We start from the raw sequence: 56321 nt of genomic DNA, 5'->3' as shown, positions 1-56321 counted from the left end.
ACATCGAGCTCCACCTGGGCCAGCCCGTCACCAGCCTCGACCGGGAGGCCCGCTCCGTACAGCTCGGCGACGGCACCGTCGTCCACTACGACAAGCTGCTGCTCGCCACCGGGGCCGAGCCGCGCCGCCTCCCCATTCCGGGTACGGACCTGGCCGGAGTCCACCATTTGCGCCGTCTCGCCCACTCGGACCGGCTGCGCAACGTACTGGCCGCCCTCGGCCGCGACAACGGCCATCTGGTGATCGCCGGGGCCGGCTGGATCGGCCTGGAGGTCGCGGCGGCGGCGCGCGGTTACGGCGCCGAGGTCACCGTCGTCGAACCGGAGCCGACGCCACTGCATCAGGTCGTCGGGCCCGAACTGGGCCAGATCTTCACCGATCTGCACAGCGACCACGGTGTCCGCTTCCACTTCGGCGTCCGCCTCACCGAGATCATCGGCCAGGACGGCCTGGTCCTCGCGGTCCGCACCGACGACGGCGAGGAGCACCCCGCCCACGACGTGCTCGCCGCGATCGGTGCCGCCCCCCGCACCGCCCTCGCCGAAGCCGCGGGGCTCGACATGGCCGCGCGCCAGGACGGCGGCGGCATCGCCGTCGACGCCTCGCTGCGTACCTGTGACCCGCACATCTTCGCGGCCGGTGACGTCGCCAACGTGGCCCATCCGCTGCTCGGCGCCCGGCTGCGCGTGGAGCACTGGGCGAACGCGCTGAACAGCGGCCCGGCCGCGGCCCGCGCCATGCTCGGCAAGGACGTCAGCTACGACCGGGTGCCGTACTTCTTCTCCGACCAGTACGACCTCGGCCTCGAATACTCGGGCTGGGCGCCGCCGGGCAGCTACGACCAGGTGGTCATCCGCGGCGATGCGGGGAAGCGCGAGTTCATCGCCTTCTGGCTGAAGGACCGCCGGGTACTGGCCGGGATGAACGTCAACGTGTGGGACGTCACCGAGACCGTGCAGGAGCTGATCCGGTCCGGCCGGCAGGTCGACCCGGACGCGCTGGCGGACCCGTCGGTACCGCTGGTCTCCCTGAACTGAACTGAACTGAACTGAACTGAGCCGAGCCGAGCCGAGCCGGCCGTTCCGCCCGGTGGCCCCGGACGGGGCGGCTCAGCCGTACGGCACCCGCCGGGCGTCCTCGCCGCCGGGTTCCACGGATCACATCGCCGCGCGGCACAGCTGTCGTACCCCACCCGTAGACTTCACCCGTGGCAGGCAGGATCAATGACGACGATGTGAAGGCGGTACGGGACGCGGTCCCGATCGACGCCGTCGTTTCCGAGTATCTCCAGCTGCGCAACGCCGGCGGTGGCAACCTCAAGGGTCTCTGCCCGTTCCACGACGAGAAGTCCCCCTCCTTCCAGGTCAGCCCGGGCAAAGGTCTCTTCCACTGCTTCGGCTGCCAGGAGGGCGGCGACACGATCGCCTTCGTGATGAAGATCGACCACCTCTCGTTCTCCGAGACGGTCGAGCGGCTCGCCGCCAAGGCGGGCATCACCCTGCGGTACGAGGAGGGCGGGTACAACCCCTCCCATCAGCGCGGTGAGCGCATCCGGCTGGTCGAGGCGCACAAGGTGGCCGCCCAGTTCTATGTCGAGCAGCTGGACAGCCCCGAGGCCGAGATCGGCCGGAAGTTCCTCGCCGAGCGCGGCTTCGACCAGACGGCGGCCGCCCATTTCGGCGTCGGCTACAGCCCGGCCGGCTGGGACCACCTCACCCGCTATCTGCGCGGCAAGGGCTTCAGCGACAAGGAGCTGATCACCTCCGGCCTCTCCCAGGACGGCAGGCGCGGCCCCATCGACCGATTCCGCGGCCGGCTTATGTGGCCGATCAGCGACACCTCCGGCGATGTCGTCGGCTTCGGCGCCCGCAAGCTGCGCGACGACGACAACGGACCGAAGTACCTCAACACCCCCGAGACCGCGATCTACAAGAAGTCCCAGGTGCTGTACGGCATCGACCTGGCGAAGAAGGAGATCGCGAAGGCCAGCCGGGCCGTGGTCGTCGAGGGCTACACCGACGTCATGGCCTGCCATCTCGCCGGGATCACCACCGCCATCGCCACCTGCGGTACGGCCTTCGGCGGCGACCACATCAAGATCCTGCGCCGCCTCCTGATGGACAACGGCAGCGCCCGGGTGATCTTCACCTTCGACGGTGACGCGGCCGGGCAGAAGGCCGCCCTGCGCGCCTTCGAGGACGACCAGAAGTTCGCCGCCGAGACGTACATCGCGATCGCCCCGGACAACATGGACCCGTGCGATCTGCGCCTGGCCAAGGGCGACGAGGCCGTCCGCGACCTGGTCGAACCCCGCACCCCGCTCTTCGAGTTCGCGCTCCGCCAGATCGTCGGCCGGTACGACCTGGAGACCCCGGCGGGCCGAGGCGCCGCGCTCGACGAGGCGGCACCCGTCGTCGCCCGGATCAAGAACAGCTCCTCGCAGCACGAGGTCGCCGTCCAGCTGGCCGGCATGCTCGGAATCCTGGACACCCAGTTCGTGGTCAAGCGCGTCGGCCAGCTCGCCCGCTGGGCCCGCGAGCGGGGCGAGCAGCGGGGCCCCGCGCAGGCCCCGTCCCGCGGCGGCCCCCAGTCCCAGCAGGTCCGGGCGCCCGCCGCCCCCTCGGGCCCCGCCCTCAACCTCCGCAGCCCCGCCCACCGCACCGAGCGCGAGCTGCTCAAGCTCGCCCTGCAGAAACCCGCCCTCGTCTCACCGGCCTTCGACGCCTACGGGGCCGATGAGTTCACCGCCCCGCCCTACGCCGCGGTCCGGCAGTGCATCGCGGAGGCGGGCGGCGCCGAGATGGGTGTCCCGGAGACCCGCGAATACCTGGTCCAGGTGCTGGACGCGGCCCCCAACGACACGGTGCGCAATCTGGTCACCGAGCTGGCGGTGGAGGTCTTCCACGGCAAGACCATCGACGAGACCTACGCGGGCATGCAGCTCGTCCAGGTCCGGCTGCGCGCCGTCGACCGCCGGATCAACGACGTGCAGGGCAGTCTCGCCCGTCTCGGCAGCAATGTCGCCCCGGACCATCTCGCGGCCGCGCAGAACGAGGTCTGGGTCCTCCAGCAGTACGCCCAGGCCCTGCGCAACAACGGCGCCGACGCGCTCTGACGCGAGGTTCCGGCGCCGCGAACCGGGAAGGCGCACCGGGTCCGTCCGGTCGCCGCCGCGTCCTCGATCGCCGGACGGGCTCGAAAAGCCGTCCGTCCCCGTAACCGCTCGGTCACGGACCGGACTCAGAAAGTCCCCGCACGCCCCTCGTGGCAGCGATATGTCTTCCCCCACACTGGGGGGCGGTGCCTGAGTCATCGGAGCGCGGCCGGCCCACCGAACGGTGGTCCTCCATCCCCGCGATCCGGCAGCGATCACCTGGAGGTCGCCCCCGTGCAGACCCGGACCCTGACCGAAACCGAGCATGTCTCGGCAATACCCGCGCAGAACCGGGCCGTGCATCATCCGGAGGCCGCGGTGGAGCCGCAGACATCGTCCGATCCACCCGACCCACCCGAGGCACTCATGGAGGAGCTGCCCCGGGCGCCCGAAACGCCGGAGCCGCGGGGCCGCCCGGAGGCCGCCGGCCCGTCCTCCGATCTCTTCCGCCAGTATCTGCGGGAGATCGGCCGGATTCCGCTGCTCACCGCCGCCGACGAGGTGGAGCTCGCCCGCCGTGTCGAGGCCGGTCTCTTCGCCGAGGAACGGCTCGCGAGCACCCCGGACCCGGACACCCGACTGGCCGTCGATCTCGACCGGTTGGTGGTCATGGGGCGGATGGCGAAGCGCCGTCTCATCGAGGCCAACCTCCGTCTCGTCGTCTCCGTCGCCAAACGCTATGTCGGCCGCGGGCTGACCATGCTCGATCTGGTCCAGGAGGGAAACCTCGGACTGATCAGGGCGGTCGAGAAGTTCGACTACGCCCGGGGCTACAAGTTCTCGACGTACGCGACCTGGTGGATCCGTCAGGCCATGTCCCGCGCCCTCGCCGACCAGGCGCGGACCATACGGGTGCCGGTCCATGTCGTCGAACTGATCAACCGCGTCGTACGGGTGCAGCGCCGGATGCTCCAGGAGCGCGGCTACGAGCCGACGCCCGAGGAGGTCGCCGACCAGCTCGACCTCACCCCGGAACGGGTCGGCGAAGTCCTGCGGCTCGCCCAGGAACCCGTCTCGCTGCACGCCCCGGTCGGCGAGGAGGAGGACGTCGCCCTCGGTGACCTGATCGAGGACGGTGACGCCGCGTCCCCGGTCGAGTCAGCCGCGTTCCTGCTGCTGCGCGAGCACCTGGAAGCGGTGCTCTCCACTCTGAACGAGCGTGAGCGGAAGGTGGTCCAGCTGCGCTACGGGCTGGCCGACGGGCGGCCCCGCACACTTGAGGAGATAGGCAGGATCTTCGGCGTGACACGCGAACGCATCCGCCAGATCGAGTCCAAGACCCTCAACAAGCTGCGGGACCACGCCTTCGCCGACCAGCTTCGCGGCTACCTCGACTGACCCCGCGGGGACGCCGGGCCGTGCGGGCACCGCCGGTGGACCGGCCGGGTCGGCACCTCGCCCATGAGAGCGGCCCGGTCCGGCCCGAAGAAGGAGGGCCCGCACCGCCGGCCGGCGGTACGGGCCCTCCTCATGCGCTGACTGCTTCTTCTAGTCGACCTCGGCGACCGCCTGCGCGAACTGCGCCGAATACAGCCGGGCGTACGCGCCCTCGGCATCCAGCAGCTCGTCGTGCGTTCCCTGTTCGACGATCGAGCCGTTCTCCATCACCAGGATGACGTCGGCATCCCGGATGGTGGAGAGCCGGTGCGCGATCACAAAGCTCGTGCGACCGTGCGCCAGGCGCGCCATCGCCTTCTGGATCAGTACCTCGGTACGGGTGTCGACGGAGCTCGTCGCCTCGTCGAGCACCAGGATCACCGGGTCGGACAGGAACGCCCGCGCGATGGTGATCAGCTGCTTCTCGCCCGCGCTGACGCCGGAGCCCTCGTCGTCGATCACCGTGTCGTAGCCGTCCGGCAGGGTGCGGATGAATCGGTCGGCGTGGGCCGCCTTCGCCGCCTCCTCGATCTCCTCCCGGGTGACCTCGCGCGAAGCACCGTACGCGATGTTCTCCGCGATCGACCCGCCGAAGAGCCAGGTGTCCTGGAGGACCATGCCTATCCCCGACCGGAGGTCGTCGCGCGACATGTTCGCCACGTCGACCCCGTCGAGGGTGATCCGGCCGCCCGTCACTTCGTAGAACCGCATCAGCAGATTGACGAGCGTGGTCTTGCCGGCGCCGGTCGGGCCGACGATCGCGACCGTGTGACCCGGTTCGACGTTCAGCGACAGATCCTCGATGAGCGGCTTCTCCGGGTCGTAGCGGAACGACACCTTCTCCAGCGAGACGCTGCCCCGCAGCTCCTCGGGGTGCTCGCCGGTACCCGGCGCGGGGTCGGCACCCTGCTCCTCGGCGTCCAGCAGTTCGAAGATCCGCTCGGCCGACGCGACGCCCGACTGCAACAGGTTCGCCATCGAGGCGACCTGGGTCAGCGGCATCGAGAACTGCCGCGAGTACTGGATGAAGGCCTGCACATCACCGATCGACAGCGAACCCGAAGCGACCCGCAGACCACCGACGACGGCGATCAGTACATAGTTCAGGTTGGAGACGAACATCATCAGCGGCTGCATGATCCCGCTGTTGAACTGCGCCTTGAAACCGGCTTCGTACAGCGCCTCGTTCTGCTCGGCGAAGTCCTTCGCGGACTCCTCCTGCCGGCCGAAGACCTTCACCAGGGTGTGCCCGGTGTACATCTCCTCGATATGGGCGTTGAGCTTGCCCGTCACCTTCCACTGCTGCACGAACTGCGGCTGGGACCGCTTGCCGACCTTCGCTGCCACGACCACCGAGAGCGGCACCGTCACCAGCGCAACCAGCGCCAGCAGCGGCGAGACCCAGAACATCATGACCAGTACGCCGACGATGGTGAGCAGGGAGTTGATGAGCTGGCCCATCGTCTGCTGCATCGTCTGCGAGATGTTGTCGATGTCGTTCGTCGCCCGGCTGAGCACCTCGCCGCGCTTGGCCCGGTCGAAGTAGGACAGCGGCAGCCGCGACAGCTTCGTCTGGATGTCCTCGCGCAGCTGGAACACGATCCGGTTGATGATCCGGATCGACAGCCGCGTCGCCACCAGCATCAGCAGCCCGGCACCGACGTAGACCGCCAGTGCCACCAGCAGTACGTCACCCACCGCACCGAAGTCGATGCCGTGACCCGGTGTGAAATCCACCCCGGAGAGCATGTCGGCGAGGCCGCTGTTGGTCCTGCGCAGGCCCTCGACGGCCTGCTCCTTGGTCGTTCCGTCCGGCATGTTCCGGCCGATGACCCCGGCGAACACCAGGTCGGTCGCCCTGCCGAGGATCTTCGGTCCGACCACCGACAGGCCGACGCTCAGCACACAGGCCGCCAGCATCACGTACAGCGGGGTCTTCTCCGCGGCGAAGCGCTTCAGCAGCCGCTTCGATGACCCCTTGAAGTCCATGGACCGGTCGGTCGGCGCCCCGCCCGCCATCATGCGTCCGCCAGGCCCGGCCATTACGCGGCCTCCGCTTCCGTCAGCTGGGAGAGCACGATCTCCCGGTACGTGTCATTGCCGTCCATCAGCTCGTGATGGGTGCCGGAGCCGACGACCCGGCCCTCGTCCAGCACCAGGATCCGGTCGGCGTCACGGATGGTGGACACCCGCTGCGCCACGATCACCACGGTGGCCTCGGCCATCTCCTGCGAGAGCGCCCCGCGCAGTGCGGCGTCGGTCGCGTAGTCGAGCGCGGAGAACGAGTCGTCGAAGAGGTAGATCTCCGGCCGCTGCACCAGCGTCCTGGCGATCGCCAGACGCTGCCGCTGTCCGCCGGAGACATTGGTGCCGCCCTGCGCGATCGGCGCGTGCAGGCCGTGTTCCAGCGCCTCGACGAACTCCTTGGCCTGCGCGACCTCCAGCGCGTGCCACAGCTCCTCGTCGGTGGCGTCCGGGTTTCCGTACCGCAGATTCGTCGCGACCGTCCCGGAGAACAGATACGGCTTCTGCGGAACGAGGCTCACGGTCTTCGCCAGCAGCGCCGGCTCCAGCGTCCGTACGTCCGTGCCGTCGACCAGTACCTGGCCGTCCGTCACATCGAACAGCCTCGGTACGAGTCCGAGCAGTGTCGACTTGCCGCTGCCCGTCGACCCGATGATCGCGGTGGTCTCGCCGGGACGGGCCACCAGATCCACCGACCGCAGCACCGGCTCCTCGGCGCCCGGGTAACGGAAGTCCGCGCCACGGACCTCCAGATGACCGTGGGCGCGCAGCTCGCTGACCGGCTTGACCGGCGGAACCACGCTCGACTCGGTCTCCAGGACCTCCTGGATGCGCTCGGCGCAGACCTCGGCGCGCGGCACCATCATGAACATGAAGGTGGCCATCATCACCGACATGACGATCTGCATCAGATAGGCGAGGAACGCGGTCAGCGCACCGATCTCCATGCCGCCGCTGTCGATGCGGTGGGCACCGAACCAGACCACGGCGATCGAGGACACATTCACGACCGTCATCACGGTCGGGAACATCAGCGCCATCAGCCGGCCCGTGGACAGCGCCACATCGGTCAGCTCGTGGTTCGCGCCGCGGAAACGCTCCTCTTCATAACGGTCACGGACGAAGGCGCGGATCACGCGGTTGCCGGTGATCTGCTCGCGCAGCACCCGGTTCACGGTGTCGACCCGCTCCTGCATGGTGCGGAACAGCGGCCGCATCCGCTTGACGATCAGGCTCACCGCGATGCCGAGCACCGGTACCACCGCGAGCAGCACCGCCGACAGCGGGACGTCCTGGCCGAGCGCCATGATGATGCCGCCGACGCACATGATCGGTGCCGACACCATCAGGGTGAACGTCATCAGCACGAGCATCTGGACCTGCTGGACGTCATTGGTCGTACGCGTGATCAGCGAGGGTGCGCCGAACCGCCCGACCTCACGCGCCGAGAACGACTGCACCCGGTCGAAGATCGACGCCCGGACATCACGGCCGAGGGCGGACGCGGTGCGGGCGCCGTAGTAGACGGCCCCCATGTTGCAGACCACCTGGGCGATGCTGACGGCGATCATGATGCCGCCGAACTCCAGGATGTAGCCCGTGTCCCCCTTGACGACACCGTTGTCGATGATGTCGGCGTTCAGGGTGGGCAGATAGAGGCTGGCGCAGGTCTGCAGGAGTTGGAGGAGGACCAGGAGCAGGATGGGTTTCTTGTACGGACCGAGATAGGCCCGCAGGAGTTTTATGAGCACGCGTGTCTCTCGGAGTCGGCAGAGGTCGGGAGTCGACCCATTTTCGGGTACCCCGGAAGGGGGCCGCGAACGATTTTCTTCAAGACCAGGTCAAAAAACGGACCGAGTACACATGTGGAAGATCGATCTCCGACGGGTGTACCCGGTCATGTCACGCAGGGTGTGCGGCTCAGGGCGCGGAGTCGAACGCCCCCGGATGAATCTGGTCGCGCGTGGCCACGTACTGCTGGCGCACCGCCCGGCCGACCGCCAGCTCCTCGCCCGGCTCCAGCACCTGCGCGGCGGCACCCTGCCAGGCCGGGGGAGTGAGCGGATCGGCCGTCCCCTGCGAGACCCCCAGTGCCCAGGCCGCCTGCCGGGCCGCGCCCAGCGCCGCGTACTCGGCGGGCTGCGGCACGATCACCTGCGTACCGAACAGTGCGGGCGCGAGCCCCTGCACTGCGGGCAGTTCGGCCGCAGCCCCCAGCAGGAACACCCGCCGCACCTCGACACCGCGGCCGCGCAGTACATCGAGCGCGTCGGCCAGCGAGCACAGCATTCCCTCGAACGCCGCCCGCGCCAGATGCTCGGGCTTCATCGACTCGCGCCGCAGCCCGCACAGCGTTCCCGCCGTGTGCGGCAGATGCGGGGTGCGCTCGCCCTCCAGATACGGCAGGAGTACGAGCCCGGAGGCGCCCGGTGTCGACTTCAGCGCCAGCGCGGACAGCTCCTCCAGCCCCTCCACGCCCAGCATCTCGACGGACCCGCGCAACGCACGTACCGCATTCGACGTGTACACCACCGGCAGATGCATCCCGGTCGCGTCCGCGAACGAAGTGATCATCCCGCTCGGATCGGACAGCGCCTCGTGGTGCACCGCCATGACCGAACCCGATGCGCCCAGCGACACCACCGCATCGCCGGCCCCGACTCCGAGCCCGAACGCCGCCGCCATCGTCTCGCCGGTCCCCGCGGAGATCAGCAGCCCCTCGGGCGTCGTCCCGGCCGTATCGGAGGGGCCGAGCACCTCGGGCAGCGCCGCCTGCTGCCCGAGCGCGAGCTCCACCAGGTCGGGCCGGTAGGAGCCACTGCCCGCCGACCAGTAACCGGTGCCGGACGCGGCACCCCGGTCGGTGGTCCGCCGGGCCGGCCGCCCCAGCAGCTGCCACACCAGCCAGTCGTGCGGCTGCAGCACCGAGGCCACCCGCTGCGCCGACTCCGGCTCGGTCCGCGCCAGCCAGCGCAGTTTCGACACCGGCTGCGCGGCCTGCGGCACCGACCCGACCGCCTCGGCCCAGGCCTGCCGCCCGCCGAGCCCGTCGATCAGATCGGCCGCGGCGACCTGCGCCCGCCTGTCATTGCCGAGCAGCGCAGGGCGTACGAGATTGCCCTGGTGGTCCAGCGGCACCAGACCGTGCTGCTGCGCGGAGACACCGATGGCCTGCACGCCTTCGAGCAGCCCTCCGGTGGCGGCCTCACCGAGCGAGAGCAGCCACGCCTGCGGGTCGACCTCGGTGGCCTTCGCCTCGACGGGGTGTGCGGCGTACCCCCGGCGCAGCACGGCGCCCGTGTCCGTATCGCAGACGACGATGTGTGTGAAGGCGGAAGAACTGTCCAAGCCGGCGACTATGCCCATGCCCAAGATTCTGCCGCACCGCCGGAGCGTTTCCGTACCGGTGGCGCGGTAGTGGGCGGGCGGCCCCCGACTAGGTGTTGGTGGTGCCCCAGTCGTCCTCGCCGTTCTGGCCGCGGTCCCGCAGCGAGCGCACCCGGTCGGCCACCGAGGCGGGCATCTTGTCGCCGACCTTGTCGCTGACCGCGTGGTAGGCCTTGCCGGCCAGATCACGGCCGCTCTGTGCTGCGGACTCGGCGGTATTGCGCACGGCCGGATTCTGGGCGAACTGACGTGCGGACTTCTTCAGCTGCTCGTAACGTTCGCGCCCGGCCCGCGTGCCGATCACGTATCCGAGGGCCAGTCCGGCGATGAACGTGAGCCGGTACCGCATGGCTGCCACCCTTCCTTGCTCAGTGCGACGTGTGCTGCCCGCCTACCCGCGGGCACCCGAGATCACCCCGGGCGATACCGATTGGCAAAGCACCCCCCTGCTTGCGCTAATGTATGTGTCGCAGCGAACGCGCGCCGCCCGGCAGGAGCCAGGCAGGTAGGGTTCGGTGCAAACGCAGCAATCCCCTGTAGCTCAATTGGCAGAGCAGCCGGCTGTTAACCGGCAGGTTACTGGTTCGAGTCCAGTCGGGGGAGCGCGATCCCCTGTAGCTCAATTGGCAGAGCATTCGGCTGTTAACCGGAGGGTTACTGGTTCGAGTCCAGTCGGGGGAGCGGAACGGAAGAGGACCCTGCGGGGTCCTTTTTCGCGTGCCTGTCGTCGGCCCTTCGCTGTGGTGCGTGTGGGGCGCATGTGACGCTTTCGCGTCTACTTCGCTCCGTTCGGAACCGGGCAGGGCGCAGCGCGGTCTTCATGGTCATGCGAAGCCGACCATTCGGAGCGAGAGATCGTATGACCGGCTATGCTGCGGCAGACGGCGCGCACACTTGTACGCGCCACGCCGAAAAGGGGCGGTAGCTCAGCCGGTTAGAGCAGCGGACTCATAATCCGTCGGCCGTGGGTTCGAGTCCCACCCGCCCCACTGCCGCTGTTCCCGGCAGAAACGTTATGGCCTGTGCATATGCAGGCGGCAGGGCCCTCATGGATTCCATGAGGGCCCTCACCTTAGCCCCGGACCAAGATCAAGTGGCCGCGCCGCGGCCCGGCGCGTCGCCCGCCGGATCTCTCGTGCCGTCAGGGGGTGTGCGGGCAGACTTGATTGCGCGCGACGGAGCGCGGCCGCACAGCGTCCGTCAGGCCCGTGCCGCCCGTGAGACCGGCTTGTTCAGGCTCTGTTGGTGAGCTTTGCCATGGGCAAAGGTGGCCAGTCGCTGAAGGGCAGTCGGCGCCCTGGCTCCGGGGTGTCCAGAGAGTCACCTATGGCAACGCTCTGAAGGTTTACGGTATTTCGTGACTTTTGTCCGAATCGCGGCTTGTACGACTTGTTGGTCGTCGGGGGTAGTCGTAGTGTCGGAAGTGCCGCAGCAAGAGCAAGGAGCGGCGCAGATACCCTCCAAAGGAGACGAAGATGAACGTACGCAGCATCTTCGACCACAGGGACAGGGACCACGACGGTGGCGGTGGCTACGGCTACGGACGCGGCTTCGGACGCGGACGCGGCGGCGGTTACGGCGGCGGCGGCGGCGGTTACGGACGCGGCGGCGGCGGTTACGGCCGTGGACGCGGCGGCGGCGGCGGCGGTTACGGCCGTGGCGGCGGCGGTGGGTGGGGTTACTGACCCGACACCCCCGACACCATCCCCGAAACGAGGCAGGCTCGCGCTCCGGCGCGGGTCGGCCTCGCGGTTTTGGGGTCCGCGCCTATGGAGATGGTCCATAGTCCGAGCACCTCTGTGACGTGACGCCCATGCGCCTCCGCAGCTCGTCCCGGCGCCCAGCGCCCCCCGAAGAGACTTCTCAGGACTCGGTGACGGATGTCCCGATCCGCACGGATCCCATCAGCATCGTCGTGGCGTTCCGGCGCTTCTGGCCACTGACCGAGGGTGACCGGCGCTGGCTCGTCCTCATTTTCCTGTGCGCCGTCCTGGCCGCCGTCGCCGAGACCATCACGGTCCTGCTCTTCGCCAAACTCACCGACACCGCCCTGCAGACCGGCTCCGTCAGCGCCTTCTGGAAGCCTGCCGGCCAGTGGGTCGCCGTGGCCGTCATCGGTGCGGTGGTGGGATATCTGGGCAACTCGCTCGCCGCCTGGGTCGCCGAACGCTTCGTGATGCGGCTGCGGGCACGGGTATTCAGCCATCTCCAGACGCTTCCGCCGCACTTCTACCAGCGCAATCGCCGCGGTGACCTGGTGGAGCGGCTGACGGGCGACGTGGAAGCCATCGAAGCGCTCGTGGTCTCCGGCATCGTCGGTGCTGCCTCCGCCCTGTTCAGCACGGTCTTCTACGCCGCCGCCGCCCTCTGGCTGCGCTGGGATCTTGCCCTCGCCACCTTTGTCATGGTGCCGCTCTTCTGGTTCACGACCACCCGTTTCGCCGGGCCCCTGCGCGCGGTGTCCCGGCGCGGCCGCGCGGCGGACGGTGCCATCACGGCAGTGGTCGAGGAAACGTTGGTCAACGTCGTCATGACCCAGGCGTACAACAGGCAGCAGGACGAGGAGACGCGGCTCCTCGACAAGGCACGGATCCGGCTGAAGACAGCGGTGAAGGCGGTCCGCCTCACCGAGTTCTACGAGCAACTCGTCGAGGTCCTCGAAACGTTGTGCGTCCTGGCGATCATCGGCCTGGGGGCGTGGGAGATCTCCCAGCAGCGGATGACGCTCGGACAGCTGCTGGCCTTCGCCGCCTTCATCGGCTACCTCTACCCGCCGATCCGCTCCCTGGGCCAGCTCGGTCTGACGGCCACAGCCGCGACCGCGGGAGCCGAACGGCTGCTGGAGATCCTCGACGCCGAGCCCGCCGTCACCGACCCGGCCGCCTCCGTGCCCGCCCCGCCCCGCAACCGCGCGCTCGGAGAGGTGGAGGCGTGTCAGGTCACCTTCCGCTACCCCGGCAGCAGCGAGCCGGTGCTCCGGGATCTCTCGTTCACCGCGAGTCCAGGGGAACTGCTGGTCATCACCGGCCCCAGTGGCGCGGGCAAGTCGACCCTGGCGGCCCTGCTGCTGAGGTTCTACGACCCGGATGCCGGCAGTATCCGGCTGGACGGCGTGTCCGTGGACCAGTTGCCGCTGACCTACCTCCGCCAGAACATCACGCTGCTGCCCCAGGACACGCTCGTCCTGCACGACACCATCGAGGAGAACATCGACTGCGGGCGCACGGATGTGAGCCACCGTGACGTCGTGGAAGCCGCGAAGGCGGCCGACGCCCACGGGTTCATCCGCATCTTGCCGGAGGGATATGACACCGTCATTTCCACCGGCACTTCGCGACTCTCCGGAGGCCAGCTGCAGCGCATCGCCATCGCCCGCGCCATGCTGCGCGACGCACCTGTCCTCCTTCTCGACGAGCCCACCACCGGACTGGACAGAATGGCCGCACAGCGCATCCTCGCGCCGCTGCGGCGTCTCGCCGAGGGACGCACCACCATCGTGATCACGCACGACCTGGCCCTTGCCGCGGACGCCGACCGCATCCTTGTTCTGGACGAGGGACGTCTGGTGGAGTCGGGCACGCACACCCAACTCCTGGGCCGGAGAGGTCTGTACGCCACTCTGTTCGAGCGCCGTGCCCAACAACCACACAACGGCACTGTGTACTCGCCTGCCCGCCCGTCAGGAATCCACTGGAGGTAGGCGGGCGGGAGCGGGCGGCGAACTGCGCGGCCGGCCGCGCCTCCTGACGTGGAGGCGTGGCTGGGAACAGGCTGTGCCCGATGGGGACCGGACCACCGGACACACGCCGGTCGTTACCATCCGCTGTGACCGAAACAGCCGAAGAACCTGCACGCCGCACACGAATATTCGCCGATCTGACGCCGCTGCGGACCTCCCCCGACTACCGGCGGCTCTGGTTCGGGAACACGGTCTCCTGGATCGGGCAGGGAATGACGGCGCTCGCCGTCTCGCTCCAGGTCTACGACATCACCGGGTCCGCCTTCTCGGTCGGGCTCATCGGGTTCTGTTCGTTCCTGCCGCTGGTCGTCTTCGGGCTGTACGGCGGGGCCGTCGCGGACACCGTCGACCGGCGCAAGCTGGGGCTCGCCAGCTCCGCGGGGTCGTTCGTCCTCTCCGTCGCGCTGGTCGCCGTCACCGTCGCCGGGGTGGACCAGGTGGGGCTGCTCTACGCGATCGTCGCTCTGCAGGCGGCCTGCTTCGCGGTCAACGCTCCGGCCCGCAGCTCGATGATCGCCCGGTTACTGCCGGCCGAGCAGCTGCCCGCCGCCAACGCGCTCACCTCCATGACCAGCACCACCGGCACGCTGGTCGGGCCGATGCTCGGCGGGCTGATCGTCGGCTGGTGGGGGTACCGGGCCGCGTACACCGTAGACGCCGTCACCTTCACCGCCTCGCTGTACGCGATGTGGCGGCTGCCCTCGATGCTGCCGGAACGGGGGGAGGGCGCGGGCGACAAGCGGGCATCCGTCGCGGACGGGCTGCGCTTCCTGGGGACCAGGCCCAATCTGCGGATGACCTTCTTCACCGACCTGTGCGCCATGGTGCTGGCCCACCCCCGGGCGCTGTTCCCCGTCGTCGCCGTGGTCTGGTACGGCGGTGACGCGAAGACCACCGGGCTGCTGGTCGCCGCTCCCGCGCTGGGGGCGCTGCTCGGCGGGGTGTTCTCCGGATGGCTGGGACGCGTCCGCCGTCAGGGCCTTGCCGTGCTTCTCGCCGTCGCCTGCTGGGGCACCGCCATCGCGATCTTCGGGCTGACCCGCCAGCTCTGGCTCGGGCTGATCTTCCTGGCGCTCGCCGGGTGCGCGGACAACACGTCGATGGTCTTCCGGAACACCATGCTCCAGGCGGCCGTGCCGGACGAGATGCGAGGTCGGCTGCAGGGCGTGTTCATCGTTGTGGTGGCGGGCGGACCCAGACTCGGCGAGTTCCTGGCGGGATCGGCCGCCGATCTGACCTCGCCCGGCCTGGCAGTGACCGGCGGTGGGATCGCCTGTGTCGTCGCCGTATCGCTGCTGGGGCTGCGGTGGCGCGGGTTCGCGCGGTACGACGCGAAGGACCCGCAGCCCTGACGGCTCGGTCCTCGGACGGATCCGGCCGCACCGGTGCGGGCGGCGGCGCGGGCCCGGGAGTCCGCGTACCCGGCCCAGGACAGGGGCCCGTCCCCATCCGTGTCGTGGTCGGCCACGCCGGATTCGACGAACTCATCGAACTCGGTGGTGACGCGATCGCCGCCCTCGCCGTCAGCCGGTCAGGCATGGAGCGACCGCTTCATGATCTTGCCCAGGTCGTTGCGGGGAAGGGCGTCCAGGTAGCGGACCGTGCGCGGGCGCTTGTGCGGGGACAGCTGGGCGGCCACATGGTCCGCGAGCTCGTCCTTCGTCGGGGGCGAGGCGGGGTCGTCCGGCACCACCCAGGCGACGATCCGCTCGCCCAGATCCGGGTCCGGCTCACCGGTGACGGCGGCCTCGCGGACGCCGGGGTGGTCGAGGAGCGCGTTCTCGATCTCACCGGCGCCGATCTTGTATCCGCCGCTCTTGATCAGATCGGTGGCCTTGCGGCCGACGATCCGTACATAGCCGTCGGTGTCACGGGTGGCCATGTCTCCCGTACGGAACCAGCCGTCCTCGGTGAGCGCGGCGGCCGTGGCGTCGGGGCGGTTCAGATAGCCGGTGAAGAGGTTCGTACCGCGCACCTGGATCTCGCCGATGGCGTCGGGGTCGGTGAGGACGGTGCCGTCCTCCTCGACCAGGCGGAGCTCGACGCCGCGCAGGGGTGCGCCGACCGTGCCGGGGCGGGGTTCGCCGTCGGCCCGGACGCCCGTGTTCATCAGGGTCTCCGTCATGCCGTACCGCTCGATGACCCGGCGGCCGGTCGCCGCCGCGATCCGCTCGTGGTCATGGACCGGCAGTGCGGCAGACCCGGACACCAGCAGCCGGGCCCCGGCCAGCGCCTTCGCCAGCTCGGTCGCACCGGGGGCGGAGCCGTCGAGGGCCTCGGCCAGCCGGTGGTACATCGTCGGTACGCCGAAGAGCATCGTGCCGCCGGACGACAGCTCCCGGGCCACACCGTCGGTGGAGAACCTGCCCAGGTGCCGTACCGATCCGCCACGGCGCAGCGGACCGAGCACGCCCAGGATCAGACCGTGCACATGGAACAGCGGCAGGGCGTGGACGAGCACGTCGTCGCCGGTCCACTGCCAGGCGTCCTCCAGCGCGTCCAGCGACGCGGCGATCGCCCGCCGCGGCAGGATCGCGCCCTTGGGCGGGCCCGTGGTGCCGGAGGTGTAGACGATCAGCGCGGGGGACTCGGTGGAGGGCTCCGGGAGTGCGGCGCCGCCGCCTTCACCGTCCGGGGCCGTGTCGACATCGATACGGCCCAGCGTGTCCAGCACCGGAGGGAGCACGTCGCCCGCCCCGGCCAGCACCACGGTCGGTTCGCTGTCGGCCACGATGTGCGCGAGTTCGCGCGTGCCCGTCTTCGGGTTGAGAGGCACCGCAGGCACCCCGGCCCGCAGCGCGGCCACGACGGCGACCACGGTCTCGGGCGTGGGCGTGGCCCATACGGCGACTCGTCCGGCACCACTGAGACGCGCGGCGAGCGCGGTGGAGGCGGTGGCCAACCGGTCGTACGTCATGGTGTGTTCGCCGAATCGGGTGGCTTCCCGGGCGGAACCGTCATCCGGCACAAACAGAAGAGGAGTCACCTGCCGCACCCTAGCCCGGCACCCTTGGGCCCGTCCGCCGACCGGTTCGCCCTCAACCGCCGGACGGTCTCAAAAGATGTCCTCAATCGCCGGACGGGCCCGAAGACGCCCCGGCCGGCTCCGAAGCAGCCACCGACCCGGCGAGAGCGATCAGATTCCAGGACCAGAAGGTCAGCCCGAAACCGATCGTGGCCATCACGAGCTTGCGACAGGCGGCCGTGGACGGTGCGCCGACCGGGACAGGAGGCTGCTTGACGGCTGTATCCACCCGATCGGTCAAGGGCGGGCACAAGTCATGGGCCCGTCGGGATGCGCCATGCGGGGCGAACCCGGCCGGGAACCGCGCGCGGGGAGGGGAGAGCTCCGGATGCGCCTTGCGAATTCACAATCCGGACAAAGCTGCGACAATCGCAGTATGGACCGTCTGGACAGGGAAATCCTCGGCATCCTGCAGGAGGATGCCCGGATCTCGTACCGCGATCTGGGCGTGCGGGTAGGGCTCAGCGCCAACGCCGCGGCCGACCGGGTGCGCCGGCTGCGGCGCGACGGGGTCATCCGCGGCTTCACCGTGATCATCGACCCGGCCGCGGACACCCGTACGGGCCTTGTCGTCTTCATCGATGTGTCGCTGCGGATGGACACGACGAACGAGGTGTTCGAGCGGGCGGTGCTCGCCCTGCCCGGCATCACCGAAGTGGTGCATGTGACCGGCGGCCACGACTACCTCGTACGGGCCGCCGTCGCCGACACCGCAGCGCTGGACGGACTGCTGCGCAGGCTCAAGCGGGAGGCCGGCGTCGCCCACTCCAACACCCGCGTCGCGCTCAGAGCGGCGCCTGCCAGGTGAAGGTCGGTGAGCGTGAGCCGTCCTCGTCCCGGCCGTCGTCGGCGACCGCCAGCCGGACCGCGGCCCGCCCGTCCGGCAGCACGGCCGTCGCATCCACCTCCACCTCGATCGCCGATACCCCGGCCCGCCGGTGCGCGGTCGCGAGGGCGCTACGCAGCGCGGCGAGCAGCCGCCGGTCCACAGGATCGCGGACCAATGTGTCGACCGCCCCGTCGAAGTGCACCGACGGCTGGAAGCCGAGGACGGCCGCGGCGCCCCTGGTCTCCCGCAGCACCCGGCCGCGGAACGTGGCGGGGACCTCGGCGGGCGGCTGCTGGAGGGTGAAGATCGCCGTCCGTACCTCCTGAATGGTGGAGTCCAGCTCGTCGACGGCCCTGCCGAGCAGCTCGTCCGCCTCCAGGGCGGCGGCCCTGTGACGGGTCGACTCCAGCATCGTCTCGGTCGCGAACAGCCGCTGGACGACGAGGTCGTGCAGATCGCGGGCGATCCTGTCCCGGTCCTCGTACACCGCGAGCTGTTCCCGGTCGTGCTGCGCGTCCGCCAGGACCAGGGCGAGTGCGGCCTGCGAGGCGAACTGGGAGGCCAGCAGCCGGTCCGCGGCCGTGTATGGGCGGTCGCCGCGCCGCCGGGGCAGGGCCAGGGTGCCGATCAGCCGCCCGCCGCTCTGCAGCGGCAGCATCATGCTGGGGCCGAACCGCGTCCGCACATGCGTCGTCATCCGCGGATCGGTCGCCGAGTCCTCGATGAACACCGGTTCGCCGCCCAGCAGTTGGACCAGCACGGCGGAGCCGGGTTCGATGGTCGTACCGACGATCCCGGCCGGGTCGTCGAGTGTGGACGCGGTGACGATCTCCATCCCGCCCTTCTTGTTCGGCTGGAGGATCACCCCGGCACAGGCGTCGGCGAGGGCTCTGGCCCCCTCGGCGACGGTCATCAGCGCGTCGGCCGTGTTCCCGCCGGTCAGCAGGGTGGTGGTGACGGCGGCCGCCCCCTCGATCCAGCGCTCCCGCTGCCGGGCCGCCTCGTACAGCCGGGCATTGCCGATCGCGATTCCGGCCTGCGAGGCCAGCACCCGCAGCAGCGCCATGTCCGAATCGGTGAAGCGGCCGGTGCGTTTCTCGGTGAGGTAGAGATTGCCGAACACCTGGTTCTGCACCCGGATCGGCGACCCGAGGAAGGAGTGCATCGGCGGGTGGCCGGGCGGCACCCCGCAGGAGCGCGGGTCGGTGGTCAGATCGTCCGAGCGCAGCGGCTCTGGTTCGTCGATGAGGACGCCGAGCATCCCCGAGTGCCCGTCCGGGAAGCGGCCGATGCGCTGCCGCTCGGTGTCGTCGAGGCCCGAGGTGAACAGCTCGCTGATGGTGCCGCGCTCGGCGTCGAGCACGCCGAGCGCGCCGTACCGGGCCTCGGTCAGTGCGGCGGCGGCGTCCACGATCTGCTGGAGGGTGGTCCGCAGCTCCAGATCGGTGCCGACGCTCAGCACCGCTTCCAGGAGCATCGGCAGCCGGGGTGCCTGCGGAGTGCCGGACGCGGCGGCCGTCTCCTCGTCCGGGGGCCCGGCGGCCGCGTCCGCCGCCGTCTTCGTTGTCTTCGCTGTCTTCGCTGTCTCTTCGGTCATACGCCGCACCCCCCGCGGTGGTCAGCAGGCGAGCGGGTCGAGAACCAACGGCTCGATCTTCCCGTCCAGCATCGCACCGAGCCCCAGTACGGAACACACGTCGGGCCGCTCGGCGATGTGCACGGGCACACCCGTGGCATTCCGCAGCATCTGTTCGAGACCGGGCAGCTGCGCGCTGCCGCCGACCATCATGATCCCGCAGTCGGCGATGTCGGCCACCAGGTCGGGCGGACAGTCGCGCAGGATCTTGCCGAGGGCGTCGAGCACCGCGGTCAGCGGCGCGTGGATCGCCTGACGCATCGCGGCGGTGTCGACCTGCACCGAGCGGGCCAGGCCGGTCGCCACGTCCCGGCCGTGGATCTCGGTCGTGGCGGGAGCGTGCGCGCTCAGACCGCCGCCGCTGAGCGCCAGCTGGAGCGGGCGTACGGACTGGCTCGGCAGCATCAGCTCGTGGTGCTGGCGCAGATGCTGGATCACCGCGTGATCGATGGCGTCGCCGCCGACCGGGATGCGTGCGGCGGTCACGATCGAACCGAGCGAGAGCACCGCGAGCTGGGTGGTCGCCGCCCCGCACACCATGATCATGGAGGCGGTCGGCTGCTCGACGGGCAGACCGCAGCCGACGGCCGCCGCGATCAGGGTGTCGACCAGTTCGACCCGCCGGGCGCCCAGACCCACCAGGGTCTCGACGGTGGCCCGCTGGGCGAGCGGATCGCTGTCGTGCGGGGTGCAGGCGGCGGCCCGCAGCCGTGGCTTGCGGCGCAACTGGCGGCGGAGCTTGTCGCCGAGCAGCTGGCGGAGCATGCGTTGGGCCATCTCGATGTCGATGACGGTTCCGCCGGTGACCGGGTGGACCACCCGGATGTAGTCGGGGGTGCGGCCCGTCATCTGTTCGGCGAGCGTGCCGACGGCGATGAGCGAGCCGGTACGGGTGTTCATGGCGGCGGCACTCGGTTCGTCGACGACGAGCCCGAGCCCCTTGACGTACACACGGGTCCGGGCGGCCCCGAGGTCGACGGCGACATGGCAACGGCGCAACTGCTCAAGGCTGACGGTCACGGCAGGTTCTCCCGAGAGCGCTGATTGGGGTACCGGCGGCAGCCGGCTCTCTTCGCATCGTGCGCCGTTCGGAGTCATTGCGCGCGTCGGGATGGGCCATAGGGGTACAAAGCTGACGAACCGACAGAAAAGTGCGGTACGGGGAAGTCAGCCGGGCAGCAGCCGCTGGAACAACCCCCAGGTGAATTCGGCGACATACGGCTCACCCGTCCCGGGCGCGGTGATCGCGAGCGCCCACCGGGTCGGTGCGCTGCCTTCCATGGGGCGGGCCGGTGCGAAAGCCCGTGCGACCTCGTCCACCGTGCCCGACCAGGGACGCAGATCCTCGACCGTACGCAGCTCGGGGCCCGGCGCTCCCGGCGCCCGGACCAGCCATTCGTTCCATACCGCCCCGCCCGGCGCGACCATTACCTCGAACCGCAGATCCGGCCAGAGCGGCACCGGCCACAGCAGCGCGTCGCACTCCAGGTCACCGATGGTGCGATGTACGGACGACTCGGGCTCGCCGAGCACCGAACGGTAGCGGCGCAGGGCGCCCCGCCCGCGCGGCGCCCGCACCATGGCCTGCCAACGGCGGTTGGCCTCCCGCATCTCGGCGAGCGAGGCGCTCAGTTCCTGCCGGGCGTCGTCGACGAGGGCGGGTTGATGGTCGGCCATCCGGCGCAACAGGACGAGCTGGAACTCTCGAGGGCCGAAATGCGTGGGCGCGGTCATGGATTCAACGTTTCCACACAGGATCCTCACCTGATCGGCTATCTACGCCGTCCTGCAGGCATCTAATCTGCGGGCGCCATGGATTACTGCCACCCGTGTCAGCGGCATCTCAACGGTGCCCTGGCCTGTGCCGGATGCGGAACCCCCGCCGAGGCGCTGAGCCACTGTGCGACGCCTGCGTTCTCCGGTCACGAACCGGATGCGGAGCGCGAGACGCCCGCACCGTCCCAGCCCGGGGGCCGACGCAGCCGGGGGCGCGATACTGCCCAGCCCCCGCGCGGCACACATGGTTCCCACAGGCCGGAACGGAGGGCCGGGGCGCAGGGGCGTGGCCGGCGTGCGCACCGCCGTCGCGGCCGGACGGCCCTGCTCGTCGTGCTCGGCGTGGTGCTCGCGGCCGGGGCGCTGAGCCTGGCCGAGCTGGCCATCGAGCCGAAGGGCGACGGCGGCGCCTCGGACTACGTACGCGAATCGACCTCGGTCACGACCGAGCCGGTCCCCGACCCCTCGGCGAGCGACGCGGTCGAGCCGTCCGGTCCGGTGGGCGGTCCATCCGTGCTCCCGGCCACCGATTCCCATCCGGCCGATGCCACGGGAGCGGGCGGGGCGACCGGCAGCGCCCGCCCCGAGGGTTCCGCCGCTTCGGCACCGGCCTCCACCACGCCCTCCGCCTCCACGGCCCCGTCGGCCGGCCCGAGTGCCACGGCGGGAACGCCCGGCCAACCCTCGGCCTCCGTCCGTCCCAGCGGCGGCCCGAAGCAGTCGGCAAGCCCGGCGCCGCCCAAGCCCAGCCCGACGCCCTCGCCGGCCAAGTCCGGCACGTGCTGGTTCCTGTGGTTCTGTTAGCGAGCGGTTCGCCCGGTCGCGTGGTCCCCGGCCGCGCCGCGTCCTCAGTCGCGGCGCGGGCCTGATTCGCCCAGCATCCGCCGCAGCAGGTCCCGCAGCATCGCCCGGTCCCCGTCCGACAGCTCGGCCAGCGGCTCCCGGGCGAAAGTGAGCGAATCGCGCAGCTGCTGCGCCGTCCGCGAACCCTTCTCCGTCGGGGCGGCCAGCTTCACCCGCCGGTCGGCCGGATCCGGCCTGCGCTCCACCAGACCGCGCGTCTCCAGCCGGTCGACGATGCCGGTGATGTTCGACGGCTCGCACTTCAGCTTCTGGGCGATCTTGCGCATGGGCATCGGCTCCAGGGAGAGCAGCCCGAGGACGCGCGCCTGGGCGCCGGTGAGGGAGTGGGCCGCCGCGGCCTCGTCGTACTCCTCGTAGTAGCGCGCCACGACGGTACCGATGAGCTCGACGACTTCGAGGGTCAGAGGGTCTGTACGAGTGGTGGCCATGACGCCCAGGATAGCCGGTTACTTGACAAGGTGAAATATTCAGGAGCATGGTTGTTTCACGTAATGAAGCATTTCGGCTTCCCCCGTCGACCCCCACCGGCCGGGGCGAAGCTTCCCCCACCCCGTAAGGCATCGAGGAGACCCCGAGCCCATGTCTGCAGCACTTCCCACCTCCAGCCGTGAATGGCACCTCGTCGCCCGCCCCCACGGCTGGCCGAAGGCCGAGGATTTCGCGCTGCGTGAGGCCCCGGTCACCGCTCCCGGCGAGGGCCGCGTCCTCGTCCGCAATCTGTACTTCTCGGTCGACCCGTACATGAGGGGAAGGATGAACGATGTGAAGTCGTACGCCCCGCCCTTCAAGCTCGACCACCCCATGGAAGGCGGAGCGGTCGGCGAGGTCATCGCCTCGAACGCGGAGGGCATCGCGGTCGGCGACCATGTCCTGCACGGCCTGGGCTGGCGCGAGTACGCCGACGTCCCGGCCAAGCACGCCGTGAAGGTCGACGCGTCGCTCGCCCCGCTCTCCGCCTATCTCGGCGTGCTCGGCATGACCGGCCTCACCGCCTACGCCGGCCTCTTCGAGGTCGCTTCCTTCAAGGGGGGCGACGCCGTCTTCGTATCCGGCGCCGCCGGTGCGGTCGGCAGCCAGGTCGGCCAGATGGCGAAGCTCAAGGGCGCCTCGCGGGTCATCGGCTCGGCCGGTTCCGACGAGAAGGTCAAGCTCCTCGTCGAGGAGTACGGCTTCGACGCGGCCTTCAACTACAAGAACGGCCCGGTCGCCGAGCAGCTGCGCGCGGCCGCCCCCGACGGCATCGACGTCTACTTCGACAATGTCGGCGGCGAGCACCTCGAAGCGGCGATCTCCTCGCTCAACGTGCACGGCCGCGTCACCGTCTGCGGAATGATCGCCCAGTACAACGCCACCGAGCCGACCCCCGGCCCGCGCAACCTCGCCCTGGTCATCGGCAAGCGGCTGCGCATCCAGGGCATGCTCGTCGGCGATCACGCCGCGCTCCAGCCGCAGTTCGTCCAGGAGGTCGCCGGCTGGCTGGCCTCGGGCGAGCTGAAGTACCGGGAGACCTTCGTCGAAGGCATCGAGAACGGCTTCGACGCCTTCACGGGTCTGCTGCGTGGCGAGAACACCGGAAAGATGATCGTTTCCCTCGCCTGACAGAGGCTCCGGGGCACCCGTTAGGCTCGTCCACAGGCCGTCGCGATCGTGGGCGCGAGTCGCGGCGCACAGCAGAAGGAATTTCCGGCATGGCCATTCAGGACATCACTGTTGCCTACACCGCCGTCGCCACCGCCGAGAACGGCCGTGACGGCCGCGTATCGTCCGACGACGGCAACCTCGACGTCATCGTCAACCCGCCCAAGGCCATGGGCGGAAGCGGCGCGGGCACCAACCCGGAGCAGCTCTTCGCGGCCGGCTACAGCGCCTGCTTCCAGGGAGCACTCGGCGTCGTGGCCCGTCAGGAGAAGGCCGACATCTCCGGCTCCACGGTGACCGCCGCGGTCGGTATCGGCAAGACCGCCGAGGGCGGCTTCGGTCTGGAGGTCGCGATCACCGCCACCATCCCGAACGTCGACACCGCAACCGCGCAGTCGCTCATCGAGAAGGCCCACCAGGTGTGCCCGTACTCGAACGCCACGCGCGGCAACATCAAGGTCGAGCTGTCGGTCGCCTGACCGCTCGAAACCGACCGAGGGCCGTACCCCCGCAGGGTGCGGTCCTCGGCCGTGCACCGGACACACCGCGGCGGGAAGGGCCCCAGCCCCCACCAGTACGCTGACGCCATGCGTGATCTAGGGGTGGGCTTCGGCTACTTGATAAAAGGACAGCGATGGGTCGGCAGGCACGGACACTGGTTCGGCTTCGGGCTGCTGCCCGGACTCATCACCCTCGTCCTGTATGCGGCGGCGCTCGTCGGCCTCGGCTACGGCGCGGACAACCTGGTGGCCTGGGCGACCCCCTTCGCCGACGACTGGTCATCGCCCTGGCTCGGCCTGCTCCGTAACACCCTGACCGTGCTGGTCTTCGCCCTCGGTCTCTTCCTCGCCGTGATCACGTTCACCGCCGTGACGCTGCTGGTCGGCCAGCCCTTCTACGAGTCGCTCTCCGAGCAGGTCGACCGTACGGAAGGCGGCGAGGTCCCCGAGTCCGGGCTGCCGCTCTGGCGAGAGCTGTGGATCTCCGCCCGCGACAGCGTCCGCATCCTGGTGCGCGTGGGGCTGTACTCGGTGCTGCTCTTCGCCCTCGGATTCATTCCGGTCGTCGGCCAGACCGTCGTCCCCGTGATCGGCTTCTGCGTCACCGGCTACTTCCTCGCCGAGGAGCTCACCGCCGTCGCGCTCCAGCGTCGCAGCATGGTCCTGAAGGACCGGCTCGTCCTGCTGCGCGGGCGCCGCATGCTGACCCTCGGCTTCGGCGTACCGCTGGGACTCGCCTTCCTCGTCCCGTTCGTCGCCGTGTTCCTGATGCCGGGAGCCGTCGCCGGAGCCACCCTGCTGGCACGGGACCTGGTGGCGTCCGACGAGGACGAGGACGCGACCCCCGCCCCGTACAAGATCGTGTGATGGTCCGCTCGCGGGCTTGCGGTGCCCCGGTCCGATCCGGTCAACGTGATCGTGCGATCCGGGGCGCCGCCTGGTCGCGCTGTTCTTCTCCAACTCGCGTCTGCGCACCGCGATGCCGAGGTGGCAGAAGGTCATCGACATGGGCATCGGATCGGTGCTCGTCGGGCTGGGCGTCCCCCTGGGCCTGGGAGGGCACTGAAGGTCCTGGCCCGCTGAGCGACGCCCGCCGACCCGGGTCAGCTGGTGTGCACCTCCAGCGCGGACCTGACCGCCGACTCCAGGGCCCCCTCGATCCAGGCCGGCTTGATCGAGGTGTGGCAGCCGGCGAAGTGCAGCGGCCCCTCGACCGAGCGCACATCGGCGAACAACTCGGTGTGCTGGCCCGGCAGCAGCACCGACGCCTCGCCGTACGCGTACGGATCGCGCATCCACGACTGGGTGGCGCCGACGCCCGTGTAGAAGACCTCGATGCGCTGCCCGTACACGTCCTGCACCCCGCCCAGGGCGTGCGGATAGCGCTCGTCGTCGTCCAGCGAGTCCCACTTCAGCGCGTCGTCGGCCCAGCTGTACGAGGCGAGGACGACGCCGCCCGCGCTCCCCTTGACCGGGTGGGACGGCTGGAACATGAAGCGGTTGGGGTTGTCGGTGACCGATCCGCCGCCGATGACATGCGCCGCCTCGGGCTGGTTGCGGGCGGTGGCCCGGTACGCCGCGTAGTGCACGCGCTGGTTGGGCGGGAGATGACCGGGCGGTACGGAGGGGTGGGCGCCCAGCAGTGAACCGTCGGCCGGCGCCCTGCCCAGCCGGTAGGCCTCGTACAGACCGGGCCGGACCTTGTCCAGCTCGGTCTTCCAGTCCTTCTCCTCGAACTCCCACCAGCGGAGGCTGAATTCGAGCAGCACCTTGGTCGCCGCGTCGTAGTGGATCTCGGTGATCGCGCGCCGCTTCCCGTACGAGAGCGCGGGAGCGACGGGGATGTGGCGCAGCCCGGAGAACGGCACGGTGATGATCGCCCGGTCTCCGGTGAACGTCTCGCGCACGAGCGGCTTGCCGTCCCGGCCCTCGGAGACCGTCTCGACCCGGACGCGGTCCGCGCCGTAGCTGATCCTGGTGGCCCGGCGGTCCAGCCGCACGACGTCCTTGACCCGCTCGTACATCGCGTCGGCAAGAGTGGCCGTGCCGTCCGGCAGCTCGAAGAACGCGGTGTCCGGGCTGATCAGGGAGGCCCCGATGAAGCTGTGCACAAAGGCGAGATGGAGCCGGGAGGTGAGGTTCTCGACCGTGCCGATGAGGTCGATGGTGCGCTCGTCGAGCTTGGCCGCCTCGGTCAGGAAGCGGAACATCGACCAGTGTCCGTACCGCTGGATGACCCGCGCCCAGCCCTCGACGAGCTCGCTGCCCTCCTTGCCCTCGAACTCCTTGCGCACGGGTGCGAAGGCCTCCCGCACGATCGTCGCGGCGGTCTTGTTCTCGAACTCCGCGGGGACCCCGAACGAGCGGTTGATCGCCTGCGGCTTCTGTGCGTAGTCGGCCTTGCGCATCCGGATGCCGTTGACGTGGATCCAGGTGTGGTTGACCGGCCGGCCCTCGGTGTCGACATCGACCAGGTAGAAGCGGCGGCGCTTCAGGTCGAAGCTGTCCATGAGCCCGGTGACGAGCGGGTGGCTGTCGGGGATCCGCATGGCGCCGGCCTCGGCGTACTGCTTCGGGTCGGCGAACGGCGCCTTCGCGTTCTCGTGGCCGCCCTTGCGGAAGGTCTTGATCCGGCCGCCGACACGGTTGCCGTTGGCCTCGATCACGGTGACGGTGTGCCCGGCGCTGCGGAGCAGATGGGCGGCGGTGAGCCCGGCCGGGCCCGCGCCGACGACCAGCACCTTCTTGGGGGCCTTACGGCTGCGCGGCAGGCCCTTGGACAGCAGGATGTCGCGGTAGCGGGGGACCAGCGGCTGATCCTGTTCGTCGCGTACGAGGATGGCGCGGGCGATGGTCAGGCAGGCGTCCCAGTCCGAGCCGGGGGCGGCCGCGGGCGCGAGCGTGGTTCCGGATGCGGCGGGTGCACCAAGGGTGCCCGGCGCGGCGGCAGTCGCGGAGCCCACGGCGGTCGTGGCAAGGGCGGCGGCACCGGCGGCGGCACCTGTGATCACGGTGCGCCGGGAGGGCAGGCCGGAGGAAGGTCCGGCAGGCTTGGAAGTCATGCGCCCCACCCTGGGGCGCCCGGGACGGTGACCCTTGCCCGGACGCGCGTAGATCGTTCGGAAATCACCCTCAGGTGGGGATTGTCGATCTTGTCGTACAGGTGCCGTTGCAGGTCATGTCATGATCGAGGGTTCTCGGGGGCGCTCGATTCCGTCGACCGCAGGAGCGTCAGGAAATCCTGGAAAGCCGCCGGCATGTCCACCGAATCCGGGTCCAGCAGCCACTGGTACTGAAGCCCGTCCATCATCGCCACCAGCAGCGGCGCCGCGCGCTCCGGACTCAGGCCGCCCGGCAGCCGCTCGCCGTACTCGACGCGCAGCATCGCCGCCATGCTCGCCCGGACCTGGGTGTAGCGGCGGGTGAAGAACTCCCGCGCGGGATGACCCTCCGTCACGCTCTCGCCGAGCAGCGCCGAGAACGTCTGGACGATGCCGGGCCGCATCGCGTTGTACTCGACGAGCGAGGCCAGCAGATCGATCCGCCACGTGCCGTCGCTCCGGGTGCCGCCGCCCGTGTCCCATTGGTCGCGCTCCTCCAGCACGGCGACGAGCAGCGCCTCCTTGGTCGGGAAGTAGTGCAGGAGCCCCTGCTGGCTGAGGCCGACCCGCTCGGCGACGGCGCTCAGTGTGGCGCCGCGATAGCCGCGCTCGGCGATCACTTCGAAAGTGGCGCGGAGAATCTCCGCCCGCCGCTCCGCGCTTCTGGTCCGCACCATCTCCCGGCCCCTTCCGGTGCTCCATCGGTTCCGCCCCGAGGACCGTACGCCATTCCCGCAAATTACAGACTGATAACGAAGCCTACTGCTCTACCGGTAGCGGAGTCAGTATGGAGACATTCAGTGCAGGAATCCGACGAGGAGGTACGGCCGTGGCAGGCGCGTCCACATCCACCAATCCCGATGCGGCCCGCGAGACCGCGGTCGATGCGGCGCTGGCCGCACTGGGGCTCGACGACAAGACGCGGCTCCTGGCCGGTCAGGACATGTGGTCGCTGCCCGGACTCCCCGCCGTCGGGCTGCGCTCCCTGGTGATGTCCGACGGGCCGATCGGCGTCCGCGGGGTCTCCTGGACCGCCGACGACCCGTCCGTCGCACTGCCCTCGCCCACCGCGCTCGCCGCGACCTGGGACCCGGCCCTGGCCCGCCGGGCCGGCCGGCTGCTGGCCCAGGAGGCCCGCCGCAAGGGGGTGCACGTCCTCCTCGCCCCGACCGTGAACCTCCACCGGTCCCCGCTCGGCGGGCGCCACTTCGAGACGTACAGCGAGGACCCGTATCTCACCGGCGAGATCGGCACCGGCTATGTGCGGGGCGTGCAGGACGGCGGCGTCGGTACGACCGTCAAGCACTTCGTCGCCAACGACGCCGAGACCGACCGCTTCACCGTGGACAACATCGTCGCTCCGCGAACCCTGCGCGAGATCTATCTCGCCCCGTTCGAAAGGATCGTCAGATGCGCCCGCCCGTGGGGCATCATGGCCGCGTACAACCAGGTCAACGGCTCCACCATGACCGAGCACCGCTATCTGCAGAACGCGGTGCTGCGCGGCGAATGGGGCTTCGACGGCTACATCGTCTCCGACTGGCTGGCCGCCCGCTCCACCGTCGCCGCCGTCAACGGCGGCCTCGACGTCGCCATGCCGGGCCCGCGGACCGTGTACGGGAAGGCGCTTGCCGACGCCGTACGGGCCGGTGAGGTCGAGGAGTCCGTCGTCGACGGGGCCGTACGCAATGTGCTGCGGCTGGCCGCCCGCGTCGGCATCCTGGACGGCGCCCCGCCCGTCGTCGACGAGGCCGGACGCCCCGAGACCGTGGACGGCGACGCACTGGCCCGCGAGATCGCCCGCCGCTCCTTCGTCCTCGTACGCAATGAACGCGCCGCGCTCCCCATCGACCCGGCCGCCGTCCGCAAGGTCGCGCTCAGCGGGGCGCTCGCCCGGGACGCCCGGGTCCTCGGCGGCGGTTCCGCCCAGGTCTTCCCGCACCACATCGTCTCGCCGCTGGACGGCCTCATCGCCGCCCTCCCCGAGGACGTCCTGGACTACCGCGTCGGCGCCGACCCGAACAACGAACTCGTCCCCGCCGAGAAGGGCTTCGAGCTCAGGGCCGTCTGTTACGACGCCTCCGGCACCGTCATCGGCTCCGCCCCGCTGCACAACGGCACCGTCCAGTGGATCGGCAACGACTTCCCCGAGGGTGTGACCCGCGAGACGCTGCACAGCGTCGAGATCACCGGCACCTTCGTCCCGCGCGACGGCGGCGAGCACATCTTCGGCACCCGCGGCACCGGAGCGCTCGGCCTCACCGTCGCCGGTGAGACCCTGTACGACGAGGTCCACCGGGTCACCGGTTCCGCCGACCCCGGCGAGGCGTTCTTCGGCAACCCGCTGGAGCGCGGCCGGATCGCCCTCACCGCGGGCGAACCCGTCGAGGTCTCCCTGCGGCAGATCCCCGACACCCTGGGCGACGACGCACCGATCCCCGGCGTCTCGTTCTCCTTCTGCCACCTCGGCCCGCGCCGCGACCCCCAGGAGCTGATCGCCGAGGCCGTCGAGTCGGCCCGCGCCGCGGACACCGCGATCGTCGTCGTCGGCACCACCGAACGCGTCGAGTCCGAAGGCTTCGACCGCACCGACCTGAAGCTCCCCGGCCACCAGGACGACCTCGTCAGGGCTGTCGCCGCCGCCAACCCGAACACCGTCGTGATCGTCAACTCCGGCTCCCCGGTGGAGCTTCCGTGGCGCGACGAGGTCGCCGCGGTCCTGCTCAGCTGGTTCCCCGGCCAGGAGGCCGGTCACGCCCTTGCCGATGTCCTGCTCGGCGCCGAGGAACCGGGCGGCCGCCTCCCCACCACCTGGCCGGTCGCGCTCGCCGACGTCCCGGTCTCCTCCACCACCCCCACCGGCGGTGAACTCCACTACGAAGAGGGCGTCTTCGTCGGCTACCGGGCCTGGGAGAAGGCCGGCACCGCGCCCGCCTACCCCTTCGGCCACGGACTCGGCTACACCACCTGGGAGTACGAGAGCCTGGTGGCCGGCCCCGACACCGCCACCGTCCGCCTCCGCAACACCGGCACCCGGCCCGGAGCCGAGACCGTCCAGCTCTACCTGGCGCCCCAGGAGGACACCGCCGAACGCCCGGTCCGCTGGCTGGCCGGCTTCGCACGGGTCGAGGCGGCCCCCGGCGAGAGTGCCGAGGCAGTGATTCCGCTGGAGCGGCGCGCGTACGAGATCTGGGACGAGACGGCGTACGACTGGAGCCTCGTCCCCGGCACGTACGAGGTGCAGGCGGCCCGCTCGCTCGGTGACGTACGCCTGACGACGGCCGTGGACATCAAGGAGTAGCGGCCCCCGGCACAGGAGAGCCCCGGCGCGGTACCTGACCCCGCTCCGGGGTTCTCCTCATGCCGATTCATGGCGTCAGCGCACCTCAGCGCACCGCGAATCCGTACACCGTCGTCGAGACGTACTCCTCGCCCGGCCGCAGCACCGTGCTCGGGAACTCGGGCCGGTTCGGGGAGTCCGGGAAGTGCTGGGTCTCCAGCGCGATCCCGGCACAGGGCCCGAACGGCCGCCCGTCGAAGTGGTCCGCCGTGTACAGCTGCATCCCGGGCTCCGTCGTGGTGACGGTCAGGACGCGCCCCGACACCGCGTCGTACAGCTCGGCCGCCGGGCCCGAGCCGGCGTCGTCCAGCACGAAGTTGTGGTCGTAGCCCGCGCCGACCGGCTTCGGCTCACGGAAGTCGAACCGGGTCCCGTCCACCGGCAGGAACTCGCCCGTCGGGAGCGACTCGGCGTCCGCCGGAGTGATCTGCCCTGCCGCGATCCGCAGCACCTGTCCGAGCGCGCTGCCACTGTCGCCGCCCGCGAGATTCCAGTACGTGTGATTCGTCAGGTTCAGCACCGTCGGGGCGTCCGTCGTCGCCCGGTACGCGATCCGCAGCGCCCCGCCCTCGTCCAGGGTGTACGTCACCGACACCGTCAGGCACCCCGGGAAGCCCTCCTCGCCGTCCTCGGAGACCAGGGAGAGCCGGACACCTTCCGCCACCTCCCGCGCCTGCCACACGCGCTTGTCGAAGCCCCGGGCCCCGCCGTGCACATGGTTGCGCCCCTCATTGCGCGTCACCCGGTGTGTCTGCCCGTCCAGTTCGAAACAGGCACCACCGATCCGGTTCGCGTACCGCCCGACCAGCGCGCCGAAATACGGACCCGAATACGCCTCGTACCCGGCGGGATCCGGCAGCCCGAGCGCCACGCCCGCCCGCACCCCGTCCCGGCCGGGCACCTCGACCGACTGCACGATGCCGCCGTACGTCAGGACACGCACCCGCGTACCGTCCCGCTCCAGCGTCCAGCGGTGCACTACGGTGCCGTCCGCGAGGGTGCCGAACTCTTCCGTACGCAGCGCCGTGCTCGAACCTGTGTCCATGATCACAAACCCTACGCCGGGGGCTGGGCCGAGGTGACATTGCGGTACGCGATCTCCGCCAGCCGCGCCTGCCCGTTCCGCCCCGGATGGAACCAGTCCCACTGGCTGAGCTGCTGGCCGGTGAACCGGTAGTCGAAAACCGCCCCGCCGTCGTAACGGCAGCGCCGGTCCTTCGCGCAGACCTTGCGCAGCACGTCGTTGTACGCCACGACCCGTTCCTGCACCGAGGTGCGCCGGGCCACGGCGCGCGCGCCCATGTCGTCCGCGTCACCCAGCATCGACTGACAGATCCCCAGCTTCCAGATCTGCTTGCCCACCGGATTGCCGCGCCCCGTCGACCAGAGCCGCTTGAGATCCGGCACGCTCGACACATACACGTGCGCCTTGGGCGCCCCGGCGCGCAACTGACGCATCGAAGCCTCGAACGACGCCCGGAAATCCGCCACCGGAGTCATGATCCGCGCCGAGTCCCGGCAGGCGTCATTGGCGCCGATCATCACCGTCACCAGATCCGGCTTCTCCTTCGCGGCCAGCGTCATCTGCTCCGGCAACTGCGCGATCCTGGCCCCCGTCTCGGCATGGTTCCAGCTGCGCTCGGCGGCCCCCGACTCACCGAGCAGCCGCACGGCGAGGCTGCGCACCCCGCTGTCCGTGCCGGTCGCCCAGGACACCTCCGGGCAGTCCGCCAGCACCGAACAGGCGTCGAAACCGCGAGTGATGGAGTCACCGACGGCGGCCACCGACCCCGGTCTGCGGTCCCAGAGCGGGCCCGGCTTGGCGGGCGGCCGCCGCTTTTCGGCCGTCGCCCCCTTCGTCGTCCCGTCCTGGCCGGCGTCGCAGCCGGTCAGAGCGGCCGTGCCGAGCAACGAGACGGCCGTCAGGACGGCGGCCACGGTACGCGAACGGTGGCGGGCGGAACGATCCTGCATCCCTTGACTCCCCTCGGTTATGCCCCCGGCAACCCCTCGTGGCACCGGTCGGAAGGCCCGGGCGCTCTGCAGGGTGAAAGCTGAGCGAATGATGGGCCCAGGACCGACGGTACGTCACACCTCGGACGTCGCCGCGCGGTAGCTTTTCCTCGTCGAACCAGCGGCGCTTCCCCTCACCCGGCTCTATTCGAGTGGCTTTCCGAAAATCACATCACGTCACATACTGTCCCTTTTCAGGAGATTCACCCCGATGCTGTTTACTGATGACAACCTCGGGAACCGGCCGAGAAGAGACGGTACGGGCGCGAGGCTGCTGGGGAAGGCGAACTTCGTCCCACACTGGAGGTCCCGGTGACGACACGTGGAGTTCTGTACGTTCACTCCGCACCGCGCGCGCTCTGCCCCCATGTCGAATGGGCGGTGGCGGGTGTCCTCGGTGTGCGGGTCCAGCTGGACTGGATCAGACAGCCGGCCGCGCCCGGTACCTGGCGGTCCGAGTTCTCCTGGCAGGCCAGGCCCGGCACGGCGTCGAAGCTGGCCTCCGCGCTGCGCGGCTGGGATCTGCTGCGCTTCGAGGTGACGGCTGAGCCGAGTCCCACGTCGGAGGGCGAGCGCTACAGCTCCACGCCTGAACTGGGCATCTTCCACGCCGTCACCGGCATGCACGGCGACATTCTGGTGCCCGAGGACCGGTTGCGGGCGGCGCTGGCGCGGTCGGTGCGGGGCGAGACCGACCTGGAGGCCGAGATCGCCAAGCTGCTCGGCAAGCCGTGGGACGACGAGTTGGAGTCCTTCCGCCACGCGGGAGAGGGCGCGCCGGTGCGGTGGTTGCACCAGGTGGTGTGAGCCCGTGACCGGGACGCTGCCCCGGACCGGGGACTCCGCCCCGGACCTCCGCGCCTCAAACGCCGGCGAGGCTGAAAATTCACCCTGCATCCGGCAAATCCAAACTGAACCCGGCAAAATCAAGCCCCTCCGGCGCTTGAGGAGCGGGGGCCCGGGGGCAGCGCCCCCGAAACGCCCCGCGCCTCAAACGCCGGATTTCACGGCCGAAGCCCGCCTCCCCACTCGGGGGGAGGCGGGCTTCGGCGTGGATACCGGGCCGCGGACCGCAGGTCAGACGCTGCGGAACGCCAGGACCACGTTGTGACCGCCGAAGCCGAACGAGTTGTTGATGGCGGCGATCGACCCCTCGGGCAGCGGCCGGGGCTCGTCGCGCACGATGTCCGCCTCCACCGCCTCGTCGAGGTGCTCCACGTTGATCGTCGGCGGAGCCATCCGGTGGTGCAGCGCCAGGACCGTCGCGACGGTCTCGATGCCGCCCGCGCCACCGAGGAGGTGGCCGGTCATCGACTTCGTCGCGGAGATCGCGACGTGGTCGAGGTCGTCGCCCAGAACCTTGCGCAGAGCCTTCAGCTCCGCGACATCGCCCTGCGGCGTCGACGTGGCGTGCGCGTTGAGGTGCACGACCTCGGACGGCTTGAGGTCCGTCTGGTCCAGCAGGTTCTGCATCGCGGCGGCGATGCCACGACCGGTCGGCTCGGGCTGCGCGATGTGGTGGGCGTCAGCGGACAGACCCTGGCCCAGCACCTCGCAGTAGACCTTGGCGCCACGCGCGGCGGCGTGTTCCGCGGACTCCAGGACGACGATCCCGGCACCTTCGCCGAGGACGAAGCCGTCACGGCCCGTGTCGTACGGACGGGAGGCCTTCTCGGGCTCCTCGTTGTGCTTGGACATCGCCATCATGTTGGCGAACGCGGCGATCGGCAGCGGGTGGATCGCCGCCTCGGTGCCACCGGCGAGGACCACATCGGCACGGCCGGTGCGGATCATCTCGACGGCGTACCCGATCGCCTCCGCGCCCGAGGCGCAGGCGGAGACCGGAGTGTGCACACCGGCCTGGGCGTTGACCTCCAGGCCGACGTTGGCGGCCGGGCCGTTGGGCATGAGCATGGGCACGGTGTGCGGGGAGACGCGGCGTACGCCCTTCTCCTTGAGCACGTCGTACTGGTCGAGCAGGGTGATCACGCCGCCGATACCGGAGGCGATGACCGAGCCCAGCCGCTCGGGCTGGACCTTGTCGTCCTCACCGGCCTTGCCGGTGAAGCCGGCGTCCGCCCACGCCTCGCGGGCCGCGATCAGCGCGAACTGCGCCGAGCGGTCCAGCTTGCGGGCGAGCGGGCGGGGCAGTACGTCGCCCGGGTCGACGGCCGCGAGGGCGGCGATCCGGACGGGCAGTTCGGCGAAACGTTCGCCCTCGAGAGGCTTGACGCCGGAACGACCGGCCATCAGACCTTCCCAGGTCGACGCCGAGTCGCCACCCAGCGGAGTGGTTGCGCCGATACCGGTGACGACCACGGTGCGATTGGTCGAGTTCACTGGAAAATCTTCTCCACGTGTAGAGGGTCGTGAATCAGCGGCGCCACCGCCGGGTGGCGACACACGAGCCGGCTGGATCAGGCCTGGTGCTTCAAGATGTAGTCGGCAGCGTCGCCGACCGTCTTGAGGTTCTTGACGTCCTCGTCCGGGATCTTGACGTCGAAGCGCTCTTCGGCGGCGACGACGACCTCGACCATGGACAGCGAGTCGACGTCCAGGTCGTCGGTGAAGGACTTGTCCAGCTGGACGTCCTCGACCGGGATACCGGCGATCTCGTTGACGATCTCGGCGAGACCGGTGACGATCTCTTCCTGAGTGGCGGCCATGTTGGCGCTCCTTCGGTGTTTATCTGCAGGGTTCGGGCATCCGGGCCGAAAGGCCTGGTGTGCCTAGGGGAGGGTAACGACCGTCGCGGCGTAGACGAGACCCGCCCCGAAGCCGATGACGAGCGCGGTGTCGCCGCTCTTCGCCTGACCGGTCGCCAGAAGCCGCTCCATAGCGAGCGGAATCGAGGCGGCGGAGGTGTTGCCGGTGGTCTCCACGTCACGGGCGACCGTGACGCTCTCCGGCAGCTTCAGGGTCTTCACCATCGAGTCGATGATCCGCATGTTGGCCTGGTGCGGAATGAAGACATCCAGGTCTTCCGGGGCGATCCCGGCCGCGTCCAGCGCCTGCTGGGCGACCTTCGCCATCTCGAAGACGGCCCAGCGGAAGACCGCCTGGCCCTCCTGAGTGATGGCCGGGAACTTCTCCGGGCGCTCGGCGTGGAACTCGTCCCACGCCACGGTCTGCTTGATCGTCTCGGACTTGTCGCCCTCGGAGCCCCAGACGGTCGGGCCTATGGCCGGCACCTTGGAGGGGCCCACGACGACCGCGCCGGCGCCGTCGCCGAAGAGGAAGGCCGTCGCGCGGTCCTCCTTGTCGGTGAGGTCGCTGAGCCGCTCCACGCCGATGACGAGAACGTACTCCGCCGAACCCTCGACGATCATGCCCTTGGCGAGGGTCAGCCCGTAGCCGAAGCCCGCGCAGCCGGCCGAGATGTCGAAGGCGGCGGGCTTGCCGGCGCCGACCTTGTGGGCGATCTCGGTCGCGATGGCCGGGGTCTGCTTGAAGTGCGAGACGGTGGAGACGATCACGGCGCCGATCTGCTCCGGCGTGATTCCGGCATCGGCGATGGCCTTCCCGGCCGCCTCCACGGACATCGCGGCCACGGTCTCCTCCTCGGAGGCCCAGTGGCGGGTGGCGATGCCGGAGCGCGAGCGGATCCACTCGTCGGACGAGTCGATCGTCTCGAGGATCACCTCGTTGGGCACGACACGGGTCGGACGGTAGCCGCCGACCCCCATGATGCGTGCGTACGGGGCGCCCTGACTGGGCTTGATCTTCGACATGCTCTCGGGCTCCTTAGGCGCCCGCGTGCTCGGAGATGAGCGCGCGGGCCGCGTCGAGGTCGTCGGGGGTCTTGAGCGCGAGGGTCTGCACACCGGGCATCGCGCGCTTGGCGAGACCCGTGAGGGTGCCGCCGGGGCACACCTCGATGAGAGCCGTGACGCCCATCTCCTTGAAGGTCTCCATGCACAGGTCCCAGCGGACCGGGTTGGCCACCTGGCCGACCAGCCGAGAGATGACCTCGTCGCCGATGGCGACGGGCTTCCCGTCGGCGTTCGAGACATATGTCACGATCGGGTCGGCGATCTTCAGCGCCAGGGCGGCCTCGCGCAGCCGGTCGACGGCGGGTGCCATGTGGTGCGTGTGGAAGGCACCGGCGACCTTGAGGGGCACCACGCGGCGCACGCCCTCGGGCTTGTCCTCGGCCAGCGCGGCGATCTGCGCGGCGGTGCCGGCGGCGACGATCTGGCCGGCCCCGTTGACGTTGGCCGGGGTCAGCCCGAGCTTCTCCAGGTGCGGGACCGTCACCTTGGGATCGCCGCCGAGCAGCGCCGCCATGCCGGTCTCGGTGACCGCCGCGGCGTCGGCCATGGCGAGCCCACGGGTACGTACGAGACGGAGAGCCGTCTCGTCGCCGATGACTCCGGCGAGGGCGGCTGCGGTGATCTCACCCACGCTGTGACCTGCGACGATGTCGGGCGACGCGTCGAGCGCGGCGGCGGACAGCAGACCGGCGGCGACCAGTAGCGGCTGCGCCACCGCGGTGTCACGGATCTCCTCCGCGTCGGCCTCGGTGCCGTAGCGGGCGAGGTCGAGCCCGACGGCGTCGGACCAGGCCGCGATGCGGTCGGCGGCACCGGGGAGTTCGAGCCAGGGAGTCAGGAAGCCGGGCGTCTGGGCGCCTTGGCCGGGAGCGACGAGTACGAGCACCCTCACACTCTCTCTTGTGAACGGTCCGGAACACCCGTGGGGACAGGGACGAAGAACCGTATGGGGAATTGTTGATGTCCGACAAAAGTCTAGGACTGCGGATCTCTGGCGGCCAAGCGCCCCAGGATCAGGGCGATTCGCAGAGTGAACGCCGAGCGGACATCGGAAGGCGACCATCCGGTGACGTCAGTCACACGTCGGAGCCGGTAGCGCACGGTGTTGGGGTGGACGAAGAGCATCCTGGCCGCGCCCTCCAGGCTGCTCGCCTGCTCCAGATACACACTCAGCGTCTCCAGGAGCGCAGATCCCGCTTCTTCCAGCGGTCTGTAGATCTCCTCCACCAATTGGTCCCGTGCGGCGGGGTCGCCCGCCATCGCGCGCTCCGGCAGCAGATCGTCGGCCAGCACCGGCCGCGGGGCGTCCTGCCAGGCGCTGCACGCCTTGAGTCCGGCGGCCGCCGCCTGCGCGGACCGGGTGGCCGCCAGCAGGTCGGGCACCACGGGCCCGGCGACGACCGGACCTGCCGCGTACGGGCCGATCAGTGCCTTCGCGACCTGCAGCGGGTTGTCGCTGCCACCCGCGATGACGACCAGCCGGTTGCCGAGCACCCCGGTCAGGACCTGGAGCTTCGCGTGCCGGGCGGCCCGCCGGATCGCCTCGACGGTCAGCTCGCTGTCGCCGTCCGGGGCCGTACCGAGCAGCACGCACACATGCTCGGGGGAGTTCCAGCCGAGCGCCGCGGCGCGTGACACGGCGCCCTCGTCGGCCTCGCCGGACAGCACCGCGTTCACCACGAGCGATTCCAGCCGGGCGTCCCAGGCGCCGCGGGCCTCGGCGGCCTGCGCGTACACCTGGGCGGTCGCGAAGGCGATCTCCCGCGCGTAGACGAGCAGCGCCTCCCGCAGCACCGACTCGTCGCCGGGCGCGGCGACCTCCTCGATCGCGGCCTCCATGACCTCGATCGTCGTACGCACCATCTCGACGGTCTGCCGCAGGGTGATCGCCCGGGTCAGCTCGCGCGGAGCCGTACCGAACACATCGGTGGAGATGGCCTGCGGGGTCTCCGGATGCCGGAACCACTCGGTGAACGCCGCGATCCCGGCCTGGGCCACCAGGCCGATCCAGGACCGGTTCTCCGGTGGCATCGCCCGATACCACGGCAGTGACTCGTCCATGCGGGCGATCGCATTGGCGGCCAGCCGGCCGGAGGACTGCTCCAGCCGTTTCAGGGTCGCGGCATGCAGGTGGGCGGCGTTCGCAGCGGGCTGCTCAGGATCGGGTCGGGGCACGAACACAAGACTGCCTTATCCGGCCACGTGCTCGGTGGGCCGGGGCGGTGGCGGGTCGTACTGCCGGGTAGCGGCCGGGGGTCCGAGCGTGCCCCGGCAGGGCTACCGTGGGCGGGTGATTTCCGTACACCGCGCCGAAGACCGCTTCCTGGGCGGGGACCGGGCCGCCGGCATCCTGTCCCGGCACGCCTTCTCCTTCGGCAGCTTCTACGACCCGGACAATCTGCGCTTCGGTGCGATCCTGGCGTGCAACGAGGAGCGGCTGGCGCCCGGCGCGGGCTTCGACGAACACCCCCACAGCCACACGGAGATCGTCACCTGGGTCGTCGAGGGCGAGCTGACCCACCGCGATTCGACCGGCCACGCCACGGTCGTACGGGCCGGGGACCTCCAGCACCTCAGCGCGGCGGCCGGGGTGCGTCACGTCGAGCGCAACGACGGGGACGGCCCGCTGACGTTCGTTCAGATGTGGCTGGCACCGCTCGAACCGGGCGGCGAACCCTCGTACGCGATCGTTCCCGGCATCGCCGACTCCACCCCGTACGCCCTCCCGGCGGCCGGTGCGATGCTGCACGTACGCAGACTGGCTCTGGGGGAGCGCACGGCGGTGCCGGACGCGGCGCGGGTGTACGTCCATGTGGTGGCAGGAGGCGTGCGGCTCGGCGACGAGGAGTTGGAGGCGGGCGACTCGGTGCGGATCACCGACGAGGAAGGGCTGGAGCTGGTGGCGGCCGAGGCGGCCGAGGTGCTGGTCTGGGAATTGTCGGCCTGAGCCGGGAGGGCCATGGGCGGCCCGGATTCCGGTCGGTCGCGGAGGCGGCGATGAGTTTTGCTGGCCGGGGAAGTCTCATCACCGCTGTCGACGACGCAGGAGGAATGCATGGCTCAGCTGTTGAGGGTCCAGAACTTCAATGTTTCCAGTGACGGAATCGGGGCCGGTGAAGACCAGAGCTTCGAGAGTCCGTTCGGCCACGTCGATCCCGAGAGGCTGTTCGCCTGGGCCGGTGCCACGGCGAGCTGGCCCATGCGCACGGACCCCGGGGGGAGCCGGGGGCTCGACGACTATTTCACGCGGGACTACGCGCGCAACATCGGCGCCGAGATCATGGGCCGCAACAAGTTCGGGCCCCAGCGCGGGCCCTGGCACGACCACGAGTGGCGCGGCTGGTGGGGTGACGAGCCCCCGTTCCGGACCCCGGTGTTCGTCATGACCCACCACGGCCGTCCTTCGTTCACGCTGTCCGACACCACGTTCCACTTCGTCGACGGGGATCCGGCCACGGTCCTCCGGCAGGCACGGGAGGCGGCGCAGGGCAAGGACGTCCGACTCGGCGGCGGAGCCACCACCATCAGGCAGTTCCTCGACGCCGGCCTCGTCGACACCCTGCATGTGGCGGTCTCGCCGGTGAAGCTCGGATCCGGAGTGCGGCTCTGGGAGTCCCCCGACGAGCTGCTTGACCGGTACCACCTGGAGGTCGTGCCCAGCCCGAGCGGCGTGACGCACCACCTGTTCTGGCGGAGGTGACACGAGGGCGCGCCCGGGGACGCCGGGCGCGCCCGACGCCGGCGTTCCGGTGAAATGACCGCGTGGTTGCGGGCGGGACGTCGGCACGGGCCGCGGTACTCGTCCGCGACCACCGCACCGCCGCGGGCGGCGGGCCCGCTCGACGGCGAAGCGCTACCGGTCCGCGTCCCGGCGCCACATCGACCACATGGGCGGCCCGGCCCGGAACGACATCTCCTGCTGCACCGCGAAGCCGTGCCGCCGGTAGAACGACAGATTGCGGCGGTTGCTCGACTCCAGGAACACCGGCCGCCCGTCCGCGTCCGCCCGCTCCAGCAGCCCGCCCAGCACCTGCGACCCGCGCCCGGTACCGCGCGCGTCCGCGTGGGTGCCGATGTACTCGACGTACCAGTGCGCGGGGTCGGCCGGGTGGCGGTGCTCCAGTGCGAGCAACCGCATTCCGGTTTTGGGCAGCTGGGCCCGCCCCGCCCGCAGCAGCGTGCCCGCGTTGCGCAGCAGATAGCTCACCGGCAGCTTCCACTTCCCGGGCTCCGCCCACACCGCCGCCACCGTGCGCTCCGGATCGGTCCACACCCGGCCCGCCGGGACCTGCTGCGCCAGATGCGCGGTGAACAGCAGCCGCAGCCTCCGGTCCCGGTCGTGCGGCATCAGCCAGGACCAGACGGGGTCCTCGGCGTAGGCACTGGCGAGTACGGAAGCGAGCGCCGGGACGTCGGAGGCGGCGGCGCGGACTATGTCGGCCATGGCCGGGGAGCGTAGCTCACGCGCTAACGAAGCGTGTCCACGAACGCCCGCCAGGCGTCGGCCCCGACGACCAGGACGGGGCCGTCCGGATTCTTGCTGTCCCGCACGGGTACGGCGCAGGGGAGGCCGTCGGCCACCTCGACGCATTCGCCGCCGGTGTTTCCGCTGTAACTGGACTTACGCCATGCCGCGCCGCCGGTGACGGTGCACTCGACGCATTCGCCGCCGCTGGTGCCGCTGTACGACGACTTCCGCCACCGCGCTTCGGTCAGGTCATGCCTGGTCTCCATAGCGTTCCTCCATCACGCGAGCGATCAGTGTCGCCGAGTCCTCGGGGGAGAGGGCTGTGGCTTGCAAGCGAGCGTAGCCGACCGAACGTTCCTTGATCACTTGCGGATTGGCGGTCATGTGACCCTGGTCGTAGCTCTCCACGTAGAAGAGGTCGGGGTTGTCCTCGAATCTGAGCAGGGTGAACGACCCCATCATTCCCGTGTGTTGGCCGACCGAGAACGGAAGCACCTGGATCTGCACCCAGGGGTCGTCGCGGAAGTCCAACAGGCGTGCCAGTTGCGCGCGCATGACGTCGCGTCCGCCGACCTCCTGAAGCAATGCGGCTTCGCTCAGGATGATCCACAAGGCGGGCGGATTCTCGCGCTTCAGAATCCGCTGGCGGTCCAGGCGGGCCGCCACCATCTCGTCAACCTTGTTCGGGTGATCCACACCGAGTAGTGCCCGCGCGTACTCCTCCGTCTGCAACAGCCCATACACCAACTGCGCCTGGTACGTGGAGATGTACGTCGCACGGGCCTCCATGTCCGCGTACGGCTGGAACCAGGTCGGCAGCTGGCTGCGCAGGACCAGGCCCACGAGGCGCGAGAACACGCCGCCCGTGCCGAGTGCCGCGTCCACCCGCTCGGAGAAGTCGCGGGTGGGGATCTTCTTCGTGGTCTCGATCTGGCCGATCAGCGAGCCGGTGCAGAAGATGATGTCGCCGAGCTGACCCTGCTTGAGGTTGTTGGCCTCTCTCTGGCGGCGCAGTTCCCAGCCGTAGTAGTCCAATGGGGAAGCGCTGGGGTCGAGCGACTGGATGTTGGCCACGGCGGGACACCTCCGGCATTCAACGCCTCGCGGCGTTCGTTTCCGTACGTAGCCGAGCGTAATCACGTCGCCGCACTCTGGTGACATGAATCACGTAATCGAGCCGCAGGCCGACGATCCGGTGGAGGCGACCTACCGCGCCGACTTCGCGATGGGCGACCACTCGGCCAGGCATCTGCGCCGCATCCTGCGCCTCTACCTCACCGCCTGGGGGCTCCTCGACGTGGCCGATGCGGCCGAGTTGGCGCTCACCGAGCTGATCGCCAATGTCGTACGGCACGTCCCCGGCCGCCGTTGCCAGACGCTCATCTTCCTGCTCCCGGCCGGGGGTGTACGCGTCGAGGTGGCGGATGCCTCCCCGGAACTGCCCCGCGCGGTCATGGGTGATGTGCTCGACGAGGGCGGGCGGGGGCTGATGCTGGTCGATGCCGTCACCGACCGCTGGGGCACGGAACCGCGCCCCGACGGCCGTGGCAAGACGGTGTGGTTCGAGTGCCTGGCCACGAAGGCGGCCGATTCCGGGCGCGCGGCGCCGCTTTGAGGTCCGCGTCCCGAATCCGTATCCCGCATCCGCTCAGCGCAGCACGGCCGACAGCAGGTCCGTGCCCAGTGTCGTCATCGCGGACAGGTCGAGGGTGTAGTGGACGTAGCGACCGCGCCGCCGGCCCGTGAGCAGCCTGGCGCGGCGCAGGACGGCGAGGTGGCGGGAGACCTCCGGAGGCGTCAACTGCCAGGCGTGGGCCAGCTCGCCGGTGGTGTGCGGGCCGCGGGCCAGGGTACGCAGCAGCCGCAGTCGTACCGGATGCGAGAGTGCCTCCAGCCGTAGGCTGCACGTCTCCAGCGAGACCGGTTCCGGCTGGCTCGGCTCGGCCACGGGGTACTGCATCACCGGCTGCCACCCGGGCGCGTAGACCACCACCAGGTGCGGGTGGCCGAAGACGCTGGGGATGAAGGTGACTCCGGCGTCCTGTGCGGCGGTCGCGTTGTCCTGCAGCTTGTCCACGACGATGCTGCGGCCGTCCGGCGCCAGCGCGATGGCGCCGGAGACCGACGCGAGTGCCATGCCGATGCCCTGGCGCTTCAAGAGGTCCGTCTTCAGGCGCAGGTCGGCGGCGAGCCGCGCTTCGACGCCGGTCCAGGCGGCGTCGAAGAAGGCCTCGGCGCACTGTTCCAGGGTCTGACGCACCCGCGCCCGCACGGAAGCCGGGTCCGCGAGCAGCCGTTCCGTGAACGCCTCCTGGAGTGCGCCGCGGGCCTGGGCCAGGTTCAGGACGTGCTCGCGCGCGACCGCGTCGGTGAGCGGGGACGGCTGGGCGAAGTAGGCCCGGTTGCTGCCGCACGTGGTGATGAGCGCGGAGGTCACGTAGGTCTCGTCGTCGATCCGGTCCACATCGTCCAGCTCTTCGGAGAGGGTCTGTCGGGGGCGGGCGGGGACCAGGAAGTCCGCGCGAGAGGACCGCCAGAGGAACTCCGCCTCCTGCAGCCGCTCCGCCAGCTCCGGCCGCAGCCCGGCCCGGACGTCCGCGGCCCAGGCCGTGAGCTGCGGATGATGCCCGGGGGCGGCCAGCACGTGCAGCATCGCGGTCAGTTCGGCCAGCGGGGAGGGGGCGAAGCGCAGCCGGTCGGGCGGCAGGCCGGTGATGTCGATGCGCAGGGTCATCCCTTCATCGTCGTCGGTTGCGCGTCCGGTGGTCACCTCGGTTGACGGGCCCCGTCAACCGACATGACCCTGTTCGGGCGCGGAACGCACGGTGGGCGTCATGCAAACGACCACCAAGATCCGGCCGCGAGTACTCGTCCGTGCCTCCGGAGGCCCCCGCTACGCCGTCGCCCTGGCCGTGGACGCGCTCGGTACCGGCCTGTTGCGGCCCTTCCTGCTGCTGTACGGAGTGACGGTGCTGGGGCTGTCCGCACCGGTCACCGGCGCCGCCATGACGGCGGGTGTGGTCACGGGCCTGGTGTGCATGCCCGCTGTGGGCCGATGGCTGGACCGGGGCGCACGGAGCACGGTCGTGGCGGCGTCGATGCTGGTGCGTGTGGTGGGCACGGTGTTCCTGCTGGCCGCGTCGGCGGGGCAGGTCTGGCTGTTCGCGACCGCGGCGCTCTTTCTCGGCATCGGCAACCAGGCCTGGCCGGCGGCCCACGCCGCCCTCGTGGCCACGGTCGCCGACGGCCGGGAAAGGGATGCGGCGCTGGCGGCGGGCCGATCGCTGCGCAATGCCGGCCTGGGCGTCGGCGCGCTCCTTGCCACCGCCTGCCTTGCGGGCGGCACCTCGGCGCTTCAGGCGCTGGCGGCTGTCACCGGCCTCAGCTATCTCGCCGCGGCGGCCCTGGCCTGGTCGGTCCATATGCACGCGCACCCGGCCGCGGAGCCGGCCGGGCACCGGGACGACGAGCCCGCGCCCCGGATGGGGACACTGCTGGCCGCCAACGTGATCTACGTCTTCTGCCTCAACGTCCCCGAAATCGCGCTCCCGCTGGTCCTGGTGACACAGCTGCACGCGTCCCCGATGTGGTCGGCGGGCATCTTTGTGGCCAACACGGTGCTGGTGGTCACCCTTCAGGTGCCGGTCACCGTCCTTATGTCCCGCTTCCCCCGGCGGACCGTGCTCGCCCTTGCCGGCGTGGTGCTCACCCTGTCGTATCTCGGCTTCCTCGCCGCCGCCCCGCTGGGCCACGGCTGGGCCGCTCCTGCCGTCGCCGCAGTGTCCGTGCTCTGCACCCTCGGCGAGATCATCTATGCCGGCAGCGCGACGGCGCTGGTCACCGCCATGGCCCCGGCCCGCCTCCTGGGGCGCGCCCTTGCTCGCTTCCAGCTCTCCACAGGCTTCGGCCTCGCCGTATCTCCAGCGGTCATCACCGCACTCGCCCCCCACGGCTCCGCCGCCCTCTGGGGCAGTCTCGCCGCCGCGACGCTTCTGTCAGCCGCTGCCGTCGCCCACTGAGCCGCACGCTGTTCCCCGGGTGGCTTGAGGCATGCCGGGCGGCGCGGTCGGTCGGCTCGATGCCGGTGCCCCTCATCGGCCGGGAGTGAGCTCCTTCAGTACCGCATCGGTGAACGCCGGCCACACCTCGACCGCCCACGGGCCGAAGGCGCGGTCGGTCAGCGCGACGCAGGCCGCGCCCGCGACCGGGTCGATCCACAGGAAGGTCCCGGACTGCCCGAAGTGCCCGAAGGTTGCCGGGGACGAGGAACTGCCCGTCCAGTGCGGTGACTTGTGGTCCCGGATCTCGAAGCCGAGCCCCCAGTCGTTGGGGTTCTGGTGGCCGTAGCCGGGCAGTACGCCCTTCAGGCCGGGGTGTACGACGGTCTGCGCGGCGAGCACCGTACGCGGGTCGAGCAGCCGCGGCGCCTGCACCTCCGCCGCGAACCGTATGAGATCGTCGACGGTCGAGACGCCGTCCTTGGCGGGTGAGCCGTCCACCGCCGTCGCTGACATCCCCAGTGGCTCCAGCACCGCCTGGCGCACGTACTCCGGGAACGGGATGTCGGTGGCCTTGGCTATGTGGTCGCCGAGTACCTCGAAGCCCGCGTTGGAGTAGAGCCGCCGGGTGCCGGGTGCGGCCGTCGTCCGGTGCTCGTCGAAGGCGAGGCCACTGGTGTGCGCGAGCAGATGCCGGACGGTGGAACCCTCGGGCCCGGCCGGCTCGTCGAGCTCGACCGCGCCCTCCTCGTACGCCACGAGCGCCGCGTAGGCCGCGAGCGGCTTGGTGACGGAGGCGAGCGGGAAGCGGTGCGCGGTCGGGCCGTGCGTACCGACGACCGTGCCGTCCGCTCGTACGACGGCCGCAGCCGCGGTGGGGACGGGCCAGTTGTCGATCATCGCCAGGCTTTGCATGCATACGAGCGTAACGGGCGGGGCGTGCGCCACGTCACCGGCCGATGAGCCCGGGGCACGGTGGCCGAGGCCCGGCGAACCGACGGGGGGCAGCGCCAGGTCGCATCTCTCAGGGGCGATCCAAGGGGCTGGTCAGGGTGATCACTGATGGGCAACGGCAGGCGTGGGCAGCAGAGTTGGCGTTGCAACGACCCCATCAGCGCCGTTCCGAAGGACCTTCGATGCGCATCCGTCTCGCCGCCACCACCCTCGCACTGGCCACCGCTCTCACCGCCGGCGCGGCTCTGCCCACGGCCGCCGCCACGCCTGCGTCGAGCGCCACGGCGTCCTTGAACCCGGTGATCCAGGACATCCTCGACCGCCTGCCCGACGACGTCGTTGCGAGCGCGCTGATCAGGCAGGACGGCGTGGGCGCCACCGCCGGCCCGGTCACCGCCGACGCGTATGTCCGGATCGGCAGTGTCACCAAGGTGTTCACCAACACGGTGGTTCTCCAGCTCGTCGCCGAGCACCGGATCGGCCTGGACGCACCGGCGCGCCGATACGTCCCCGAGGTGCTGCCCGAGGCGTACGACGAAGTCACCGTGCGCCAGCTCCTCGACCACACGAGCGGCCTGCCCAAGCCTGCGCCCACCCCCGGCCCGGCCGACGGACCCGGCTGGCAGCTCAAGTCCGTGACACCCGAAGACCTCCTGCGTGACTCGTTCGCCGCAGCTGCCCGCGTGCCGCGCGCAGCCCGGTCCGAGCAGCTCGAGCAGCAGTACAACGGGCTCAACTCCTTGGTCCTCGGCCTGATCGTCGAGAAGGTCACCGGCCATTCCTTCACCAACGAACTGGAGCACAGGATCATCAGGCCGCTGCACCTGCGCCACACCAGCCTGCCCGCCGCCGACGACCCGACGATCCCCTCGCCCCACGCGGAGGTGTACCTCGACGGGCAGGACGTGACCGAGCAGAGCCCGTACCCGTGGGCCGAGGGAGGCATGATCTCCACCGCCGCAGACCTGGACCGTTTCATCATCGCGCTGTTCCGGGGCCGCCTGCTCCCGTCCGCCCAGCAGAAGCTGGTGTTCGAGGTACCGAACGCGCAAAGCGCCGGCGACAATGCGAACTGCACCGACGGGGAGGCCTGCTACAGCGTCGGCGGGCTCATGCGCCACCCGCTCCCGAACGGCGAGTACGCCTGGGGCAAGACCGGCTCCCGCCCCGGCTGGGACAACGGGATCTTCGCCACCCGCGACCTCCGGCACCGCCTGGCGTACTCCCTGAACCCGACGGGGACCGGTAATGATCTCCCGTACATCAAGGCGCTCGTCAACGCCGCGCTCGCCGGCTGACAGCGACCGCTACCGGCCCCCGTTCCCGATTGCGCTTGCTTAGAGTGCACTCCAAGGTTCTAGCGTGGAGGGCATGACGGTGATGGAGAGCACTTCCGTGAAGGTGGACGTCTGCGCCTCGGCCCCGCGGGCGCATCCGCGCCCCGAGGGCCAGGACCGCTACACCATCAGTGAGGTCGCCGCCTTCACCGGGCTCACCGCGCACACCCTGCGCTGGTACGAGCGGATCGGGCTGATGCCGCACGTCGACCGTTCGCACACCGGCCAGCGCCGCTTCACCAACCGTGACCTGGACTGGCTGGCCTTCGTCGGCAAGCTGCGGCTGACCGGGATGCCGGTCGCCGACATGGTCCGGTACGCGGAGTTGCTGCGCGAGGGCGAGCACACCTTCGAGGAACGGCAGGAGCTGCTGGAGGCGACCCGCCGCGACGTGAAGGCGCGGATCGCGGAGCTCCAGGACACCCTCGCCGTCCTCGACCACAAGATCGACTTCTATGCGAGTGCCCGACGGGCGCCGGAAAGGCCCTGTGCCTGATGACTGACAACAAGATCACCACCGTGGAGCTCGGGAACGGCGGCCCGCAGGTCGGCGTGCAGGGACTCGGCTGCATGGGCATGAGCGAGTTCTACGGGGACACCGATGAGTCCGCCGCGCGCGAGACGCTGGAGACGGCGCTGGCGGCGGGCGTCACCCTCTTCGACACCGCAGATGTGTACGGTCGCGGCGCCAACGAGGAGTTCCTGGCGCCGTTCGTCGGGGCGCACCGGGGCGAGATCACCCTCGCCACGAAGTTCGCCATGGAGCGGACCGATGACCCGCAGTACCGGGGCGTGCGCAACGACCCCGCGTACATCCGGCAGGCCGTCGAGGACAGTCTTCGTCGCCTGAACACCGATGTCATCGACCTGTACTACATGCACCGCCGCGACCCGGCCGTCCCGCTGGCCGAGTCCGTCGGCGCGATGGCCGAGCTGGTGCGGCAGGGCAAGGTCAAGCAGCTCGGGCTGAGCGAGGTGACCGGCGCGGAGCTGCGCGAGGCGTACGCCGTGCACCCGATCGCCGCCCTCCAGTCGGAGTGGTCGCTCTTCAGCCGGGACGTCGAGCGCAGTGCCGTGCCCGCCGCGGTCGAGCTCGGTGTGGCCTTCGTGCCGTACTCGCCGCTCGGCCGCGGCTTTTTGACCGGGGCGTTCGCGGACGCGGCCAAGGACCTGTCGAAGGGCGACTTCCGCCAGTTCCAGCCGCGCTTCACCGGCGACAACGCGAAGACGAACGCCGCCCTGCTGGAGCCCGTCCACAAGATCGCGGCGGCGCACGGGGCATCGGCCGCGCAGGTGGCGCTCGCCTGGGTGCAGCAGCGGGCCCAGGTGCACGGCCTGACCGTGGTGCCGATCCCGGGCACCCGCAAGAGCAGCCGGCTGCTGGAGAACGTGGCCGCCACCCGGCTCACGCTGACCGCGGAGGAGCTGGCGCTGCTGGAGCCGATCGCGGGGCGGGTTGCGGGGGACCGGTATCCGGACATGAGCTCCACCTCCGCGGCGCGCGAGTAGTCGTTCCGGCCCGGGTGCCGGGCCGGGGCGCCCTGCGATCGTTGTGCCCTCAAGCGCCGGACGGGCTTAAAGATGCCCTCAATCGCCGGGCGGGCCGGGTTTTGCCGGGCTGGGCCGGAGGATGTCCTCGGACGCCGGGCGGGCTGGGTTTTGCCGGGCTGGGCCGGAGGATGTCCTCGGACGCCGGGCGGGCCGGGTTTTGCCGGGCGGACCCGGAGGATGCCCTCGATCGCCGGGCGGGCCGGGTCTTCCCGCCCTACGCCAGTCCCAGTGCGTACGCCGCGAACCCCGTCGCCAGCAGGCCCGCCACCGCCCGGCGGGCGTTCGCCGCGCGCGTACCGGCCTGCCACGGGGCCTCGAACCGCCGCGCGTACCGGGCGATCAGCACCAGCAGCCCTGCGAACACCGGCATCCACGCTACGCGCGCCAGGATCCAGCCGATCGTGTCGGGCCCGGTCGTCAGCCCCGGCACGGCACCGGCGAACGACGCGGGGACCGCCGCGGCCAGCATCGCCGTCTGGTGCCAGCACAGGATCGTCATCGCGGACAGGTTGATGACGACGACCGGTGCCCACACCAGCGGCCTGCGCAGGAACCGGCCGATCCGGTCGCGCAGCAGGATTGCCGCACCGCTCTGCGCGGCGGCCAGCGCCAGGACCAGCAACGACGGCGGATGCGAGTTCGTCCGCGCCTCGCCCGGTACGCCGACCATCGACGCCGGGTAGTGGAAGGCGAGCAGCAGCGCGGCGAACAGGACGCTCCCGCCGGCGAGCAGGACGCGGGCGCCGCGCCTGCCGATGCGGCCCTCGCCCCAGGAGACGCCGAGCTGGTACGCGAAGAGCCAGCCCGGAAGGATGTTCAGCACGCTCAGCCAGGACGGCACGGCGTCGGCGAACGGCCCGTAACGCAGGAAGTCGACGACGGCGACCGACCCGAGCAGCGGCACGGCGGCCCAGCCGCCCAGCTTCCGCGCGACCTTGACGCAGTACGGGGTGAGCGCCGTGACCACCGTGTACACCCCGACGAACCACAGCGGCTGGATCACCAGCGTCGACCCGGTCCGCAGGGTGTCACCGGGCACGCCGAGCGCGCTCAGCACCGGGATCATCGCCGCCCAGACGGCGGTCACCCCGAGCACCGGCCTGCCCAGACGGGCGACGCGTCCGCGCAGCCAGGCGCCGGTGGTGGATTTTCTGCGGCGGTAGGAGAGGACGGAGGCGTACCCGCCGACCAGGAAGAAGATGCCCAGCATCTGAAGCACCCAGCTCACCGGGGCGAGGCCGCCGAACGTGGACAGCGGGCTGGCGTTGTGCAGCGCGCCGCCGCTGTCGAGGCGGAAGCCGCCGAGCAGCCAGTGGCCGGTGGGGACGGCGAGCAGGGCGAGGGCGCGCAGGCCGTCGATGGCCCGGTCGCGATGGGCGGGCGTACGCGCGTCGATGCGCTCGGCGAGGGCGGTGAGGCTCATCGGGCTTCCCCCTCCGTGATCGAGGCGAAGGCGCGGAGCGAGTCCGTGCCGGGGGCGAAGTAGCCGGTGTGCCCGTGGGCGTCGTGGGCCGGCACACGGCGTGCGCCGAAGTCCGGGCCGGTCGGATCGGGGCCGTGGCCGAGGCCGGCCACCTCGATGTTCGGCACGTTGTCGATCCAGTCCGTGGCGTCCTTGGCGGCCCAGACCCGGGCGGTGGTGTGCAGATCCGCGACGTCGTCGGCGCGCATCCCCGGCGAGCCGAGGACGACCAGGTCCGCGGCGCGCAGCCGGGGTGCGGCGATTCCGCACACGACGGAGCCGTAGCTGTGGCAGAACACGGCGGGCGTGGGGACGCCGTCGGCGGCCAGCCCGTCCGCGAACCGGGTCAGCCGGCCGGCCCCCGCCTCGGCGAGCGAGCCGGTCGCGGCATCGACGCCGACGCCTACGGGAGTGGTGTACCCGGCCCAGGCGACGACGGCGCTGCCACGTCCGGTCTCCGCATACAGGGCCTTCGCCATGCCGGCCGGGGTGCCGTACACATCGCTCGTCCGGTCGAAGGTTCCGGCGTCGATGTCCGAACCCGGTACCACGACCGCCACATGGCGTGCGGTGCTCAAGTCCCCGAAGACCTCGGCGACCTGTCCGCGGCCGCGCGGATCGAAGGCGAGGATCTGCCGGTGTCGCGCTCCGGCGAGATGGGTGTACCTGGGGTCATGACTGGCCCGCAGGGAGCGGGCGTTGGCCTGGTAGCGCAGTTCGACGGGTACGCCGTCCAGATTGCCGACGACGAGTGGATGCCGTACGACCAGGGCCTGTTGCTGTGCGGCGGTCAACCGTCGGAAGAACCGGCTCACTTCGGCGGGTGTGGTCCGCTCCGGGTCGGGCAGCTCCCGCCCCAGTACATGATCCGCGCGCCAGGCCGCGGTGCCGGGAGGTGGCCCGGTCAGGGCCTGCTGTGCGCTCCCGGACGCCCAGCCGGCCGTCCCCGCCGCCACGGTGGTCGCCAGCGCGACGGCGACCAGAGTCCTCGCGTATCGGCGCATCCCGCCCTCCTTCTCCGGCTGATCCGGCTTCCGCACGCCGTTCGGCGCGACGGAGAGGAAGGTAGGAAGGAGGTGGGTGCGGGGGCGTCGCACCAGGGAGCCAAGTGCGGGGTGCTACCGGGGTAGGGGGTGTACCGGGGGCCTGCCGGTGGGGCGGGCGGGGGGAGACCACCGTTACTGCTCTCCCGGCACCACCACCCCCGCCTCGTACGCGAAGATCACCGCCTGCGCGCGATCCCGCAGATCCAGCTTCGCCAGCACCCGCCCGATGTGCGTCTTCACCGTCTGCTCGGCCAGCACCAGCCGCCCCGCGATCTCCTGGTTGGACAGCCCCCGCGCGATCAGCTCCAGCACCTCCGTCTCGCGCGGAGTCAGCCCGTTCAGCCGCAACGCCTGCCCGCTCCGGGCGGCCCCGGACGGCCCCTGCCGGGCGAAGTCCGCGATCAGGCGACGGGTCACCGACGGCGCCAGCAGCGCCTCGCCCGCCGCCACCACCCGTACCGCCGAGATCAGATCCGCCGGCGGCGCGTCCTTCAGCAGGAAGCCGGACGCCCCGGCGCGCAGCGCCTCGTACACATAGTCGTCCACGTCGAACGTGGTGAGCATCAGCACCTTGGGCAGGTGCACCACTCCCGCAGGCGGGTTCAGCAGCTCGCGGGCCGCCGCCAGACCGTCCATCTCGGGCATCCGGACATCCATCAGGACCACGTCCGGGTGGACCCTCCGGCTGACGTCGACGCCCTGGCGCCCGTCCGGCGCCTCACCGACAACGTCGATGTCGCTCTGTGCCGCGAGCAGTGCCGCGAACCCCGCCCGCACCATGGCCTGGTCGTCGACGATGATCACGCGGATGGTCAAGAGTCCTCCGAGGTCGGGGGCGGAACGGGGACGAGAGGCAGCCGCGCCGCCACCCGGAAGCCGCCATCGGGCAGCGGTCCGGTGTCCAACGTGCCGCCCGTCAACCGTACGCGTTCCCGCATGCCGACCAGGCCGTGCCCGGTCCCGGTCGTCTCCAGCGGCGAACCGGGCCGCTCCGCCCGGTCGTTGACCACCAGCACGGTCAGGTGCTCGCCGTCGGACGTGATCGACACCCGGGTCCGCGCTCCGGGCGCGTGCCGGACCACGTTCGCCAGGGCCTCCTGCACGATCCGGTACGCCGACAGATCCACCGCCTGCGGTACGTCCGGCAGATCGGCGGACAGCGACAGCTCGGCCGGCAGCCCCGCCCGTACCGTCGCCTCCACCAGCTGCTGCACCCGGTCGAGCCCCGGCTGCGGCGCCCGTTCGCCCTCCGTGCCCTCGCTGCGCAGCACCGTCAGCAGCCGCCGCATCTCCGCGAGGGACTCCCGCGCGCTCGCCGCGATCGCACCGAACTCCTCGCGCGCCTCCTCGGGCAGCCCGCTGATCCGATAGGGCGCGGAATCGGCCTGGACCGTGATCACGGACATGTGGTGCGCGACCACGTCGTGCAGCTCACGGGCGATCCTGGTGCGCTCCTCCAGCAGTGTCCGCTGCGCCCGCTCGGCCTCGCTGATGGTCTCCTGCTCGGCGAGCCGGCGCTGCGCGTCGCCCCGTTCCCGCAGTGCCGCGCCGATCACCAGGACCACCGCGCCGAGGATCACGAGCAGCAGCGCGCTGCCGTTGCTGCGCTCCGGCGAGATCAGGTGCAGGACCAGGCTCGCCGCACCCGTCGCCACCCAGACCGAGATCAGGGTCCGCCGGGTCTCGCGCAGGGCCAGCGCGAGCAGCACGAAGAGATAGCCGATCAGGGTGGGCGGGGGCCACGGCCAGATGTCGAACTTGTCGACCGGATACCCGAGCAGCGCGGCCGCACCCAGGATGTCGGCGGGAAAGATGATCCACCAGGCCTGCAGCGGCCGGTGCGCCAGCATCAGGAGCGGCGCCGCCTGCGCGACGGCCAGGGCTCCCGCCAGTCCTCCGTTCACGCCGTACCCCTCGGTCAGGACATTGATCGTGACCGGGATGAAGGTGGCGACGAGGGCGAGGACGACGACGTACGGCAGCAGCCGCTGCCACCGTTTCGGCGCGTCCGCCAGGAGCGGCGTCGCGGGATGGGACGGGTGGGCGAGCCCGTGGGCGAGCTCGCGCAGATTGCGTCGGGCGGCGCTCACCAGGCCGTCGGTGACGGGCGGCGGGGGCGGCCCGTGCGGCGGGGAAGTGGACATGGCTTGATCAGCGTAGGCATGGAGCGGCCCGATGGCGTCATACCGGGGTTCCGGTCCACCGCCGCACTTCTCGTACGGGAGTACTACCGGCGAGCCGGACGCCGGACATCCGACACCCCACACCTACAGCTCGGCGAGCAACTGGGCCTTCTTCGCACTGAACTCGTCGTCCGTCACCAGGCCCGCCCGGTGCAGTTCCCCGAGGTGCCGGATCCGCTCCGCGATGTCCGCGGGATCGCGCCGCCCCACGCCTGCCGGCACGGCGGCCGGCGCGGCGGGAGCCGGCTGCTTCCTGCGTACGGATTCCAGTACGGCCGCGGCGAACGGCAGCGACTCGTGCACCGGGCCGTAGCCGAGGCCGAAGACCACGGCAGCCGGGTCCTGATCGGCCCGGGCGGGGCGGGGGGCCAACGGCTGTGCGCTCTGCACCGTGCCTGAACCGATCCTCGTGACCGGCTCCGTACCCATGCCGAGGCCGGTACCCGGGCCCGGTCCCGCACCCTCCTGGCCTCTCGGCACCAGCCGCAGATAGCCGTCGAAGGCCTCCGGAGAGCGCCACTCGACGCCCCTCAGCTCCGTCACCGGGAATGTCTGGTCGCCGGCCTTCCACTTCGCCGTGGAGGCGCCTGTCCAGAACCACCGGAAGGAGACCCGGTCCCCGTCGAAGCCGGCCCGGCCGTCGTACGCCTTGAACTGCATCGGCGCCTCGGGGGCCGCGACCAGGAACCGGTCGGCGGGCTCCGCCGCGTCGGGACCGAGCAGGGCGCGCAGTTCGTCCGCGTAGTACTCGGCGAGCGTTTCGCGCTCGGCGGGGAGCACCAGCCGGTACGGATCGCAGCCGTCCTTCAGCTGCCCGGCCGCAGCTTCCAGCAACGGGTCGGCACCGGGTCTCGGCACCGCATGCAGGACCACCGTGCCCCGCTTGCCCGGGGTCAGCGTCACCGATGACAGCGCCGCGTGCGGGACGCGGCGCTCACGCAGGCTCTGGAAGAGCTTCGGTGTGCGTATTCCCCGTTCGAAGCGGATGAGCACGGAGTCGGTGTCGAACTCCCAGGTGGCATGAATTCCGGCCAGCACATCACCCATGTGCGTCATCGTATGCGGCACTTGCCCGCACGTCCCCCTTCGGCGTAAGTCCCGATATGCGGCCGACCACGGCTCGCTGTGTCCGTCAGATTCCCTGGCTGCCTGTGACTCCGTCGTGGCAGGCGCTGTCGGAGTTCGCACAACTGACCGAGCTGTAGGCGCCCACGCCGATCGAGGCGAAGTTGCTGAGGCTCTCGGTGCCCGGCTCGAAATAGCCGCTGTGCCCTACCGCGCCGCCCGCCGAGACGATGCGTGCGCCGAAGCCCGGGTCGACCGGATCGGCACCGTGCCCGAGACCGCCCAGCTCCAGGTTCGGTACGTCCTCGATCCAGTCGTCGTGGTCCCGCATCGCCCACACCCTGGCCCCGGTGTGCAGCTGCCCCGCGTTCTCCACCCGCATGCCGGGGCTGCCCGCGACCGCGATGTCGGCGACCCTGGAGGGCAGTTCATGTGCGGCGACACCGCACAGCACCGAGCCGTAGCTGTGGCAGAACAGCGAGATGGGGGCGTCCCCGGGCAGCGCGCCCACCAGCGCGTTCAGCCGCACCGCCCCGCGCTCGGCGAGGTTCCCCAGGGCCGCGTCCATACCGATTCCGGCAGGCGTGGTGTAGTCGGCCCAGGCGATGACGGCGGTACGGGTGCCGGGGCGCGCGGCGCGCTCCGCCGCGTACAGCGACTTGGCCATACCGACCGGCGCGGCATTCACCTTGGGGGCGGACCGCTCCAGCGTCAGCAGGTTGGTGTCGACGCCGGGGACGATCACGGAGACCCGTTCGGCCCGGTCGAGATCACCGAACACCTCTGCGGCTCGGCCCTTTCCGGACGGGTCGAAGGCGAGGATGTGCCGTCCCTCGGCGAGCATCGACTGGAAGCGGTTCATCCGGCGGAGCGCCTCGGCGCGGCCGTCGGGGGAGAGTCTGGCGTCGTGCATGCGCTGCCGCTCGACCGTCCGCGCCTGCACCAGGGCCAGCCGGTTGGCGTGGTAGCGCAGGGTGACCGGGGCGCCGTTCAGATTGCCCACGACCAAGGGGTACTTGTCGGCAAGACCGGTGCGCTGAGCGGCCGTGAGCGTGGCGAAGAACTGCGCCAGGCGGTGCGGCGCTGCGTCGGCGTCCGGCAGCGCACGACCCGCCACGTGGCCCCGCGCCCAGGAGGCGAGTGCGACGGTGCGTGGCTCGTCGGAGTGTGGGTGACGTACGGCGGTCCAGCCAGTGGTCGCCAGCATCACGAACACAACCGCGACGGCGAGCAGCGCGCGCCATGCGGTGAACGTGGGGGAGGAGTCGAAGGAAGTCACTTCGGCCCACATTAGGAGACGCGCGACGGCAGCCGTGAAGAGGGTGACACACATCACCTGCCTGTCGGGAATTCAAGGCGGTTCATTTCACGCTGTGTTGGTGCGGCGCGCACACTCGGGCGCGTGGAATGCCCCCGGAGCGTCGCATATGGCCATCGGGGCACGGCGGTTGTGAAGTCGGTCATGCCGCGGCAGTGAGGCGTGCAGCACATCGGACGGAGTTTCCATGGCGCTACCCGAGCCCGGAGCCGGCCCCCGCCCGCCAGTTCCCGGCCAGCGCCGGTCCGAGCTGGTCCAGGTACACCTCGGTCAGCGCACGCAACGAGTCCACGCTGGTGTCCCGCCCCTTCCCCCAGAGCTGCCCGGTCACCCGCATCACCCCGCAGAACGCGGCCACGGCGACCCTCGGCCGGGGGTCCGTCCTCACGTCGAGCCCCTCGCGCTCGGCGATCAGCAGCGCGATCTGGTTCTCCAGATCCATGCTGCGCCGCAGGTGGGCGGCGAGCAGCGACGGCGTCGACTCGATCATCCGGTACGTGCGCATATGGAGTTCGACCGTGATGATCGCCTCGATCGTCTCACCGATACTGTTCCAGGCGCAGAGGACCGCGTTGCGCATTGCCTCGAACGGGGCTTCCGGGGCGGGGCGCCGGCGCAGCTCCGAGAGGAAGTGCGACTCCACCATCTCCTGGATGGCGAAGGCGGCCTCCTCCTTGCTGGCGAAGTAGCGGAAGAAGGTGCGCTGGGAGACCTCGACGGCGTCGGCGATCTCGTCGACGGTGGTCTCCTCGTACCCCTGGT

51 protein-coding genes and 3 tRNA genes (2 of these 54 cut by a window edge) are annotated in these 56321 nt (G+C 70.6%); 23 read left to right on the top strand and 31 right to left on the bottom strand.

Features of this window, described 5'->3' with window-relative positions:
- From ACZ7IB_RS01590 to ACZ7IB_RS01580, 3 genes are all read left to right on the top strand, one after another.
- Positions 1 to 1037: the 3' portion of an NAD(P)/FAD-dependent oxidoreductase gene (locus ACZ7IB_RS01590; RefSeq protein ID WP_470908263.1), read on the top strand. 223 nt of this gene lie to the left of the window's left edge; only the last 1037 of its 1260 coding nucleotides appear in the window; the start codon falls outside the window, past its left edge; its stop codon occupies positions 1035 to 1037.
- Between the two features lie 170 nt (positions 1038 to 1207).
- Complete coding sequence (dnaG, locus tag ACZ7IB_RS01585; RefSeq protein ID WP_470908261.1) at positions 1208 to 3115, top strand: DNA primase; 1908 nt, start codon at positions 1208 to 1210, stop codon at positions 3113 to 3115.
- A gap of 273 nt (positions 3116 to 3388) precedes the next feature.
- Complete coding sequence (locus ACZ7IB_RS01580; protein WP_470908260.1) at positions 3389 to 4492, top strand: RNA polymerase sigma factor; 1104 nt, start codon at positions 3389 to 3391, stop codon at positions 4490 to 4492.
- A gap of 150 nt (positions 4493 to 4642) precedes the next feature.
- Here the strand turns inward: ACZ7IB_RS01580 and ACZ7IB_RS01575 are convergent, their stop codons facing one another.
- From ACZ7IB_RS01575 to ACZ7IB_RS01560, 4 genes are all read right to left on the bottom strand, one after another.
- Positions 4643 to 6574, bottom strand: a complete 1932-nt coding sequence (locus ACZ7IB_RS01575; protein WP_470908258.1) for an ABC transporter ATP-binding protein — start codon at positions 6572 to 6574, stop codon at positions 4643 to 4645.
- On the bottom strand, positions 6574 to 8307 hold the full coding sequence (locus tag ACZ7IB_RS01570; protein WP_470908257.1) for an ABC transporter ATP-binding protein: 1734 nt from the start codon (positions 8305 to 8307) through the stop codon (positions 6574 to 6576). The genes ACZ7IB_RS01575 and ACZ7IB_RS01570 overlap by 1 nt, the downstream gene beginning before the upstream one ends.
- A 169-nt stretch (positions 8308 to 8476) precedes the next feature.
- Positions 8477 to 9922 (bottom strand): FGGY family carbohydrate kinase, encoded by a 1446-nt coding sequence (locus ACZ7IB_RS01565; RefSeq protein WP_470908255.1) that lies wholly within the window; start codon positions 9920 to 9922, stop codon positions 8477 to 8479.
- 70 nt (positions 9923 to 9992) lie between these two features.
- Positions 9993 to 10292 carry a YtxH domain-containing protein gene (locus tag ACZ7IB_RS01560; RefSeq protein WP_327275370.1) on the bottom strand — a complete coding sequence of 100 codons (300 nt, stop codon included), beginning with the start codon at positions 10290 to 10292 and terminating at the stop codon, positions 9993 to 9995.
- Between the two features lie 181 nt (positions 10293 to 10473).
- On the opposite strand from ACZ7IB_RS01560, the gene ACZ7IB_RS01555 reads away from it, so the two are divergent.
- From ACZ7IB_RS01555 to ACZ7IB_RS01530, 6 genes are all read left to right on the top strand, one after another.
- A tRNA-Asn gene (locus ACZ7IB_RS01555) sits at positions 10474 to 10546 on the top strand.
- Between the two features lie 5 nt (positions 10547 to 10551).
- A tRNA-Asn gene (locus ACZ7IB_RS01550) sits at positions 10552 to 10624 on the top strand.
- Positions 10625 to 10858: 234 nt separating this feature from the next.
- Positions 10859 to 10932, top strand: a tRNA-Ile gene (locus ACZ7IB_RS01545).
- 486 nt (positions 10933 to 11418) lie between these two features.
- Positions 11419 to 11628: a hypothetical protein gene (locus ACZ7IB_RS01540; protein ID WP_470908253.1), complete on the top strand. Its 210-nt coding sequence runs from the start codon at positions 11419 to 11421 to the stop codon at positions 11626 to 11628.
- A 128-nt stretch (positions 11629 to 11756) separates the two neighbouring features.
- Positions 11757 to 13643: an ABC transporter ATP-binding protein gene (locus tag ACZ7IB_RS01535; protein WP_470908251.1), complete on the top strand. Its 1887-nt coding sequence runs from the start codon at positions 11757 to 11759 to the stop codon at positions 13641 to 13643.
- Between the two features lie 125 nt (positions 13644 to 13768).
- Positions 13769 to 15034: an MFS transporter gene (locus tag ACZ7IB_RS01530; protein ID WP_470908249.1), complete on the top strand. Its 1266-nt coding sequence runs from the start codon at positions 13769 to 13771 to the stop codon at positions 15032 to 15034.
- A 179-nt stretch (positions 15035 to 15213) separates the two neighbouring features.
- Here the strand turns inward: ACZ7IB_RS01530 and ACZ7IB_RS01525 are convergent, their stop codons facing one another.
- Positions 15214 to 16599: an acyl-CoA synthetase gene (locus tag ACZ7IB_RS01525; RefSeq protein ID WP_470908743.1), complete on the bottom strand. Its 1386-nt coding sequence runs from the start codon at positions 16597 to 16599 to the stop codon at positions 15214 to 15216.
- A 151-nt stretch (positions 16600 to 16750) separates the two neighbouring features.
- Positions 16751 to 16936 (bottom strand): hypothetical protein, encoded by a 186-nt coding sequence (locus tag ACZ7IB_RS01520; protein WP_470908247.1) that lies wholly within the window; start codon positions 16934 to 16936, stop codon positions 16751 to 16753.
- 147 nt (positions 16937 to 17083) lie between these two features.
- Between ACZ7IB_RS01520 and ACZ7IB_RS01515 the strand changes: the two genes are divergently transcribed.
- Complete coding sequence (locus ACZ7IB_RS01515; RefSeq protein WP_093897145.1) at positions 17084 to 17515, top strand: Lrp/AsnC family transcriptional regulator; 432 nt, start codon at positions 17084 to 17086, stop codon at positions 17513 to 17515.
- Here the strand turns inward: ACZ7IB_RS01515 and ACZ7IB_RS01510 are convergent.
- The 3 genes from ACZ7IB_RS01510 to ACZ7IB_RS01500 form a co-directional block, all read right to left on the bottom strand.
- The gene (locus ACZ7IB_RS01510; protein ID WP_470908742.1) at positions 17493 to 19013 is read right to left on the bottom strand and encodes a GAF domain-containing protein; all 1521 of its coding nucleotides are present in this window, start codon (positions 19011 to 19013) and stop codon (positions 17493 to 17495) included. The genes ACZ7IB_RS01515 and ACZ7IB_RS01510 overlap by 23 nt on opposite strands.
- A 141-nt stretch (positions 19014 to 19154) precedes the next feature.
- Positions 19155 to 20192: a rod shape-determining protein gene (locus tag ACZ7IB_RS01505; protein WP_470908246.1), complete on the bottom strand. Its 1038-nt coding sequence runs from the start codon at positions 20190 to 20192 to the stop codon at positions 19155 to 19157.
- 147 nt (positions 20193 to 20339) lie between these two features.
- Positions 20340 to 20906: a hypothetical protein gene (locus ACZ7IB_RS01500; protein ID WP_470908244.1), complete on the bottom strand. Its 567-nt coding sequence runs from the start codon at positions 20904 to 20906 to the stop codon at positions 20340 to 20342.
- A 78-nt stretch (positions 20907 to 20984) separates the two neighbouring features.
- Here ACZ7IB_RS01500 and ACZ7IB_RS01495 point away from each other — a divergent pair, with 78 nt between their 5' ends.
- Positions 20985 to 21752, top strand: a complete 768-nt coding sequence (locus ACZ7IB_RS01495) for an SCO2400 family protein (protein WP_470908242.1) — start codon at positions 20985 to 20987, stop codon at positions 21750 to 21752.
- Between the two features lie 44 nt (positions 21753 to 21796).
- Here the strand turns inward: ACZ7IB_RS01495 and ACZ7IB_RS01490 are convergent, their stop codons facing one another.
- Positions 21797 to 22240, bottom strand: a complete 444-nt coding sequence (locus ACZ7IB_RS01490) for a MarR family winged helix-turn-helix transcriptional regulator (protein WP_470908240.1) — start codon at positions 22238 to 22240, stop codon at positions 21797 to 21799.
- 151 nt (positions 22241 to 22391) lie between these two features.
- Between ACZ7IB_RS01490 and ACZ7IB_RS01485 the strand changes: the two genes are divergently transcribed.
- From ACZ7IB_RS01485 to ACZ7IB_RS01475, 3 genes are all read left to right on the top strand, one after another.
- A complete protein-coding gene (locus ACZ7IB_RS01485) occupies positions 22392 to 23411 on the top strand; it encodes an NADP-dependent oxidoreductase (protein ID WP_470908238.1) in 1020 nt (339 codons plus the stop codon).
- Between the two features lie 89 nt (positions 23412 to 23500).
- Positions 23501 to 23929: an organic hydroperoxide resistance protein gene (locus ACZ7IB_RS01480; RefSeq protein WP_266361662.1), complete on the top strand. Its 429-nt coding sequence runs from the start codon at positions 23501 to 23503 to the stop codon at positions 23927 to 23929.
- Positions 23930 to 24037: 108 nt separating this feature from the next.
- Positions 24038 to 24817: an EI24 domain-containing protein gene (locus tag ACZ7IB_RS01475; RefSeq protein ID WP_470908236.1), complete on the top strand. Its 780-nt coding sequence runs from the start codon at positions 24038 to 24040 to the stop codon at positions 24815 to 24817.
- A gap of 236 nt (positions 24818 to 25053) precedes the next feature.
- Here the strand turns inward: ACZ7IB_RS01475 and ACZ7IB_RS01470 are convergent, their stop codons facing one another.
- Both ACZ7IB_RS01470 and ACZ7IB_RS01465 read right to left on the bottom strand, forming a co-directional pair.
- Positions 25054 to 27012, bottom strand: a complete 1959-nt coding sequence (locus tag ACZ7IB_RS01470) for a flavin monoamine oxidase family protein (RefSeq protein ID WP_470908234.1) — start codon at positions 27010 to 27012, stop codon at positions 25054 to 25056.
- A gap of 119 nt (positions 27013 to 27131) precedes the next feature.
- Complete coding sequence (locus ACZ7IB_RS01465; protein ID WP_470908232.1) at positions 27132 to 27728, bottom strand: TetR/AcrR family transcriptional regulator; 597 nt, start codon at positions 27726 to 27728, stop codon at positions 27132 to 27134.
- 152 nt (positions 27729 to 27880) lie between these two features.
- On the opposite strand from ACZ7IB_RS01465, the gene ACZ7IB_RS01460 reads away from it, so the two are divergent.
- Positions 27881 to 30352, top strand: coding sequence for a beta-glucosidase (locus tag ACZ7IB_RS01460; protein ID WP_470908230.1), 2472 nt, complete (start codon positions 27881 to 27883; stop codon positions 30350 to 30352).
- 85 nt (positions 30353 to 30437) lie between these two features.
- Here ACZ7IB_RS01460 and ACZ7IB_RS01455 read toward each other — a convergent pair whose 3' ends face one another.
- Positions 30438 to 31436: an aldose epimerase family protein gene (locus tag ACZ7IB_RS01455; RefSeq protein ID WP_470908228.1), complete on the bottom strand. Its 999-nt coding sequence runs from the start codon at positions 31434 to 31436 to the stop codon at positions 30438 to 30440.
- Positions 31437 to 31447: 11 nt separating this feature from the next.
- Complete coding sequence (locus ACZ7IB_RS01450) at positions 31448 to 32365, bottom strand: SGNH/GDSL hydrolase family protein (RefSeq protein WP_470908226.1); 918 nt, start codon at positions 32363 to 32365, stop codon at positions 31448 to 31450.
- A 351-nt stretch (positions 32366 to 32716) separates the two neighbouring features.
- Between ACZ7IB_RS01450 and ACZ7IB_RS01445 the strand changes: the two genes are divergently transcribed.
- Positions 32717 to 33211, top strand: a complete 495-nt coding sequence (locus ACZ7IB_RS01445) for a DUF3145 domain-containing protein (protein ID WP_114244370.1) — start codon at positions 32717 to 32719, stop codon at positions 33209 to 33211.
- 270 nt (positions 33212 to 33481) lie between these two features.
- Here ACZ7IB_RS01445 and fabF read toward each other — a convergent pair whose 3' ends face one another.
- The 5 genes from fabF to ACZ7IB_RS01420 all read right to left on the bottom strand — a co-directional run bounded on the left by fabF (position 33482) and on the right by ACZ7IB_RS01420 (position 38352).
- The gene (fabF, locus tag ACZ7IB_RS01440; protein WP_470908224.1) at positions 33482 to 34744 is read right to left on the bottom strand and encodes a beta-ketoacyl-ACP synthase II; all 1263 of its coding nucleotides are present in this window, start codon (positions 34742 to 34744) and stop codon (positions 33482 to 33484) included.
- A 77-nt stretch (positions 34745 to 34821) separates the two neighbouring features.
- Positions 34822 to 35070, bottom strand: coding sequence for an acyl carrier protein (locus ACZ7IB_RS01435; protein ID WP_024490626.1), 249 nt, complete (start codon positions 35068 to 35070; stop codon positions 34822 to 34824).
- 63 nt (positions 35071 to 35133) lie between these two features.
- Entirely contained in the window at positions 35134 to 36135 is a 1002-nt protein-coding gene (locus ACZ7IB_RS01430) for a beta-ketoacyl-ACP synthase 3 (protein WP_470908222.1), read from the bottom strand.
- Positions 36136 to 36148: 13 nt separating this feature from the next.
- Entirely contained in the window at positions 36149 to 37063 is a 915-nt protein-coding gene (locus ACZ7IB_RS01425) for an ACP S-malonyltransferase (RefSeq protein ID WP_470908220.1), read from the bottom strand.
- 89 nt (positions 37064 to 37152) lie between these two features.
- On the bottom strand, positions 37153 to 38352 hold the full coding sequence (locus ACZ7IB_RS01420) for a PucR family transcriptional regulator (RefSeq protein ID WP_327275393.1): 1200 nt from the start codon (positions 38350 to 38352) through the stop codon (positions 37153 to 37155).
- A gap of 115 nt (positions 38353 to 38467) precedes the next feature.
- On the opposite strand from ACZ7IB_RS01420, the gene ACZ7IB_RS01415 reads away from it, so the two are divergent.
- Both ACZ7IB_RS01415 and ACZ7IB_RS01410 read left to right on the top strand, forming a co-directional pair.
- On the top strand, positions 38468 to 39124 hold the full coding sequence (locus tag ACZ7IB_RS01415; protein WP_470908218.1) for a pirin family protein: 657 nt from the start codon (positions 38468 to 38470) through the stop codon (positions 39122 to 39124).
- A 108-nt stretch (positions 39125 to 39232) separates the two neighbouring features.
- Positions 39233 to 39877 (top strand): dihydrofolate reductase family protein, encoded by a 645-nt coding sequence (locus ACZ7IB_RS01410; RefSeq protein ID WP_470908216.1) that lies wholly within the window; start codon positions 39233 to 39235, stop codon positions 39875 to 39877.
- A 153-nt stretch (positions 39878 to 40030) separates the two neighbouring features.
- Here the strand turns inward: ACZ7IB_RS01410 and ACZ7IB_RS01405 are convergent, their stop codons facing one another.
- The 3 genes from ACZ7IB_RS01405 to ACZ7IB_RS01395 are packed head-to-tail and all read right to left on the bottom strand — an operon-like array spanning position 40031 to position 41719.
- Positions 40031 to 40621: a GNAT family N-acetyltransferase gene (locus ACZ7IB_RS01405; protein ID WP_470908214.1), complete on the bottom strand. Its 591-nt coding sequence runs from the start codon at positions 40619 to 40621 to the stop codon at positions 40031 to 40033.
- Positions 40622 to 40644: 23 nt separating this feature from the next.
- The gene (locus ACZ7IB_RS01400; RefSeq protein ID WP_470908212.1) at positions 40645 to 40911 is read right to left on the bottom strand and encodes a DUF397 domain-containing protein; all 267 of its coding nucleotides are present in this window, start codon (positions 40909 to 40911) and stop codon (positions 40645 to 40647) included.
- Entirely contained in the window at positions 40895 to 41719 is an 825-nt protein-coding gene (locus ACZ7IB_RS01395) for a helix-turn-helix domain-containing protein (protein WP_470908210.1), read from the bottom strand. The genes ACZ7IB_RS01400 and ACZ7IB_RS01395 overlap by 17 nt, the downstream gene beginning before the upstream one ends.
- An 85-nt stretch (positions 41720 to 41804) precedes the next feature.
- Between ACZ7IB_RS01395 and ACZ7IB_RS01390 the strand changes: the two genes are divergently transcribed.
- The gene (locus ACZ7IB_RS01390; RefSeq protein WP_470908208.1) at positions 41805 to 42260 is read left to right on the top strand and encodes an ATP-binding protein; all 456 of its coding nucleotides are present in this window, start codon (positions 41805 to 41807) and stop codon (positions 42258 to 42260) included.
- A 33-nt stretch (positions 42261 to 42293) separates the two neighbouring features.
- On the opposite strand, the gene ACZ7IB_RS01385 is transcribed toward ACZ7IB_RS01390, so the two are convergent.
- Positions 42294 to 43379 carry a DUF5937 family protein gene (locus ACZ7IB_RS01385; RefSeq protein ID WP_470908206.1) on the bottom strand — a complete coding sequence of 362 codons (1086 nt, stop codon included), beginning with the start codon at positions 43377 to 43379 and terminating at the stop codon, positions 42294 to 42296.
- 100 nt (positions 43380 to 43479) lie between these two features.
- Here ACZ7IB_RS01385 and ACZ7IB_RS01380 point away from each other — a divergent pair, with 100 nt between their 5' ends.
- Positions 43480 to 44664, top strand: a complete 1185-nt coding sequence (locus ACZ7IB_RS01380; protein ID WP_470908204.1) for an MFS transporter — start codon at positions 43480 to 43482, stop codon at positions 44662 to 44664.
- Positions 44665 to 44736: 72 nt separating this feature from the next.
- On the opposite strand, the gene ACZ7IB_RS01375 is transcribed toward ACZ7IB_RS01380, so the two are convergent.
- Entirely contained in the window at positions 44737 to 45558 is an 822-nt protein-coding gene (locus tag ACZ7IB_RS01375; RefSeq protein WP_470908203.1) for a serine hydrolase domain-containing protein, read from the bottom strand.
- Between the two features lie 221 nt (positions 45559 to 45779).
- On the opposite strand from ACZ7IB_RS01375, the gene ACZ7IB_RS01370 reads away from it, so the two are divergent.
- From ACZ7IB_RS01370 to ACZ7IB_RS01360, 3 genes are all read left to right on the top strand, one after another.
- Positions 45780 to 46895, top strand: coding sequence for a serine hydrolase domain-containing protein (locus tag ACZ7IB_RS01370; RefSeq protein WP_470908201.1), 1116 nt, complete (start codon positions 45780 to 45782; stop codon positions 46893 to 46895).
- Positions 46896 to 46968: 73 nt separating this feature from the next.
- Positions 46969 to 47430, top strand: a complete 462-nt coding sequence (locus ACZ7IB_RS01365) for a MerR family transcriptional regulator (protein ID WP_470908200.1) — start codon at positions 46969 to 46971, stop codon at positions 47428 to 47430.
- Positions 47430 to 48443, top strand: a complete 1014-nt coding sequence (locus ACZ7IB_RS01360) for an aldo/keto reductase (protein WP_470908198.1) — start codon at positions 47430 to 47432, stop codon at positions 48441 to 48443. The genes ACZ7IB_RS01365 and ACZ7IB_RS01360 overlap by 1 nt, the downstream gene beginning before the upstream one ends.
- Before the next feature lie 256 nt (positions 48444 to 48699).
- Here ACZ7IB_RS01360 and ACZ7IB_RS01355 read toward each other — a convergent pair whose 3' ends face one another.
- The 7 genes from ACZ7IB_RS01355 to ACZ7IB_RS01325 form a co-directional block, all read right to left on the bottom strand.
- Complete coding sequence (locus ACZ7IB_RS01355) at positions 48700 to 49908, bottom strand: acyltransferase family protein (protein WP_470908197.1); 1209 nt, start codon at positions 49906 to 49908, stop codon at positions 48700 to 48702.
- Positions 49905 to 50951 (bottom strand): alpha/beta hydrolase, encoded by a 1047-nt coding sequence (locus tag ACZ7IB_RS01350; RefSeq protein ID WP_470908196.1) that lies wholly within the window; start codon positions 50949 to 50951, stop codon positions 49905 to 49907. The genes ACZ7IB_RS01355 and ACZ7IB_RS01350 overlap by 4 nt, the downstream gene beginning before the upstream one ends.
- Positions 50952 to 51125: 174 nt before the next feature.
- Positions 51126 to 51809, bottom strand: coding sequence for a response regulator (locus ACZ7IB_RS01345; RefSeq protein ID WP_470908195.1), 684 nt, complete (start codon positions 51807 to 51809; stop codon positions 51126 to 51128).
- Positions 51806 to 53137, bottom strand: coding sequence for a sensor histidine kinase (locus ACZ7IB_RS01340; RefSeq protein WP_470908194.1), 1332 nt, complete (start codon positions 53135 to 53137; stop codon positions 51806 to 51808). Before ACZ7IB_RS01340 ends, ACZ7IB_RS01345 begins: the two co-directional genes overlap by 4 nt.
- Before the next feature lie 123 nt (positions 53138 to 53260).
- Positions 53261 to 54223 (bottom strand): DUF4429 domain-containing protein, encoded by a 963-nt coding sequence (locus tag ACZ7IB_RS01335; RefSeq protein WP_470908193.1) that lies wholly within the window; start codon positions 54221 to 54223, stop codon positions 53261 to 53263.
- 85 nt (positions 54224 to 54308) lie between these two features.
- The gene (locus tag ACZ7IB_RS01330) at positions 54309 to 55520 is read right to left on the bottom strand and encodes an alpha/beta hydrolase (protein ID WP_470908191.1); all 1212 of its coding nucleotides are present in this window, start codon (positions 55518 to 55520) and stop codon (positions 54309 to 54311) included.
- 232 nt (positions 55521 to 55752) lie between these two features.
- A protein-coding gene (locus ACZ7IB_RS01325) for a TetR family transcriptional regulator (RefSeq protein WP_470908189.1) crosses the window boundary here: on the bottom strand, positions 55753 to 56321 show its 3' portion. 103 nt of this gene lie beyond the right edge of the window; the window shows 569 of its 672 coding nt (coding positions 104–672); its start codon lies off the right edge, out of view; it ends in the stop codon at positions 55753 to 55755.

This window comes from Streptomyces sp. NPDC037301 (assembly GCF_055602785.1).
This window is presented reverse-complemented; position numbering and strand designations above follow the sequence as displayed.

What these genes read in the sequence shown, in the direction of transcription:
- ACZ7IB_RS01575 (WP_470908258.1), bottom strand. Translation starts at nt 6,574, where the DNA reads ATGGCCGGGCCTGGCGGACGCATGATGGCGGGCGGGGCGCCGACCGAC.
- ACZ7IB_RS01565 (WP_470908255.1), bottom strand. Translation starts at nt 9,922, where the DNA reads ATGGGCATAGTCGCCGGCTTGGACAGTTCTTCCGCCTTCACACACATC.
- ACZ7IB_RS01560 (WP_327275370.1), bottom strand. Translation starts at nt 10,292, where the DNA reads ATGCGGTACCGGCTCACGTTCATCGCCGGACTGGCCCTCGGATACGTG.
- ACZ7IB_RS01540 (WP_470908253.1), top strand. Translation starts at nt 11,419, where the DNA reads ATGAACGTACGCAGCATCTTCGACCACAGGGACAGGGACCACGACGGT.
- ACZ7IB_RS01535 (WP_470908251.1), top strand. Translation starts at nt 11,757, where the DNA reads ATGCGCCTCCGCAGCTCGTCCCGGCGCCCAGCGCCCCCCGAAGAGACT.
- ACZ7IB_RS01525 (WP_470908743.1), bottom strand. Translation starts at nt 16,599, where the DNA reads ATGACGTACGACCGGTTGGCCACCGCCTCCACCGCGCTCGCCGCGCGT.
- ACZ7IB_RS01515 (WP_093897145.1), top strand. Translation starts at nt 17,084, where the DNA reads ATGGACCGTCTGGACAGGGAAATCCTCGGCATCCTGCAGGAGGATGCC.
- ACZ7IB_RS01510 (WP_470908742.1), bottom strand. Translation starts at nt 19,013, where the DNA reads ATGCTCCTGGAAGCGGTGCTGAGCGTCGGCACCGATCTGGAGCTGCGG.
- ACZ7IB_RS01500 (WP_470908244.1), bottom strand. Translation starts at nt 20,906, where the DNA reads ATGACCGCGCCCACGCATTTCGGCCCTCGAGAGTTCCAGCTCGTCCTG.
- ACZ7IB_RS01495 (WP_470908242.1), top strand. Translation starts at nt 20,985, where the DNA reads ATGGATTACTGCCACCCGTGTCAGCGGCATCTCAACGGTGCCCTGGCC.
- ACZ7IB_RS01490 (WP_470908240.1), bottom strand. Translation starts at nt 22,240, where the DNA reads ATGGCCACCACTCGTACAGACCCTCTGACCCTCGAAGTCGTCGAGCTC.
- ACZ7IB_RS01485 (WP_470908238.1), top strand. Translation starts at nt 22,392, where the DNA reads ATGTCTGCAGCACTTCCCACCTCCAGCCGTGAATGGCACCTCGTCGCC.
- ACZ7IB_RS01480 (WP_266361662.1), top strand. Translation starts at nt 23,501, where the DNA reads ATGGCCATTCAGGACATCACTGTTGCCTACACCGCCGTCGCCACCGCC.
- ACZ7IB_RS01475 (WP_470908236.1), top strand. Translation starts at nt 24,038, where the DNA reads ATGCGTGATCTAGGGGTGGGCTTCGGCTACTTGATAAAAGGACAGCGA.
- ACZ7IB_RS01470 (WP_470908234.1), bottom strand. Translation starts at nt 27,012, where the DNA reads ATGACTTCCAAGCCTGCCGGACCTTCCTCCGGCCTGCCCTCCCGGCGC.
- ACZ7IB_RS01465 (WP_470908232.1), bottom strand. Translation starts at nt 27,728, where the DNA reads ATGGTGCGGACCAGAAGCGCGGAGCGGCGGGCGGAGATTCTCCGCGCC.
- ACZ7IB_RS01455 (WP_470908228.1), bottom strand. Translation starts at nt 31,436, where the DNA reads ATGGACACAGGTTCGAGCACGGCGCTGCGTACGGAAGAGTTCGGCACC.
- ACZ7IB_RS01450 (WP_470908226.1), bottom strand. Translation starts at nt 32,365, where the DNA reads ATGCAGGATCGTTCCGCCCGCCACCGTTCGCGTACCGTGGCCGCCGTC.
- ACZ7IB_RS01435 (WP_024490626.1), bottom strand. Translation starts at nt 35,070, where the DNA reads ATGGCCGCCACTCAGGAAGAGATCGTCACCGGTCTCGCCGAGATCGTC.
- ACZ7IB_RS01430 (WP_470908222.1), bottom strand. Translation starts at nt 36,135, where the DNA reads ATGTCGAAGATCAAGCCCAGTCAGGGCGCCCCGTACGCACGCATCATG.
- ACZ7IB_RS01410 (WP_470908216.1), top strand. Translation starts at nt 39,233, where the DNA reads ATGGCTCAGCTGTTGAGGGTCCAGAACTTCAATGTTTCCAGTGACGGA.
- ACZ7IB_RS01405 (WP_470908214.1), bottom strand. Translation starts at nt 40,621, where the DNA reads ATGGCCGACATAGTCCGCGCCGCCGCCTCCGACGTCCCGGCGCTCGCT.
- ACZ7IB_RS01400 (WP_470908212.1), bottom strand. Translation starts at nt 40,911, where the DNA reads ATGGAGACCAGGCATGACCTGACCGAAGCGCGGTGGCGGAAGTCGTCG.
- ACZ7IB_RS01390 (WP_470908208.1), top strand. Translation starts at nt 41,805, where the DNA reads ATGAATCACGTAATCGAGCCGCAGGCCGACGATCCGGTGGAGGCGACC.
- ACZ7IB_RS01385 (WP_470908206.1), bottom strand. Translation starts at nt 43,379, where the DNA reads ATGACCCTGCGCATCGACATCACCGGCCTGCCGCCCGACCGGCTGCGC.
- ACZ7IB_RS01380 (WP_470908204.1), top strand. Translation starts at nt 43,480, where the DNA reads ATGCAAACGACCACCAAGATCCGGCCGCGAGTACTCGTCCGTGCCTCC.
- ACZ7IB_RS01375 (WP_470908203.1), bottom strand. Translation starts at nt 45,558, where the DNA reads ATGCAAAGCCTGGCGATGATCGACAACTGGCCCGTCCCCACCGCGGCT.
- ACZ7IB_RS01370 (WP_470908201.1), top strand. Translation starts at nt 45,780, where the DNA reads ATGCGCATCCGTCTCGCCGCCACCACCCTCGCACTGGCCACCGCTCTC.
- ACZ7IB_RS01365 (WP_470908200.1), top strand. Translation starts at nt 46,969, where the DNA reads ATGACGGTGATGGAGAGCACTTCCGTGAAGGTGGACGTCTGCGCCTCG.
- ACZ7IB_RS01360 (WP_470908198.1), top strand. Translation starts at nt 47,430, where the DNA reads ATGACTGACAACAAGATCACCACCGTGGAGCTCGGGAACGGCGGCCCG.
- ACZ7IB_RS01355 (WP_470908197.1), bottom strand. Translation starts at nt 49,908, where the DNA reads ATGAGCCTCACCGCCCTCGCCGAGCGCATCGACGCGCGTACGCCCGCC.
- ACZ7IB_RS01350 (WP_470908196.1), bottom strand. Translation starts at nt 50,951, where the DNA reads ATGCGCCGATACGCGAGGACTCTGGTCGCCGTCGCGCTGGCGACCACC.
- ACZ7IB_RS01340 (WP_470908194.1), bottom strand. Translation starts at nt 53,137, where the DNA reads ATGTCCACTTCCCCGCCGCACGGGCCGCCCCCGCCGCCCGTCACCGAC.
- ACZ7IB_RS01335 (WP_470908193.1), bottom strand. Translation starts at nt 54,223, where the DNA reads ATGGGTGATGTGCTGGCCGGAATTCATGCCACCTGGGAGTTCGACACC.